The sequence below is a fragment of the Aquamicrobium lusatiense genome, from assembly GCF_014201615.1.
GTDB classification, from domain to species: Bacteria; Pseudomonadota; Alphaproteobacteria; order Rhizobiales; family Rhizobiaceae; genus Mesorhizobium; species Mesorhizobium lusatiense.
This window is the reverse complement of sequence record NZ_JACHEU010000001.1, coordinates 834,374-890,789: the sequence shown is the minus strand read 5'-3', so window position 1 is coordinate 890,789 and position 56,416 is coordinate 834,374. Positions and strand designations below refer to the sequence as shown.

The following is a 56,416-nucleotide window of genomic DNA, read 5'->3' as shown; positions in this document are numbered from 1 at the left end:
CCTGCACATCGTCATCGCGCCGGTCTGACCGATCAGGCCGGCGCTGCGGCTCCGGCCGCCCGGTCAGTGCGTCTGTGCAGCCTCGTCGTCCGCCTCGCCATAGAAGCGCAATGCCGGGTGCGGCCCGGCGTCCACCACATATTTCAGAAACGTCTGCGGCGAGGGCATCCGGTAGAGCAGCCGCACCGCGCGGATCATCTCCTCGAAGGATTTGTCCAGCTTCACGCAGGTGCGCTGCGTGGGGCGCAGATAGACCGAGCGGCCGTCACGCTGCCTGTAGAGGAACCCCATTTCCTCCAGTTCGCGCACCTTGCGGTGCACGGTGGTCAGGGGCAGGTCCAGCACATTGGCGATGGCTGAGATATCGTAGAGCCGTCCCTGATTTTCACCCGCGATCACGGTGCGGATGATCAGGGCATGGAGCGGCCCGCCCCACATGCCCGTCTCGATCGCGTAGAACCGGTTCAGGCATTCGATGATCTGCGTTTGCACAACGGCACGGATGTGTTGATCGTCCACGTCTCGCCTCCTGCATGATACGCTGGAACAGCATGCTTCCAGATTGGAAGCATTGCCGCAACCGGCACTTAATTTCCCATGCTAGCGTGAGGTCATGACATGTTGCCGCCGACATGCAGGCGGCCGCCTGAGGGAGGCTTTCTTGACCAAGCACATACTTGTTGTGGGTGGCGGCATTGGCGGCACGATGACCGCCAACAGCATCGTGGCCAAGCTCTATCCTGAAGTGGCGCGCGGCGCCGTGAAAGTCACCCTGCTTTCGGATTCGCCCTGGCACTATTACAAGCCGGCCTTCATGTATGTCGCCTTCGACATGTTCTTCGAGGGTGAACTGCGCCGCAAGCAACAGTCGCTGCTGCGCCCCGAGATCGACTTCCGCGTCGACAAGGTCACCAGTTTCGACTTCGCCGGCTCGAAGGTGAAGACGCAGAGCGGCAAGACCATCGGCTACGACTACATCGTGGTTTCGACCGGCTGCCTGCCGGCACCGGAGCGCATTCCCGGCCTGAAGGAAGCCGGCGATTATTTCTACCAGCAGAAGCCCGCTCTTCAGATGGCCGAAAGGCTGCGGAAATTCGAGAAGGGCCGCATCTTCATCACCGTCAACTTCCCGAAAACGCCGAACGTGCCGCATCAGTGCGGCATCGCGCCGGTGGAAACCACGCTGATGCTCGACGAATATCTGCGCCGCAAGGGCGTGCGCGATCAGGTGGAGATCGTCTACACCTATCCGACCGTTTCGCAGCTTCTGCGCAACTGCCTGTTCCTGCAGCAGGAGGTGTGCGAGGTGATGCCGGCGATCTTCGAGAGCAAGGGCATCAAGTACCAGCGCGGCTTCACGCTGGCCTCGGTCGACCCCGAACGCAAGGTCGCGACCTCCGAAGAGGGCAAGGAGGAAGGCTTCGACCTGCTCATGTGCACGCCGCCGATCCGTGCCGTCGACGCCGTGCTGGAAAGCGGCGTTTCGCAGGCTGCCAACAATGAAGGCTGGCTGCCCACCAACCGCCAGACGCTACAGCTCGAAGGCTTTCCCAACGCCTATGTGATGGGTGATACCGTCGACCTGCCGATCTCCAAGGCCGGCGGTTCCTGCCACAACCAGTGCCCGATCATCGCCAACAACATCGCCGGCGACCTGCGCCTCGGCCGCACCGTGGATGTCTATGACGGCAAGGTGCAGGCGGTGGCCCAGATGGGTCTCGAGGCCGGCATGCCGCTCTGGTACGACTATGACGAGGACGTGCACCCGACCCCGCCGACCAAGGTCGGCGGGCTGCTGCGCAAGGCCTTCAACCGCGGCATCTACTGGTCCGTCGCGCGCGGCATCATCTGAACATCACGAAAAGACATGCAGCCTCAGGGGAGGACATCACCTTGAACACATCCAGTTCGGACACAGGCGCAACCCTGACGGAACCCGCTACCGCACTTTCGCCGCTGCTGGACGAGGCGACGGAACGCGGCCTGAAGGAGCTTCTGGAAAAGGTCGCGCCGCTCATTCAGGGCCGCCGCTTCCACAATGTCGTGGACCTGCTCTCTCTGGCCTCCGACGGCGTCGACATGTTCGACGACGCCATGGTCCAGAAGCTGATGAAGGCCTATGAGGAGACCATCGGCACCGCCTGGGCGCTGGGCAACGCCGCCCGCTATGCGCAGAACCAGGCAGCGACCCTGCCGGTGCCGACGCTGTTCGGCCTCCTGCGCACCGCCGGCAACGAGGACGTGCGCCGCGGCCTGCATTTCGCGTTGCAATTCCTCGCCGTGCTCGGCCGCCAGATGAACAACGACGTGGAGGAATGACCACGGAGGGCGACCTCGACACCCTCTATCAGGCGCGGGTGCGGGACTGGGCACGCAAAGTGCGCAACGATGCCCGCCTCGTGCCCGCCGACCTCACCGTGAGCCGCACCAGCCCTTTGTGCGGCAGTACGCTGGCGCTCGACATCCGCCATGACGGACGGCTCGTCACCGCGCTGGGGTATCGGGCGCGCGCCTGCACGCTCGGCATGGCGTCAATCGCGGTCGTGGCCACCAAAGCGCCGGGACGAAGTTTTGCCGAGATCGGAGAAGCGGGCGCACAGCTCGCCGCCCTGCTGGCGGGGGTGGATGTCAACTTTGCCGATTATTGGGCCGAGCTTGGCATGTTCACGGCGGCACGGGCATTCCCGACCCGCCACGGCTCGATCATGCTGCCTTTCGACGCGCTTGCGGAAGCTGCCGGCAAGCTGGGCTGAGCGGCTGGAGCATTCTGCTTTTCCCGAATTGAAAACCGCTTCGGACCTCCGCCGGAATTGCTCTACAGCGTGAACTGTTCCGGCCAGTCGCGATAAAGCGCCACCTGCCCCTCACGGCGCAGGGCAGCGACCTGTTGCAGATCGATCTCGCCGATCAGCCACTGGCTTGTTTCCGTGGCTGTGGCCTCGCTTTCGGCAAAAACCCCGCTCGGCGGCATGCCGTAATCGGCCGGCACATAGAGTGCTGCGCGGCCGAAATTTTCGTCCACCGCCGGCGACCATGGCGCGAAGCCGGCGGTCGGCGACACCAGCACGGCAAGCTGGTTTTCCAGCGCGCGCGCCTGCGCGCCGATGCGCACGCGATGATAGCCGGCCTCGGTGTCGGTGCAGCTTGGCGCGAGGATCAGGTCCACCCCATCCTCCGCTAGCTTGCGGGCCAGCATCGGAAACTCGTTGTCGTAGCAGATCAGGATGCCGATTTTGCCGAGCGGCGTGTCGAAGCTGCGCAACCCCTCGGTGCCGGCGGCGATGAACCATTGCTCGCGCTCGAAGCGCGTCATGATGATCTTGTCCTGATGGCCGGCAAGCCCATCCGGCCCGAACAGCCAGGCGCGGTTGCGATATCTGCCGTCCGGATCGAGAACGGGAGCCGAACCGGGGCAGAACCACACGCCATGGCGGCGGGCGATCGTGCCGCACAACTCCAGCCAGCGCGGGATGAGCGGGTGGATGGCGGCGATCGATTTGTGAAGGTCGCCGCGCTCCTCTTCCGGCAGCAGGCCGGTCAGCGCCATGGCGGCATATTCGGGCAGCAAGAGCAATTGTGCGCCTGCGTCGACCGCTTCGCCGGTGAGCCGTTCCAGATGCGTGACATAGGCATCCCAGCCGTCGAACAGCTCGATGGCATATTGGCAGGAGGCGAATTTCACCATCAGCGCAGTTCCTTCATCCAGAACGACATGGGCTTGGCGCTTTCCTCATTCTCGCCGATGTCGCGCCACGAAAACTCGGTGCGAAGCTGCGGCTGGTGCACATAGCCGCGCTTGCTCCAGAACGCATTGAGTGGAACGTAATCCGCAGGGCGCAGCGGATGATCGGCCGGACGCTCCACCGCGCAGAAGCAGCAATGGTCGAAGCGGCCGAGGCGGCGCGCGTAGGCCTCCCGCTCCTCGAAGAAGCGCACGCCGATGCCCTGCCCGCGATAGGAGGGCAGCAGCACGGATTCAGCGAAATAGAAGATACGCGCCGGGTCCCATCCGCCTTCGACAAACGGCTTCCTGAACGCCTCGGTCTCATGATCCATGGGCATTCCGGTCGAAACCCCGACGACGCGTTCCTCGTCGAAGGCCAGCACGAACAGGCTTTCGGACGATTTCGCATAGGTCGCCAGATAGTTCTGCTCGTAGTCCAGAGACCCTTCATAGAGATAGGGAAAAGCCCGGAACACCTCGATGCGCAGCCGCGCCAGATCGTCGATATGCGGGCCTATCTCCGGCCCCTGCCGAACCACGATATGCATTGTCGCTTCCAGACCCCTCCCGGACTTCAAAAGCCTGACAAGCTGCTATAGGGCTTGAAACCGGAATTGGCCATTGCGTTTGCGAACAGGGAGAGATCATGAGCGCCAAAGACATCATTTCCGCCTATTACGACGCCTTCAATCGTCAGGACATGGATGCCTTCCTTGACCTGCTGACGGATGACGTGGCGCATGACATCAATCAGGGCGAACGCCAGACCGGCAAGGACATCTTCCGCAGCTTCATGGACAAGATGAACCGCAGCTACCGCGAGCGGCTCACCGACATCGTCATCATGGAAAGCGCCGACGGCACGCGCGGTGCCGCCGAATTCACCGTCAACGGCGAATATCTGGCGACCGACGAAGGCCTGCCGGAAGCCAAAGGCCAGAAATACGTGCTGCCCGCCGGCGCCTTCTTCGATATCCGCGACGGCAAGGTCGCGCGCATCTCCAACTACTACAATCTCAACGACTGGATCGCGCAGGTCAGCGCCTGATCCTGACGGATCGAAAACAGGGTCTCGCTGAAAAGGCTGGGGCACTCACAAAAAGCGGGCGCCGGAAAAAAAATCCGGCGCCCGTTTCTTTTCAGGTCCGCTCAGTCGAGCCGCATGGCCGCCTGCTCGTCACGCCGGCGCTGCACCTCGCGGCGCTTGTTGACGATGGAGGCGGCGATCACGCCCACCGAGACGATGGCGATCAGAATGGTGCAGGCCGCGTTGATTTCCGGCGTCACGCCAAGCCGCACCTGGCTGTAGATCTTCATCGGCAGCGTCGTCGCACCCGGTCCGGAGGCGAAGCTGGCGATGACCAGATCGTCAAGCGACAGGGTGAAGGCCAGCATCCAGCCCGAGATGATGGCGGGTGCGATCACCGGCAGGGTGATCTGGAAAAAGGTTTTCACCGGCGGCGCGCCGAGATCCATCGCCGCCTCTTCCAGCGACCGGTCGAACGAGATCAGCCGCGACTGCACCACCACCGCCACGAAGCACATGGAAAAGGTGATGTGGGCGAGCGTGACGGTGAGAAAACCGCGATCGAGGCCGATGGCCACGAACAGGAGCAGCAGCGACAGGCCGGTGATGACTTCCGGCATGACCAGCGGCGCGAACACCATGCCGGTGAACAGCACCCTGCCCCGGAAGCGCGTGTAGCGGGTCAGCACGAGTGCCGCCATGGTGCCGAGCACGGTGGCGACCGAGGCCGAGACCAGCGCCACGCGGATCGTCACCCAAGCGGCATCCATCAGGCCCTGATTGCGGAACAGCGACACATACCATTGCGTCGAGAACCCGCCCCAGACGGTGACGAGGCGCGATGCGTTGAAGGAGAAGACGACGAGAAGCACGATCGGCAGATAGAGAAAGGCAAAGCCCAGCACGATCGAGACGATGTTGAAGCGGCTCCAGGTGGCGTTCATGTCAGCGATCCTGTTCCTGGGCGCGGGCCTGCGCGTGCTGGAAGAGGACGATCGGGATGACCAGCACCAGAAGCAGGATGATGGCCACCGCCGAGGCCACCGGCCAGTCGCGGTTGGCGAAGAACTCGTTCCACAGCGTGCGGCCGATCATCAGCGTCTGCGAGCCGCCGAGCAGGTCGGGGATGACGAATTCGCCGACGGCCGGGATGAACACCAGCAGGCAGCCGGCGATGACGCCCGGCAGCGACAGCGGGAAGGTGATCTTCCAGAAGGCGCTGATCGGCGGGCAGCCGAGATCCTGTGCGGCCTCGATCAGCGAGTTGTCCATCTTCTCCAGCGACGAGTAGAGCGGCAGCACCATGAAGGGCAGGTAGGAATAGACGATGCCGATATAGATCGCGGTGTAGGTGTTCATGATGACCAGCGGCGTGGAAATGACGCCGATGCCCATCAGGAACTGGTTGAGCAGGCCTTCGGGCTTGAGAATGCCGATCCAGGCGTAAACGCGGATCAGGAACGAGGTCCAGAACGGCAGGATGACCAGCATGAGCAGCGTGGGACGCAACGAAGCCGGTGCGCGCGCCATGCCATAGGCGATCGGATAGCCGACCAGCAGCGTCAGCAGCGTGGACACGCCGGCAATCATCACGCTGGAAATATAGGCGTTGAAGTAGAGCGGATCCTCCGTCAGCCAGACATAATTGTCGAAGCTGAGTTCCTTCAGGGCGGCCCACAGGCCCGCAATCCCTTCACTGAAATCGATGGACGGCGCGTAGGGCGGCATCGAAATGGCGCTCTGCGACAGCGAAATCTTGAAGACGATCACGAAGGGAACGAGGAAGAAAAACAGCAGCCACGCATAGGGCACGATGATCACGAGCCGGCTGGTAATGCCGGATGCGAGGCGGTTCAGAAAGGGTTTTTGCGCAGCGGCGGCAATGGGGGCGGAAGCGGCAAGGTTGGACATGACCGCCTCCTAGCTCGTCAGCACCACGCCGGCATCGGGCCGGAAGGAGATCCAGGCGCGGTCGCTCCAGGTGAGCGGATCGTCCATGATGCGCGCCGCGTTCAGAATGGAAGCCCGCACGATCTGGCCGTCATCGAGCTTCACATAGTAGGTCGTCATGTCGCCAAGATAGGCGATGTCATAGACTTCCCCCTCCAGAACGTTCACTGCATTTTCCGGCCGGCGCGACGAAATCCTGATCTTTTCCGGGCGGATGGCGAAGGCGACGTCATTGCCCTTCGCCGCATCGCCCACATTCTCGACCGTTATCTGCGCGCCGGTCCCGCCGGTAATGCGCACCGTGTTGTCGGCGCGCTCGGCGACATTGCCCTCAAACAGGTTGACGTTGCCGACGAAGCCGGCGACGAAGCGCGAATTGGGCGCCTCGTAGATCTCGGCCGGCGTCGCCACCTGCATGACCTCGCCCTTGTCCATGATGGCGATGCGGTCGGCCATGGTCATGGCCTCTTCCTGATCGTGGGTGACGACCACGAAGGTCAGCCCAAGCTCCTGCTGCAGGTCCATCAGCTCGAACTGGGTTTCCTCGCGCAGCTTCTTGTCGAGCGCGCCAAGCGGCTCGTCGAGCAGCAGCACTTTCGGGCGCTTGGCGACCGAGCGGGCCAGCGCCACGCGCTGCCGCTGGCCGCCGGAGAGTTGGTGGGGTTTGCGGCTGGCGAAGCGCTCCAGCTTGACCAGCTTCAGCATCTCGGCCACGCGCCTGTCGATGTCGGCCTTCGGCATGCCTTCCTGCTTCAGGCCGAAGGCGATGTTCTTCTCCACGCTCATATGCGGGAACAGCGCATAGGACTGGAACATCATGTTGACCGGCCGCCGGTAGGGCGGGATACCGCGCAGATCCTGTCCGTCGAGCAGAATTTTCCCGGAAGTGGGTTCCTCGAACCCGGCCAGCATGCGCAGAAGCGTGGACTTGCCACAACCGGAAGCACCCAGCAGGGCGAAGAACTCGCGCTCATAGATGGACAGCGACAGGTTGTTGACGGCGGTGAAGTCGCCGAAGCGCTTGGTGACGTTCTCGAACCTGATATAGGGCTTCGCCTGCGGATCGCTCCACGGCGCGAAATCCCGGCGGATGCTGCCCAGTGACTTCATGCTTGCCTCTCCCCCGCCGCGCGGCAGACCGTTTTCCCGAAAGCGTGTCGCGATCTTTCAGATTCGCTCCTTACGCTTTCAGTTGTTGTTTTGACGCATGTCGCCCGAAACCGGTTCCCACTTTCGGGCGACATGCTTGAGTGGGTCGTCCGGACCCTTTTCTTCCGTGTTCCGGCACTGCCCTGCAACTGAACGGAAGAAAGCCCCGGCGCGAGCCGGGGCTTCCTCAATTACTGACCTGTCACCACCTTGGTCCATGTGCGGGTGAAAAGGCGCTGCGTCCTGGAATCGAGTGGCGTGTTGACGAACAGCTTGGCCATCACATCATCCGGCGGATAAACGGCGGGGTCGTTGCGCACTTCCTCGTCGAGGAACTCCTTCGAGGCCTTGTTGCCGTTGGCGTATATCACGTAATTGGAGGACTTCGCGATGACTTCCGGCTTCATCATGTAGTTCAGGAACTCATGCGCCTCAGCCGGGTGCGGCGCATCGGCCGGGATCGCCATCTGGTCGAACCACATCTGCGTGCCTTCCTTGGGGATCACGTAATCCACCGTGACGCCGTTGTCGGCTTCCTCGGCCCGGTCGCGTGCCTGGAAGATGTCGCCCGACCAGCCGACCGCCACGCAGATGTCGCCATTGGCGAGGCCGTTGATGAATTCGGACGAATGGAACTTGCGCACGAAGGGGCGGACCTTGAGCAGGGCTTCCTCGGCCTTGGCGATGTCTTCGGGCTCATGGCTGTCGGGATTGAGGCCGAGATATGCCAGCGTCACCGGGATCATGTCGGTCGGCGAATCGAGGAAGTTGATGCCACAATCCTTGAGCTTGGCCGCCACTTCGGGATCGAACACGGTTTTCCAGCTGTCGATCTCGTCGGTGCCCAGCGCCGCCTTGACCTTGTCGACGTTGAAGCCGATGCCGATGGTGCCCCACATGTAGTTGACCGAATATTCGTTGCCGGGATCGAATATCTCCATGCGCTTGCTCACCTCATCCCACATGTTGGCGAGGTTGGGCAGCTTCGACTTGTCGAGCTTCTGATAAACGCCAGCCTCTATCTGGCGGGCAAGGAAGCTGCTGGTCGGCACGACCACATCATAGCCGCTGCCGCCGGCCAGAAGCTTGGTCTCCAGAATTTCGTTGGAATCATAGACATCGTAGACGACCTTGATGCCTGTTTCCTTGGTGAAATCGTCAATGATCGAGGAATCGATGTAATCGGACCAGTTGTAGACATTGACGACACGCTCCTGCGCCGCAGCCGCGAAGGCGAAGCCTGTCGCAAGCATTGTGGTCGCCAGAAGCACGGCTGATTTGCGCTGCATAAGATACTCCCTTCCCAAGTATTCCCCTTCCGGCCCGCGCTCAGGCGGTTCAGCCGGACATGTATTTCAATCTATTGAGCTTTCTCAGGATCAACAAGCGACATTCGGCGTGCGCACGATGACGTTTGTGCGAAGTTTGCCGGTTCTGCGGAAAAACCCGTTCTGGCAAGATCGGCCTGTCTCATTGTTGCCTTTGGCCCAGCCTGCCTGTGGCACGCAGGCTTTGTCAATGGTCCTGTGCTGACGCTGGGGCAGGCTCAATTGGGGGCCGGCAGACCGCTGACGCCCGGCCGGGGCGGCTGGGAATGACGCCGGAATTCGCGCGCGATATGCACGAGCAGCGCGGCGAACACGATGGCCCCACCGATCAGCGTGCGCCCCGACGGTACTTCCGCATGGGCCAGCCAGACACAGACCGGACCCAGTATGGTCTCGAAGGTGCCGAGCAATGCCGCCATGGCGGCAGGAATCAGGCGCGCCCCGGTGGCGAAGCAGGCAAGGCCGAGGCCAAGGTTGATGACGCCAAAAGCGAACAGGAAGGCCATGTCGTGCGCCGACACGGCAAGCGAAGAGGCCTGCGTGAGCGCGATGAGGGCAGCGAAGACGGTTCCGAGGCAGGTCGCCGGCGTCATGCGCACATTGGAGAAACGACGGGTGATGACGGTGGCGGTGGCCAGCGCACAGGTGATGGCCAGCGCCAGCCCGTCGCCGATCGGCGAAACCGATCCGCCCAGCGTTTCCGACACCATCACGCCGACCCCGACGATGACGAAGAAGATCGCGACCCATGTACCGCCGGATACGGCCTCACGCAGTGCGATCCACGCAAACAGCGCCGCGATCAGCGGAACGCCGGCCTGTATCAGCAGGATGTTGGCAACGGTGGTGTAGGAAAGAGCCACCACGAAGCAGATCGATGCCGTGGCAAAGCAGGCGGCCACGGCCAGCCCCGGCAGCCCCATATCGCGAAACATCCGCACGGTGCCACGCCAGCCGTCGCGCCAGAGCATGTAGGCGATGAGGAAGGCCGTCGCCCACAGCGATCGCCAGAAGATCACCGCCCACGGATCGGCAGCATCGATATAACGGGCAATCGCGCCACCAAGGCTCCACAACAGGGCCGACAGAAAGACCAGTGCGGCGCCATATCGCGAGGTACGCGCCGGCGCTGCAGCAACGGCATTGGACGATGCAACCTCAGCCATGCTACCCTCCCAAGCGCCGCGCTGTAGTCGGGAACACAGCTAATGCACAAAGCCGTGCCGAAGAAGGTCCAGACTGCACCGAACCATTGGCCTCAGGACCAGTTCCTACTGGAAATCGAAGGCGCTCAGACCCGTCACCATCTCGTCGAGACCGAGCGGGCGCGTCACTGGCGGCGCTGCACGCGACAGGCAGCCCGGCCGCTCGCACAGCCGGCACGCCGGGCCAACCTGTGTGATTGCACCCGAACCTGACATCGTACCCGGCAGTGCAGCGCCATAGACGACCTCGTCCTTGTAGGCGATGTCGCAGGCAAGCAGCAGCGCGGTGCGGCGCGGCCGCTCGTTGAAGGCGCCCTGCGGCCCTTCCAGCGTGCGGGCCATGGTGAGGAATTCCGCCCCGTCCGGCATTTCCACCGCTTCCACGAAAATCTGCCCCGGCTGGGTAAAGGCTGCATGTACGGCGAGCTTGGGACAGCCACCGCCGAAACGGCTGTGCGGAAAGCCGGCGCTGCCCGCCTTGCGGAAGGGATGGCCGGCATTGTCCACCTCCAGCATGAAGAAGGGCACGCCGGCGCTGCCCTGCCGCTGCAGCATGGTGAGCCGGTTGGCGGCCTGCTCGAACGACACGGAAAAGCGCGAGCGCAGCACATCCACATCGTAGCGGGCGCGCTGGGCGGCGGCGAGAAAGGCGGCATAGGGCATCATCAGCGCATGTGCGGCGTAGCGGCCAAGCTCGAAGCGGGCCAGCCGCCGCGCCTCGTCGCTCGACAGCTTCAGCGCGGCGATCTCCGCCGCGATGGCCACGGACATGCGCATCAGGCAGGCTTCCATCGCCAGTTCACGCAACTGATCGAAAGGGGACAGCCGCTCCGACAGGAACAGGCGCTGCGAATGCCTGTCATAGCGGCGACGCCAGTTGGGCATGGTCGCGACTGGCAGCACGCGCACGGTGATGCCATATTCGCGCTTCAGCCAGGCTTTCAGCGCACCATGGAGATCGTCGCCCGGCTCCAGCACGCGAATGAAGGCTTCGGCCTCCTCCTCCAGCGCGGGATAATGGTTCGGCCGCCGCTCAAACACCTCGTGCACCTCGTCCATCGGCAGGCGCGCGCCGGAAAGCGCGGTGCCCCGCCCTTCGCGCGCCAGCAGCTCGTTGAGGTCCGACAGGCGTTCGGCCTGCTCGCGATAGGCGCGGTAGAGCTTGATCATCGCCGCCGCCGCATTGGGCGCGGCCTCCGCCACCTCGACCAGTTCCTGCTCGCCCGGCAGTTCGCCCGAAAGCAGCGGATCGGCGAACATTTCCCGCAAGGCCGCGATCGACCCGCCGGCCTGCGCCTGCAACTCATCCGGCTCGACCTTGTAGACGGAAGCCAGCCGCAGGATGAGCTGCACGGTGAGCGGACGCTGGTTGCGCTCGATCAGGTTGAGGTAGGAGGGCGAGATGCCCAGCCCCTCGGCCATCGCCGTCTGGGTCAGGCCCTTGGCGTTGCGGATGCGGCGGATGCGGGGGCCCGCAAAGATCTTCTGTTCAGCCATGGCGACAGCATTTTACACGATTTTACAAAAGCAGCCGGGAATTTCTCGTTTGTTGCTTTTTACAATTTTGACAAATTTACAACCGCAATCTGTCAAACGCAACACAGGTTTTCCTTTATTTTCAGCCGAAAATCCCGGTTTTTCTCGCCTTTACCGCACCGCAATGTAAATCAAGTCGCAGAGGCAGACGCCAATCCCGATGGCGAGGCGAATGCCGGAGACTTTCACAACCGAACTGCTGGAGCTGTAAATGACCGATTTTTACAACCTCGTCCCGTCCGCGCCGGAAGGCCGTTTCGAAGGCATCGAGCGTCCCTACTCCCCGGAAGACGTGAAGCGGCTGCGCGGCTCGGTGCAGATCAAGTACACGCTGGCCGAGAACGGCGCCAACCGCCTGTGGAAGCTCATCCATGAGGAAGACTTCGTCAACGCGCTGGGCGCGCTGTCGGGCAATCAGGCCATGCAGATGGTCCGCGCCGGCCTGAAGGCCATCTATCTGTCGGGCTGGCAGGTCGCTGCCGACGCCAACACGGCATCCGCCATGTATCCCGACCAGTCGCTCTACCCGGCCAACGCCGCACCCGAGCTTGCCAAGCGCATCAATCGCACGCTGCAGCGCGCCGATCAGATCGAGACGGCGGAAGGCAAGGGTCTTTCTGTCGACACCTGGTTCGCGCCGATCGTCGCCGACGCCGAAGCCGGCTTCGGCGGTCCGCTCAACGCCTTCGAGATCATGAAGGCCTTCATAGAGGCAGGCGCGGCCGGCGTTCACTTCGAGGACCAGCTCGCTTCCGAAAAGAAGTGCGGCCATCTGGGCGGCAAGGTCCTGATCCCGACGGCGGCCCACATCCGCAATCTCAACGCCGCGCGCCTCGCCGCCGACGTGATGGGCGTTCCAACGCTGATCGTCGCCCGCACCGACGCCGAAGCCGCCAAGCTGCTCACCTCCGACATCGACGAGCGCGACCAGCCCTTCGTCGACCAGGATGCCGGCCGCACCGCCGAAGGCTTCTATCAGGTGAAGAACGGCATCGAGCCGTGCATCGCCCGCGCCATTGCCTACGCGCCGCATTGCGACCTGATCTGGATGGAGACCGGCAAGCCGGATCTGGAACAGGCCCGCAGGTTCGCCGAGGCCGTGCACAAGGCGCATCCGGGCAAGCTGCTCGCCTATAACTGCTCGCCGTCCTTCAACTGGAAGAAGAACCTGGACGACGCCACCATCGCCAAGTTCCAGCGTGAACTGGGCGCCATGGGCTACAAGTTCCAGTTCATCACGCTGGCCGGCTTCCATCAGCTCAACTACGGCATGTTCGAGCTGGCCCGCGGCTACAAGGATCGCCAGATGGCGGCCTATTCCGAGCTGCAGGAAGCCGAGTTCGCGGCGGAAGCCAATGGCTACACCGCGACCAAGCACCAGCGCGAGGTCGGCACCGGCTACTTCGACGCCGTGTCGCTCGCCATCACCGGCGGTCAGTCTTCGACCACCGCCATGGGCGAATCCACCGAAACCGAACAGTTCCGCCCGGCTGCGGAATAACAGACCCGGCGGCCGGAAAGCCGTCATTCCCAGGGAGAACCAAAATGGCACCGATCACCCGAGTCAAGGAAAGGGCCGAGGAACAGTCTTCGGCCATGAACACCGACCAGCAGTCCGCGATCCGCATGCTGGCCAATGACCTGCATCGCCTCAACCAGTCCGTGATGAAGGCCGTCGAGGCCGGCGTGTCGGTCGAACTGGTCCGCTCGGCCCGCCATCACAGCGGCGAAGGCAACTGGGGCGACCTGCTCATCCCGGTGATCGTCACCCAGGCTCACAACTGAGCCGCACGCAATCCGCCACCCCGCATGCCTCGTAAGCCGGGGTGGTGGACGAACCGTGGGGACACGGTTCATCCGGGCTCCCTGCCCTGAAGTCGCCTCCGCAGCAGCTGCGGAGGCGATTTTCCTTTTTGCGGCGGTGGCACACGGAGTGCCACTTTCTATTAACTTGACAGGTGGGATGAGGTCACCCAAAAGGAGGATAGTTTCAACCCTGCATTGAGCAGACGGTGTAGGTCGACTTGTCCTCGTACTTCGATCACAACGGCAGCACTGGCTTCGGACGCGGCAAGTTTGCGAACGATGGCGGCCCCGCCGATCTGTCCCGAGTCATGGTCGTCGGCAGATCGCGCATCACCCAGATCGTGGTCGCCAAGATCGTCGAGGGGCTTGGACTGAAGCCGGTCATGGAATCCCCCGAGACAGCCGCACGCGCACTTCGGTCTCTGTTGCCGGGCATTATCGTGCTCGACGGCGGCTCCGAAAACAGCGACTGTGATGCCCTTATACCTGTGATTGCCGCGCTGAGGCGCGCCACAGGCGGCCTGCGGCCCGCGCTTGTGCTTTTGTCAACGCGTCTTGGCGCCACCACGGACGCACTTACGCTGTCCGGGTTCTTCGACGCAGTGGTGGCCAAGCCGATCACGCCGGAACAGTTGCAGCCGGTGCTGAGCCAGCTGCTAAGCTGAGGGCGCTTTTAGTACCGTAATTTTTCGTCGCATGCCTCCAAGCCGACTGCCTTTTTAAGCCGCCCCATGTATATCGCTGTGTCAGGGACGAGTGCGCGCATCTGCGCGTCATCACAGGTGAGAAGGAGTACCCATGTCCATCGACGCGCTTTTTGACGCCAGCGCCGATCAGAAGGCCGGCACCGTGCCCACGCTCTCCATCCCGCGCCCGGACGACTGGCATGTTCACCTGCGCGACGGCGCCATGCTGAAGGCGGTTCTGCCCTATACGGCGGCCCAGTTCGCTCGCGGCATCATCATGCCCAATCTGGTTCCGCCGGTGGTGACGGTGGCCGATGCGCTCGCCTATCGCGAACGTATTCTGGCGGCGCGTCCCGAAGGCTCCGCTTTCGAGCCGCTGATGACCTGCTATCTGACCGACCGCACCGATCCCGACGAGATCGAGCGCGGCTTTGCCGAAAGGGTGTGGATCGCCGCCAAGCTTTATCCGGCGGGCGCCACCACCAATTCCAGCCACGGCGTCTCTGACCTTGCCGGGCTTTCACCGGTGCTGGAGCGGATGGAGAAGATCGGCATGCCGGTTCTGATCCACGGCGAATCCACCGATCCGGACGTCGACATCTTCGACCGCGAAGAAGTGTTCATGGAAGGCACGCTCCTGCCGATGCTGAAGCGGCATCAGGGGCTGAAGGTGGTTGTCGAGCACGCCACCACCTCCGGAACGGTCGACATCGTGCGCGCCCATGCGCCGCGCGTGGCCGCCACGATCACGCCGCACCATCTCGTCATCAACCGCACCTCGATCTTTCAGGGAGGCCTGCGCCCGCATCTCTACTGCCTGCCGGTCGCCAAGCGCGAGAGCCATCGCCTCGCGCTGCGCAAGGCGATCACCTCCGGTGAAAGCTGCTTCATGATCGGCACCGACAGCGCCCCGCACATGCGCTCAGCCAAGCAGGCAGAATGCTGCTCGGCCGGCGTGTTCGGCGGCGTCACCGCCCTGCAGACCTATGTGCAGGTCTTCGACGAGGAAGGGGTGCTGGACCGTTTCGAGGCTTTCGCATCGCTCAACGGCGCGCGCTTCCACGGACTGGAGCCGAACAAGGGCACGGTAACGCTGGTCAGGAAACCCAGCGTGGCGGTTGCCGCCGTACCGATCGAAGACGAAGACATCGTTGTGTTTCGCGGCGGCGAGACCCTGCCGTGGTCGATCGGCGAAGTGACCGGCTGAGACAGGATCGCTCGTCATCTCCACACCTGCCGTTTCGCTGGGATGATTGCCTGTTGTAACCGTTTTCCAGCTTGCGGGCTTATCCGGCGATAACAGGCCCTACCCGCCCATCGCCCCACGCGGCAGGCGAATAAGGTCGCCGAAGCGGGCCCGCAGGCGGTCGTCCATGCCCCGCGTGATATGGCGGGGGAAGCGCTCCGCCAGCAGGCGCTTCTTTTCGGCCGCGGCATGGCTGACGATATCGCTGAGGCCGTTCTGTTCGCGCTCGCGAAACTGCCAGCGTTCCAGACCAGGCTCGGAGCCTGACTGCCCCTTGCCGCTGTCCAGATAATGGCCGGGACCGCCAAGGCAGGTCCGCGCGATCAGAGATGCCGACAACTGCTCGTCGCCAGCCGCCATTCCCACACGGCTTTGCAGGCAGTGGCCCAGCATGTCGTTGTCGATGATCAGGCTTTCCAGACAAAAGCCAAGCAGCGAGCCATGCATGCCGGCGGCCTCATAGACCAGATGCGCACCGCTCAATGCGGCAAGCATGTCGGTGATGCCTTTCTCATAGCCCGACTGACTGTCCGGCAATCCGGCATCGGTCATGCCGGCGACCGTCGACGAAGGAAGATCGTAAAAGCGCGCCATCTGGGCGCAAGCGGCCCCAAGCAGCGCCTGCTGCGGCGACCCGCCGGCCATGGCCCCGGTGTGCGGATCGGAGGCGAAGGGCCAGGCCGCGAAGATCGCCGGATGGCCGGGCTTCAGGGCATTGACATAGACAAGTCCCGCCAGCACCTCGGCCACCGTCTGCACCACGGCTCCGGCCAGATCGGCAGGGGCGGTGATACCGGCCTGCCCCACGGACAACACCAGGATCGGCAGGCCGCCGCGCACGCATTCCTCCATCACGCCGCAGGCATCCTCGGCAAACTTCATCGGTGAAACGACGAAACAGCTTGAGCTGGAAACGAAGGGCCGGGCGCGGAATTTCTCCTCGCCGCCGGCGATCATGTGCAGCATCTCAAGCGCCGGCTTCACGTTCTCGCGGACAGTGAAGGAGGTGCCGACATGCTTGGTGGTGCCGGTGACACAGGCATAAAGCGTGTTGAAATCCAGCTCCAGCGGATCGGCGATATCGCGGGCAACCATGGGGCGCTGGAAGAAATGAATGTTGTCCAGCCCTTCGACAAGCCGGGCCGCGTCATAAATGTCCTGCAAGCGCGTTTCGCGCCAGATGCGCTGCGCGGCATCGACCAGATTGACGGCGACGCCGGCCGTGCCGAAATGGACATGGTTCCCGTCAAGATGCAGGTCGTGGCGAGGATCCTGCCCATGCAGGGTGATGTTGCGGGCAGCGCGGCTGATCGTATCGCGCACCAGACTGCGCGGGAAGCGGATCCGCCCGTCCTCCGCCAGTACGGCACCGGCACCCGTCAGCGCCTCGATGCAGGAGGGGATGGCATCGGCAAAACCCACCGTTTCCAGAACGGTGAGCACAGCCTCATGGATGCGCCCGATGTCGCCTTCGCTCAGCGGCAGATAGCAGGGACCGGCAGCCGGCGGTTCCGGCAGGGCCTGTTTCATCACCGAGTCTCCCGCTTGCAAGACCGCATCCGGGAAGGATTATGCGCGCCCGATGCAGGCCAGCGATGAGCCATGGGTGTCCGGCTTCTGTGCCAAAGCATTGGCTCAATCAAGGAAGGCGATGGCAAAGCAATGGCTCAGGCAGCGGCCGGCCGGCGACCGGCTGCTGTGGCCAGTTCGCGAATGCCCGGTTCGATGTGCTGCAGGGCAATGGACGAAATACCCAGCCGTACGAAGCGCGATGGCTGCTCATCGAAACCGAAATAGCGGTTGCCGGGTTCGATGATGACGCTGCGGCTGGCCGCGGCAGCGGCCAGGTCAAAGGCGTTGACGCCTTGCGGCGCCTCCAGCCACAGCGACGTTCCCGCACCCGGATGCTTTGAACGCCATTCCGGCAGGAAGGCGGCAACGGCCTGCCGCAGGCGCTTGCGGCGCTCTTCGAAGGCGGTGGAAAGACGGCGAACCAGTGCTTCGTGATGGCCGAGGGAGAGGAACAGCGCCACGGCGCGCTGATTGTTGGCCGGCGGGTGGCGCAGCATGAAGCGGCGCAGCGCCCGAAGCTCGGCGATCAGCCCCGCCGAAGCGACGATGTAACCAAGCCGCAGGCCGGGTGCCAGCGTCTTCGACATCGAACCGACATAGATGACGCGCCCCGAGCGGTCACTGCTCTTGAGCGCCTGCTGCGGCGCATCGTCCATCAGCTGGCTGTCATAGCCATCCTCGATGATGATCTGGTTGTAGCGGTCGGCACGGTCGAGCAGGTCCTGACGGCGCGCCTCGGAAAGCGGCACCATGGTCGGACAGTGATGGCTCGGCGTGGCGAACACGAAACCGGCATCGGTCGGAATGCGGTCAGTGACGATGCCCGACTGGTCGACCGGCACCGGCACGGTCTCGGCGCCGGAAAGCTGGAAGATGGAGCGCGCATCGGGATAGCCCGGGTCCTCCATGGCCACTTTCGAGCCCTTGCCCATCAAAAGCGTGGCCAGCATGTAGAGCGCGTTCTGCGCGCCCAGCGTAACGATGATCTCATCGGGATTGGCGAAGATGCCCCGGCGCGGCAGCAGGCGCGCCTGGATCTGCTCGATCAGCAGCGGGTCGTCGCGGTCGACCATGTCCGAGGCCCAGTTGCGGATTTCCAGCACCGCCAGCGCCATGCGGTTGCATTCGCGCCATTCGGCGGTCGGAAACAGGCCCGGATCGAACTGCCCATAGACGAAGGGGTAGGAGGACTTGATCCAGTTCTCGTGCTTGTTCGGCGGCGGCATGTCGGAGGCCGCGATGCGGCGGCGCGCCTTCCAGTCGATCTCATTCGACTGCTCGGGCGCCTTCTGCGGCTTGGCCGGCGTTGCCAGCACATCGGGATTGACGAAATGGCCGCGCCGCTCGCGCGCGATCAGGAAGCCCTGATCGACGAGCTGCTGGAAGGCCAGCACCACGGTGCCGCGCGCGACGCCGAGCTTTTCCGCCAGAATGCGGCAGGACGGCAACGGCATGGAGGCGGCGATCTGCCTGTCGAGAATGGCTGCGACGATGGCCTGCCTGATCTGCGCCTGAAGGGTTTGCCCCGATTCTGCGGATATACGGAAAAGGCCCGACCAGATGGCCGTGTCGTTTCGCTGGGACATGATCACCTCCCCGGTGGACAGTCTTTTCTGGCTGCGTGGACCAGAGGAGTGTCGCTTGGCACAAGCAATTAAGCCAATCAATAATTCTGATCCTATAGATTTATGCCAGTGATCGATCAGGTCGATTTCACGGGCAATCCACCGATTGAATCGATTTAAATATGGTGGGATAAGGAATGCGGCGACATGCCGGGGCGGAACCGGGAAAGAGGGTGTTTCCCATGGCGGGGGAACGCTCTACATTCCCCCGCGAACCGATCCGGGTGGCCGCCCACCTTGTCGCATCCACATTCGGAGATGTCCGTGGACCGTTCCGCCTTCAGCCAGTTTCTCGATGATCTTCGCGCGCAGCGCTCGTCCGTATCCATGGATATGCGCGCTGCCTTTCAGGCCGATCCGCAGCGCTTCAGCCGCTTTTCCGCCAGACAGGGCGACATGCTGCTCGACTGGTCGAAATGCGCGGTCGATGACGCCACCATGGCATTGCTCGGCAAACTGGCCAAAGCCTGCGGGGTGGAAGCGCGGCGCGACGCTATGTTTGACGGCGCGCATATCAATGTCACGGAAGATCGCGCCGTTCTGCACACAGCGTTGCGCGATCCGGGCGCATCCGGACCGGCGATAGACGGGCAGGCGGTCGGCAAGGACGTCGCCTCGGTTCTGGACGCGATGAGCAGCTTCGCCGAGGCGATCCGCAGCGGCAAGGCACGCGGCGCGACCGGCAAGGCCATCACCGACATCGTCAATATCGGCATCGGCGGCTCCGATCTCGGCCCCGTCATGGTGACGCTGGCGCTGGCGCCTTATCACGATGGCCCGCGCGCCCATTACGTCTCCAATATCGACGGCGCTCATATCCACGACACGCTTGCCGGGCTCGACCCCGAAACGACGCTGATCATCGTCGCATCCAAGACCTTCACCACGGTGGAGACGATGACCAATGCGCAGACGGCGAAGCGCTGGATCGCACAGGCGCTGGGCGAGAAAGCCGTGGGTCATCATTTCGCCGCCGTCTCGACGGCGCTCGATCTGGTCGCCGCCTTCGGCATCGAAGCGGATCGCGTGTTCGGCTTCTGGGACTGGGTCGGCGGGCGCTACTCCGTGTGGGGTGCGATCGGCCTGCCGGTGATGATCGCGATCGGTCCGCAGCGTTTTCGCCAGATGCTGGCCGGCGCGCATGAGATGGATGAGCATTTCCGTACAGCCCCCCTTTCCGAAAACCTGCCCGCGCTGCTCGGCCTCGTCGGCTGGTGGCACCGCGTGGTGTGCCTCTATCCGGCCCGTGCCGTCATCCCCTACGATCAGCGCCTGTCGCGCCTGCCTGCCTATCTCCAGCAGCTCGACATGGAATCGAACGGCAAGAGCACATCGCTCGACGGCACGCCGGTCATCACGCCGACCGGGCCGCTGGTATGGGGCGAGCCCGGCACCAATGGCCAGCACGCCTTCTTCCAGCTTCTGCATCAGGGCACCGACATCATTCCGGTGGAGTTCCTCGTTGCCGCCAACGGGCATGAGCCGGAGTTGCAGTACCACCAAGACCTGTTGCTGGCCAACTGCCTCGCCCAGTCCGAGGCGCTGATGAAAGGCCGCACGCTGGAAGAAGCGCGCACGCAGATGCTGGCCGGCGGCATGGACCCGGCAAAGGTGGAGAAGCTGGCGCCCCACCGCGTCTTTTCCGGAAACCGCCCCTCGATCACCATCCTCTACAGGCTGCTCGATCCGGCAACGCTCGGACGGCTGATTGCGCTTTACGAACATCGCGTCTTTGTCGAAGGGGTGCTTTACAACATCAACTCCTTCGACCAATGGGGGGTCGAACTCGGCAAGGAGCTGGCAACACGGTTGCTGCCTGTCGTAGAGGGCAAGGAAAGCGCCGCAGACAGGGATGCCTCGACGGCCGGTCTGGTGAAACAGATTTTCGACCTGAAAGAGAGATAGAGACTTGGCCGCCATCAAGGGAATCCTGTTCGACAAGGACGGCACGCTTGTCGACTTCCATGCAACATGGTCGGCGGTGGCCGAACTGATGGCGATGGAGGCATCCGGCGGCGACAGGGACAAGGCGGACACGCTGCTCGTGGCAGCCGGCCTCGACCCGCAGACACATGCCTTCAGGGCGGATTCCGTATTTGCGGCCGGCACCAATCTCGACATCATCGAGCTGTGGTTCCCAAAACTTTCGCGGCGCGAGCAGCTCGATGCGGTCGAGCACTTCAACCGGATGACCACCGACAAGGGCGCCGCCATGGCGGTCGCCCTTCCCGGCATCATCGGTGCGCTCGGCGATCTGCATGCGCAATCCTACCGGCTGGGCGTTGCGACCAATGATTCCACGATGGGCTGCGAGAAGACGCTGTCGGCGCTCGGCATCGCGCAACTGTTCGAGGCCGCCTATGGCTACGATGCGGTCGCCAATGCCAAGCCGGCGCCCGATACCGTGGTCGCCTTCTGCGACCTGACCGGCCTGAAGCCTTCCGAACTGGCCATGGTTGGCGACAACCGCCACGATCTCGACATGGCGCGCGCCGGCGGCTGCGGACTGGCCATCGGCGTTCTTTCCGGCACCGGCACGCGCGAATCGCTTTCACCTCTGGCCGATGTGATGCTGGATTCGGTCGCCGACCTGCCGGCCTATCTGGCGTCGGTCTGAGCAATTTCGCGAAGCCGGCCCCCGGGATGTCACCATGAGGGGAGAACGCGCATGAGCCTGCATCGACCGGTCGCTGTCTTCGACGCGGGCATCGGCAGCTATGCCATCGTGGCGGAAATCCACAAGGCGTTCCCGAAGCAGGATATCCTCTACTTCGCCGACCGCGCCAGCTTCCCCTATGGCGGCAAGGGACGGGAACAGCTCCTGGCCATCATGCGCCGGACCATCGCCTTCCTCGGCCGGTACGAACCTGCCGCCATCGTCATCGCCTCCAACGCCCCCTCGATCATGGTGCTGGACGAATTGCGGCGCGACCCCGGCCCGAAGCTGTTCGGGGTGCATCCGCCGCTCGGCGCCGCACTTTCGCAGACGCGGAGCGGACGGGTCGGCATAATGGGCGTGAAATCGCTGATCGAAAGCCCGATGCTGGCGCACTTCGTAGCGACGCACGCGACCAATCCGGATCAGGTCGCCCTCATCAACGCCTCGCCCATGGTCGAGCTGGTCGAGAACGGTTCCTTCCTGTTCGATCCGGCCGGCACGCAGCTTCTTGTCAGCGCCTTCATGGAAGAAGTCCGCGACCGGCACCCCGATACAGACGTGCTGACGCTGTCGAGCACGCATCTGCCATGGCTGGCGTCATTCTTCGCGGCCGCGCGTCCCGACCGCGCGTTCATCGATCCGGCACAGGACATTGTGGCAGCACTTACGCCCGAACAGGGTGGCAGCGGGCACATCATGGGGCTCGTGACCGAAAGCGAGCATTATGGCATCGCCGCCTTCAAAGCCATGCTCGACAGGCTGGGCATAGACATCCCGCTTCAGGCCGTGACTGTCGCCTGAAAATGCAAAAGCCCGCAAGGCGCGGGCTTTTGTGACTTTTATCGGTGCCGGGAAGGCAGATCAGGAATCGCGCAGTTCGCGCCTCAGAATCTTGCCAACCGGAGTCTTCGGCAGTTCATCGCGGAATTCGATGTATTTCGGCCGCTTGTAGCCGGTGAGGTTTTCCCGGCAATAGGCGATCAGCGTCTCGGCAGTGAGGTCGGGGTCACGCCGCACCACGAACAGCTTCGGCACCTCGCCCGACTTCTCATCCGGCACGCCGACGGCAGCCACCTCCAGAACGCCCGGATGGTTGGCGACCACCTCTTCCAGCTCGTTGGGATAGACGTTGAAGCCGGACACCAGGATCATGTCCTTCTTGCGGTCGACGATCTTGGTGAAGCCCTCGGCATTCATGAACCCCATGTCGCCGGTCTTGAAGAAGCCGTCCGGCGTCATGGCCTTCTCGGTTTCCTCCGGCCGGTTCCAGTAACCGGCCATCACCTGAGGTCCGCGAATGCAGATCTCACCCACTTCGCCCAGCGCCACGTCATTGCCATCATCGTCGCGGATCGCCACCTCGGTCGACGGAATGGGCAGACCGATGGTGCCGGTGAACTCGGACGACGAGCATTTGTTGGTGGTGGCGACAGGAGAGGTCTCGGAAAGCCCGTACCCCTCGGTGATGTGATTTCCGGTCAGCGCCTTCCAGCGATCGGCAACCCCCTGCTGCACGGCCATGCCGCCGCCGATCGACAGCACCAGCGAGCTGAAATCCAGCTTGCGGAATTCCTCATTGTTGAGAAGCGCATTGAACAGCGTGTTCAGGCCGGGGAAAATGTTGAACTGGCGGCCGCGCAGCTCCTTCACGAATGCGGGAATGTCGCGCGGATTGGGAATCAGCACGTTGAGGGCGCCCTGCTCCATGCCCATCAGCGCATTCACCGTCAGTGCGAAAATGTGATAGAGCGGCAGCGCGCAGACAAAGACCAGATTTTCCGGCTTCGGCTTGACGGTGTAAGCGTCCTCCACCCAGATCGCCAACTGCGCCACATTCGACAGCACGTTGCGATGCAGCAGGGTGGCGCCCTTGGAAACGCCTGTCGTCCCGCCCGTATATTGCAGGAAGGCGATGTCGTCCTGCCCGACCTCGACCGGCCTCAGCTTCCTGCCTGCACCCGCTTTCAGCGCGGCGTTGAACCGGACATGGCCCGGGATCGACCAGTCGGGGACCATCTTCTTGACACGTCGCACGACCAGATTGACCAGCACGCCCTTCAGGCCGAGCAGATCTCCCATGGCGGCGATGATAACATGCTTCACCTTGGTCTTGCCGATGGCCGTCTGAAGGGTGGTTGCGAAGTTCTCCAGAATGACGATGGCTTCGGCGCCGGAATCGTTGAGCTGATGCTCCAGCTCTCGCGCCGTATAAAGCGGATTGACGTTGACGACGACGTAACCTGCCCTCAGCACCGCCATCATGGCGATGGGATATTGAAGGACATTGGGCATCATCAACGCGACGCGGGCTCCCTTTTCAAGACCGACCGACTGAAGATAGGCAGCAAAATTCGCCGAAAGCGTTTCCAGCTCGGCGAAGGAAATCGTCTTGCCCATGCTGGCGAACGCCGGCTTGGCGGCAAAGCGATTGCAGGAATCGACGAGCAACGCACCGATCGAAGATGAGGTCAGCGGGCCAATTTCTGCCGGGACGCCGGCGGGATAGCTCGCAAGCCATGGCTTCGGCCGCTCTTTTCCACCGGAAGACGGTGCTTTCTGCGCCGTTGCCTTCGGAGCCGGGACAGCCTTTTTTGCAGCACTTCTGGTTGCAGGCTTTTCAGCCGCGGGCCTGGCTGCCGCAGGCGCAGCTTTGTTGGCAGACGCGCCAGCGCTCTTCTTCGCCGGCTTCTTTTCTGCAGCCTTCTCCTTCGCGGCACTGGCTGTGCCTGCGACGGCCTTACTCTTTGCTGAACCTGTAGTTGCCTTGGCCAATGCGTCCTCCCTGGTTTTAGCTTCGGGACTGCGGTCTCATACCGGCTCGCTTCCAGCCGGCAGGCACTTCTTCTCCCCGCCATGCGTCATGGAAGTGCCACCTTACCCACCCTGCATGTTTCTATCTATGGCGACAAACATCCCGCTTGCAAGCCGTGCCGCAGCGGCAGGGGCGCTCGAATCTTGCATCCGGCACGTATAGCGGCCGGCTCGGAGCCTCCCTCCAAACACAGATGTCAAGTCACAATAAATCTCCGCCAAGATCAGTGCCGATCGAAAATCTCACCAGCAAGCGAATTTGTGAAATTTTATTGAAGTGACGCTGAGGCAGATCGACAAGGAGTTCCAAAGCCGACAAATCGGTGCTTATATGCAGCCTTCGCCAGGCTGATTACAGCGACCTGGGTAAATATCAGGGAGTCCTCAATGACCAAGAAGCTGACTATTGCGGCCGCGTTGCTGGCTGCAACCGTCATGGGTGGAGCCGCCAACGCAAAAACGTTTGTATATTGCTCGGAAGGATCGCCGGAAGGCTTCGATCCCGGCATGTATACTGCTGGTACCACCTTCGACGCCGCCGCTCACACCGTGTATAACCGCCTGCTTGAGTTCAAGCCAGGCACGACCGAGACCGAGCCCGGCCTCGCCGAAAGCTGGGAGATTTCCGACGACGGCCTTGAATATACGTTCAAGCTTCGTCAGGGCGTGAAGTTCCAGACCACCGATTTCTTCACCCCGTCGCGTGACCTCAATGCCGATGACGTGGTGTTCTCCTTCGACCGCCAGCTCAACAAGAACAACCCCTGGAACCAGTATGTGGCCGGCGCCTCGTGGGAATATTCCGAGGGCATGGGCTTCCCGACGCTGATCAAGTCGGTCGAGAAGGTCGATGACCAGACCGTCAAGATCATCCTGAACCAGCCGGAAGCACCTTTCCTCGCCAACCTCGCCATGCCGTTCATGTCGATCGTTTCGAAGGAATATTCCGACAAGCTCGAAGCCGAAGGCAAGAAGGAGCAGATGAACCAGATGCCGCTCGGCACCGGTCCGTACAGCTTCGTCGCCTATCAGCAGGACGCCGTGATCCGCTACAAGGCCAATCCCGACTACTGGGGCGGCCAGCAGAAGATCGACGATCTCGTTTTCGCGATCACCACGGATGCCTCGGTCCGCTATCAGAAGCTGAAGGCGGGCGAATGCCACCTGATGCCGTTCCCGAACGCCGCCGACGTCGAGGCCATGAAGGCTGACCCGAACCTTAAGGTGGTGGAGCAGGAAGGCCTCAACATCGCCTATCTCGCCTACAACACCACGCAGGCGCCGTTCGACAAGGTCGAGGTGCGCAAGGCGCTCAACATGGCCATCAACAAGAAGGCCATCGTCGACGCCGTGTTCCAGGGCGCGGCCACCGAAGCCAAGAACCCGATCCCGCCGACCATGTGGTCCTACAACGACAACATCAAGGACGACGCGTACGATCCCGAAGCGGCCAAGAAGATGCTGGAGGAAGCCGGCGTCAAGGACCTCTCCATGAAGGTCTGGGCAATGCCGGTTTCGCGTCCCTACATGCTGAACGCCCGCCGCGCGGCCGAACTCATGCAGTCCGACTTCGCCAAGATCGGCGTCAAGGTCGAGATCGTCTCCTATGAGTGGGCCGAGTATCTCGACCGCTCCAAGGCAAAGGACCGTGACGGCGCCGTGATCCTCGGCTGGACCGGTGACAATGGCGACCCGGACAACTTCCTGCACACCCTGCTTGGCTGTGACGCTGTCGGTGGCAACAACCGCGCCCAGTGGTGCAATGAAGAGTTCAACGATCTCGTCATGAAGGCGAAGTCCACCACCGATCAGGACGAGCGCATCAAGCTCTACGAGCAGGCACAGGAAGTCTTCAAGCGCGAAGCTCCGTGGGCCACGCTCGACCACTCGCTGTCGGTCGTGCCGATGCGCAAGGAAGTCGAAGGCTTCCACCAGAGCCCGCTCGGCGACTTCGCCTTCGAGGGCGTCGACCTCGTCGAGTAAAGCTTTCCGGTCAGGAAGGGCGCCCGCAATGCGGGCGCCCTTTGCCATACGCGACAGCTGCCAGAGCTAGCGATTTTTACCAGCCGGCAGAATATGTATGGACATAACGCCGTAAAGTACGTTACGCGATTTCCAGGATCACGTCGGCTTCAGAAGTGTGATTTCAGCAAAAGCTCGCCGCGGCTTTGCTTTTTGGGAATTATGAGAAACAAAGAGGTGGGGAATCTCCGCGTTTCGAAGAAAAGCGGAAATACTCTGGAGATTGCTCCTCCCGAAGGACAACGCGAAGGTTCGTCATGCTTCGGTTTTTTCTGGGGCGGCTTGCCGTCCTGATCCCGACTTTCATCGGGGTCTCGATCATTGCCTTTTCCTTTATCAGGCTGCTGCCTGGCGATCCGGTCGCGCTGCTGTCCGGCGAGCGCGTGATGTCGCCGGAGCGTCATGCCGAAATGATGCAGAGACTGGGCTTCGACCGGCCGCTCGTCGTTCAGTATTTCGACTACATCGGCGGGGTTCTGACCGGTGATTTCGGCACGTCGATCGTCACCAAGAAACCGATACTTGATCAGTTCTTCGCGCTCTTCCCGGCCACGCTGGAACTGTCTTTATGCGCCATCATCATCGCCGTGGTCATCGGCATTCCGGCCGGCATCATCGCCGCCACGAAGCGCGGTTCCTTCTTCGACCAGTCGGTGATGGGCGTGGCGCTGGTGGGCTATTCCATGCCGATCTTCTGGTGGGGCCTGCTGCTCATCATCCTGTTTGCCGGCATCCTGCAATGGACCCCGGTGTCTGGCCGCATCTCGCTGATGTATTTCTTCCCGCCGGTCACCGGCTTCATGCTGATCGACTCACTGCTTTCGGGGCAGAGCGGCGCCTTCAAGTCGGCACTCAGCCATCTCATCCTGCCGTCCATCGTACTCAGCACCATTCCGCTGGCCGTCATCGCCAGGCAGACGCGTTCGGCCATGCTTGAAGTTCTCGGCGAGGACTATGTGCGCACCGCCCGCGCCAAGGGTCTGTCGACCTTCCGCGTCATCGGCATTCACTCGCTGCGCAATGCCATGATCCCCGTCATAACCACGATCGGCCTGCAGGTGGGCGTGCTGATGGCAGGCGCCATTCTGACCGAGACCATTTTTTCCTGGCCGGGCATCGGCAAATGGATGGTCGATTCGGTATCGCGGCGCGACTATGCGGTGATCCAGGGCGGACTGCTGTTGATCGCAGCCATCATCATGGTGGTCAATCTGGTCGTCGACCTTCTCTACGGCCTCATCAACCCGCGCATACGGAATTGAGGGCCGAACCATGACAGACACAACAACTGCTGCCGGCATCGGAACCGATCCTTCCCTGAAGGCCCGTTTCGCCGAATTCTGGTTCTACTTCTCCGAAAACCGCGGGGCCGTCATCGGGCTGTGGGTTTTCATCGGGCTGGTGATCGTGGCGCTGCTGGCGCCGTGGCTGGCGCCACACGGAGCCGCGGAGCAATATCGCGATGCCGTGCTGATACCACCGGTGTGGATGGAAGGCGGCAATGCCAGCTTTCTGCTCGGCACCGATCCCGTGGGCCGCGACATTCTCTCGCGTCTCATCCACGGCACCCGCTACTCGCTGTTCATCGGCACGATCGTCACCACGCTGGCGCTCACCGGCGGCATCATCGTCGGGGTCATCGCCGGCTATTGCCGGGGCTGGGTCGACACCGTCATCATGCGCCTGATGGACATCATCCTCGCCTTTCCGTCGCTGCTTCTGGCGCTCGTGCTGGTCGCGGTTCTGGGGCCGGGCCTGACCAATGCGATGATCGCCATCGCGCTGGTGCTGCAACCGCATTTCGTGCGCCTTACGCGCGCTGCGGTGATGGCCGAAAAGAACAGGGACTATGTGGTTGCCGCCAAGGTGGCAGGTGCCGGGCACCTCAGGCTGATGTTCAGGACCATTCTGCCGAATTGCCTTGCGCCGCTTATCGTTCAGGGCACGCTCTCCTTCTCCAACGCCATTCTCGACGCGGCCGCCCTCGGCTTCCTCGGCATGGGTGCGCAGCCGCCGACGCCGGAATGGGGAACCATGCTGGCCGAAGCCCGCGAATTCATCATGCGCGCATGGTGGGTGGTGACCTTCCCCGGCATCGCCATTCTCGTTACCGTGCTGGCCATCAATCTGGTTGGCGACGGCCTGCGCGACGCACTAGATCCCAAGCTCAAGAGGTCGTGATGTCACTTCTCGAAATCAGGAACCTCACCGTCTCTTTCGAGACATCCACCGGCCCGTTCATGGCCGTTCAGGGTATCGACATCACCGTCGATGCCGGAGAAGTTCTGGCCATCGTCGGTGAATCCGGCTCCGGAAAGTCGGTGTCGATGCTGGCGGTGATGGGGCTGCTGCCGAAGTCCGCCACCGTGAAGGCCGACCTCATGGCCTTCAACGGCATCGATCTGCTGGGCCTCGACGCTTCGCAGCGCCGCAGGATCGTGGGCAAGGACATCGCCATGATCTTCCAGGAGCCGATCGCCAGCCTCAACCCCTGCTTCACGGTCGGCTTCCAGATCGAGGAGGTGCTGCGCTTTCACATGGGCATGGGCAGAGCCGAGCGCCGGGCCCGCGCCATCGAGCTGTTCACGCTGGTCGGCATTCCCGATCCCGAGCAGCGGCTCGGTTCCTATCCGCACCAGATGTCGGGCGGCCAGTGCCAGCGCGTGATGATCGCCATGGCGATCGCCTGCAATCCGAAGCTGCTGATCGCCGACGAGCCGACCACCGCCCTCGACGTCACCATCCAGAAGCAGATCCTCGATCTCCTGATGAAGCTTCAGGCGGAAAACGGCATGGGCCTGATCATGATCACCCACAACATGGGTGTCGTGGCCGAAACGGCGGACCGCGTCGTCGTCCAGTATCGCGGACGCAAGATGGAAGAGGCGGATGTGCTATCGCTGTTCGAGACCCCGAAAAGCAACTACACGCGCGCCCTGCTCGCCGCCCTGCCGGACAATGCCGTCGGCGACCGCCTGCCGACCATTTCCGACATGATGTTCGAGCCTGCTCCGGGAGGCGCACGATGAGCACAGAACCCACACGCACCGTCATCGTCGAAGGCCGCGACATCAGGCGCGACTACCATGTGCGCGGCGGGCTGTTCACGCCGGCCCGCACCGTTCATGCGGTCAAGGGCGTCTCGTTCAGCGTAGAAAAGGGCAAAACGCTGGCCATCGTCGGCGAAAGCGGCTGTGGCAAGTCCACGCTGGCACGCATCATCACGCTGATCGATCCGGCAACGTCCGGTGAGCTGCTGATCGAAGGCCGCAAGGTCGACATCGCCGCAGAGGCGCTGACGCCGGACATGCGCCGCAAGGTGCAGATCGTGTTCCAGAACCCGTACGGTTCGCTCAATCCGCGCCAGAAGATCGGCGACATATTGTGCGAACCGCTGGTCATCAACACGGACGTGAAGGCCGACGAGCGGCGCGAACGCGCCATGACCATGCTGAAGAAGGTCGGTCTCGGCACCGAGCACTACAATCGCTATCCGCACATGTTCTCCGGCGGCCAGCGCCAGCGCATCGCCATCGCGCGCGCGCTGATGCTCAACCCGTCGCTGCTGGTGCTGGACGAGCCGGTGTCGGCGCTGGACCTTTCGGTGCAGGCGCAGGTGCTGAACCTGCTTGCCGATCTGCAGGACGAATTCGGCCTCACCTACATCTTCATCAGCCACGATCTTTCGGTGGTGCGCTACATCGCCGACGAGGTGATGGTGATGTATTTCGGCGAAGCGGTCGAATACGGCTCGCGCGACGCGGTGTTCTCCGACCCGCAGCACAGCTACACCAAGACGCTGTTCGCGGCGACGCCGCGCGCCGACGTGGAGAGCATCAAGGCAAGGCTGGCGCGCAGGAACGCTGCCTGAGCGACGAATTCAGCCGGGATGGTGGGTCTCCTGCCGTCCCGGACGCCTTCCACGCCCCGCTCATTGCCACATTTATGCAACGCAACGCCTCGTCTGTGCGGTCAGCGCGCATACGGCCTCGACTTGGACGCCCTGTTTTCATAGTTTGTGCGGCATCCATCCTCAGGCAGCACGCATGAAAAAACTGATACCCGTCGCAATCGCCCTGTTGGCGGCCGCCGTCGTCCTGCCTGTGAAGGCCGCCACGCTGGTGCCCGCGGGCAACCGTTCGGTCGAACAGCCGCCCATTCCCGGCGCGTCGAGCCGGCGGACGCAGGCGACGAGCACCACCTTTCAGGCCAAGTATCGCAAGATCTATGCGCTGCTGAAGAATGATGCCGCCCTGCGAGCCAAGATAAAGCAGGTGTCGGCGGCCTATGGCATCGAGCCCATCCATGTGGTCGGAGCCATCGTCGGCGAGCACACCTACAATGTCGACGCCTATGACCGGCTGCAAACCTATTACGTCAAGGCGATTTCCTATCTCTCCAACCGCCTGACCTTCTCCTACAAGGGCGAGGACGTTTCCGACTTCGTGCAAAGGCCCGAGTTCGACGCCTGCGACGGCAAGACCGAAAGCTACACGCTGTGGCAATGCCGCGAGCGGGTGTGGAACAAATCGTTCCGCGGCAAGACGGTGGGCGGCAAGAGCTTCCCGAACGACCGCTTCGGAGCCACCTTCTTCCAGCCGCTCTATGCCGGACAGACCTTCGGCCTCGGCCAGCTCAATCCGCTGACCGCATTGCAGATGAGCGACATGGTGAACCGCGTCTCCGGCCTGCCGAAGCTGGATGTGCGCGACCCCAACCAGGTCTACAAGACCATCATGGATCCGGATCTGACCCTGCCCTATGTTGCGGCGGTCGTGCGCAATTCCATCGATGCGTATAAGCGGATCGCTGACTTCGACATTTCCAAAAACCCCGGCGTCACCTCCACCCTCTACAACATCGGCGACCCCGAAAGCCGGGCGCAGGCGCTGCGGGCTGAAAATGCCCGGCGCGCCGCGGCAGGCCAGTCTCCAAAGCTGCCACAGGAGAACTACTATGGCTGGCTGGTCAACGACCGGCTGGATGAGTTGAAGAATCTCTTCTGACTCCGGACCGCAGGCCTCAGCACAATAGAAAGCCGGGACGGCTCACGCCGTCCCGGCTTTTTGGTTCCTGAATGAAAGACTTTATTCGGCGGGCACCGCTGCAGGACCGCTGTCGGGCTCGACGATCTCGCCGCGATCATAAGCGGCCTGATCGAGAATGCCCTGACGCTTGGCGACGATGGTCGGCACCAGCGCCTGTCCGGCGACGTTGACCGCCGTGCGGCCCATGTCGAGGATCGGATCGACCGCCAGCAGGAGGCCAACGCCTTCCAGCGGCAGGCCAAGCGTCGACAATGTCAGCGTCAGCATCACCGTGGCGCCGGTGAGGCCGGCGGTGGCGGCGGAGCCGATGACCGACACGAAGACGATCAGCAGATAGTCCTGAATGCCGAGATCGATGCCGAAGAACTGGGCGACGAAAATGGCCGAGATCGCCGGGTAGATCGAGGCGCAGCCGTCCATCTTGGTGGTGGCGCCGAGCGGCACGGCGAAGGCCGCATATTCGCGCGGCACGCCGAGATTGTTCTCCGTCACCTGCTCGGTCAGCGGCAGGGTGCCGATGGACGAGCGCGACACGAAGGCAAGCTGGATCGCCGGCCACGCGCCCTGGAAAAAGCGCAGCGGGTTGAGCCCGTTGGCGCCGAGCAGCACGGGATAGACCACGAACAGCACCAGCGCGAGGCCGATATAGATGGCGGCCGAATACCAGCCGAGCTGCGCCAGCGCATCCCAGCCATAGACGGCAACCGCATTGCCGAGCAGGCCGATTGTGCCGATGGGCGTGAGGCGGATCACCCACCACAGCAGCTTGTGCACGACCTTCAGGAACGAGCGGTTGAAGGCGAGGAAAGCATCCGCGGCCGGGCCGACGCGCAGGGCAGCAACGCCGACGGCGATCGAGATCACCAGTATCTGCAGCACGTTGAAGCTGAGGCTGGTCGAAGCGCCGCCATCGGTCACTCTGGTCGATGCCGAAAGGCCGAGGATGTTGGACGGGATGAGGCCCTTCAGGAAGTCGAGCCAGCTACCCGTCGAGGACGGCGCGCGCGCCGCACTTTCGGTCACGGCAGTGTGCAGGCCGGGCTGGAGGATGAGGCCGAGCGCGATGCCGATGACCACGGCAATCAGGGCGGTGATGGCGAACCAGATGAGCGTCTGCCAGACCAGCCGGGCAGCGTTGTTCAGTTCACGCAGATTGGCGATGGACGCGACGATGGCGGTGAATACGAGCACCGGAACCAGCGCCCTGAGCAGGGAGACGAAGGACGAGCCGATGGTCGACAGCGTCACCGTCAGCCAGTTGGCGTTGCCGGCGGCATCGGGGCCCATCTGGCGGGCGACATAGCCGAGCGCAAGGCCGACCACCATGGCGACAAGCACCTGGAAGCCGAAGGACGCATAAAGCGGTTTGGGTTCGCGCGGGGAACGCGAAACGGATGGGGTGGAGGAAGACATGTCCGGACCTTCTTTCAGGCGTGCCGGATCGGGTCCCGGCATGCCAATACGGGATTGGCCGGAATTTACAATGGAGCGCTTCCGCGTTCACCGGATGAATTTTTGGCAAAATCAGTGATGATAGAAATTATTTCTCACTTGTAAAACTTGTGAGAAAATAAATTCTTCATGCCCGGGCATTTCTCCCGAGGCAGGACGGCCGCGCAATCACGGCCGTCCTGAGGAAAATCAGCTGCCGGCTGAGAAGGCCGCGATCGCGGCCATGTTGACGATGTCGCTGTCCTTGGCATTCAGCGGCACGATCTGCACCGGCTTGTTGAGGCCGACGAGCAGGGGGCCGATGACGGTCGAACCGCCCAGTTCCTGCAACATCTTGGTTGCAATGGAAGCCGAGTGGAAGGCCGGCATGACCAGCACATTCGCCGGCGCGGTCAGACGCATGAAGGGATACTGCTGCATGGCAGCGGGGTTGAGAGCCACGTCGGCTGCCATTTCACCATCATACTCGAAATCGACGCGGCGCTTGTCGAGAAGCTTGACCGCCTCCTGGATGCGCTCCGACCGCTCGCCCTGCGGATGACCGAAGGTGGAATAGGCGAGCATGGCGACGCGCGGCTCATAGCCCATGCGCCGCGCGAAATTGGCTGCCTCCTCGGCAATGTCGGCGATCTGCTGCGCATTCGGCATGTCGTGCACGGCAGTGTCGGCGACGATCACCGTGCGGCCGCGCGACAGCACGATCGAGGCGCCGATGACGCAATGGCCGGGCTTGGCGTCGATGACCCGGCGCACATCCTCCAGCGCCGTCGAATAGTTGCGGGTGACGCCGGTGACGATGCCGTCGGCATCGCCCAGCGCTACCATGCAGGCGGCGAAATGGTTGCGGTCGTTGTTGATGAGGCGCTGGCAATCGCGGAACAAATGGCCCTTCCTCTGCATGCGCTCATACAGATAATCGGCATAGACCGCGTTGCGGCGCGACAGGCGCGCATTGATGATCTCGATGTTGGGCTTGTTGAGGTCGATGCCGGCATTGCGGGCATTCTCCTTGATGATGTCGTCGCGGCCCAGCAGGATCGCGGTGCCCAGCCCCTGATTGACGTAGGAGACGGCGGCGCGCATGACCTGCTCTTCCTCGCCCTCGGCGAAGACGATGCGCTTGGGCTGGCGGCGCACGCGGTCGTAGATGCGCTGCAGGGTGGACGCGATCGGATCGCGGCGGGCGGAAAGCTCCTGCGCGTAGCGGTCTAGGTTGACGATGGGACGGCGCGCCACCCCGGTTTCCATGGCAGCCTTCGCCACCGCCAGCGGTATGGCGGAGATCAGGCGCGGATCGAACGGCACGGGGATGATGTAGTTGGGGCCGAATTTCGGCCGGTTGCCCTGATAGGCGGCGGCCACGTCGTCGGGCACGTCCTTTCTGGCCAGATCGGCCAGCGCATAGGCGGCGGCGATCTTCATCTCCTCGTTGATCGTGGTCGCCTGCACGTCCAGCGCGCCGCGGAAGATGTAGGGGAAGCCCAGCACATTGTTGACCTGGTTCGGGTAATCCGAACGGCCGGTCGCCATGATGGCGTCGGTGCGGATATCGGCCACTTCCTGCGGGGTGATCTCCGGGTCCGGATTGGCCATCGCGAAAATGATGGGGTTCTTCGCCATCGATTCCACCATGGCCGGCGTCAGCGCGCCCTTGGCGGAGAGGCCGAAGAAGACGTCGGCACCGTCCATGGCCTCGGCCAGCGTGCGCGCATCCGTCTTCACAGCATGCGCGGACTTCCACTGGTTCATGCCTTCCTGACGGCCCTGATAAACGACGCCCTTGGTGTCGCACAGGATGACGTTTTCCGGCGCGAAGCCCATCGCCTTGATCAGTTCGATGCAGGCGATGCCGGCGGAACCGGCGCCGTTGCAGACGAGCTTCGTCGTCTTCATGTCGCGGCCGGTGATCTCCAGCGCGTTGATCAGGCCGGCGGCGGAGATGATGGCGGTGCCGTGCTGGTCGTCATGGAAGACGGGAATGTCCATCAGCTCTCGCAGGCGCTGCTCGATGATGAAGCATTCCGGCGCCTTGATGTCCTCCAGATTGATGCCGCCAAAGGAGGGGCCGAGATAGCGCACGCTGTTGATGAAGGCGTCGGCATCCTCGGTGTCGATTTCCAGATCGATGGAATCGACATCGGCGAAGCGCTTGAACAGCACCGCCTTGCCTTCCATCACCGGCTTGGAGGCGAGCGCGCCGAGATTGCCGAGACCCAGAATGGCGGTACCGTTGGAAATCACCGCCACCATGTTGCCGCGGGCGGTATAGTCGAAGGCGCGCGAAGGGTCTTCGGCGATCGCCCTCACCGGAACGGCGACGCCCGGCGAATAGGCCAGCGACAGGTCGCGCTGCGTCGCCATCGGCTTGGTCGGCATGATTTCCAGCTTGCCCGGACGGCCCCGCGCGTGGAATTCCAGCGCCTCCTCGGGGCTGACTGAGGGGCTCGCGTTCTCGTTTATGCTGGGCATGTGCTAAAGGTTTCCTCACCGATGCGGCTGTTGCTCCCGCCGCGACTTGTTTTTGTGGAGTTTGCGCAATTAAGGCTACACTTCCCCGCCGTAAAGCGCCAAGCCAATGCATATAGAAATTTTGGAAACAGTTTCTTGAACCACGACATGCCCGTGCGTCCCGACAGCGTGACACAAGCCGTGCCGGCAGCAGCCGGCGCTACGCCGATGCCCGCGCCGGCAACGGCCGGCGCTACGCCGATGATGGAGCAATATATCGAGATCAAGTCGGCGAACCCCGATTCGCTGCTGTTCTATCGCATGGGCGATTTCTACGAGCTGTTCTTCGACGACGCCGAAAAGGCGGCGCAGGCGCTCGGCATCGTGCTGACCAAGCGCGGCAAGCATCAGGGGCAGGACATTCCCATGTGCGGCGTGCCGGTGCATGCCGCCGACGACTATCTGCAGAAGCTGATCGCGCTCGGCTTCCGCGTCGCCGTGTGCGAGCAGATCGAGGACCCGGCCGAAGCAAAGAAGCGCGGGTCCAAATCGGTGGTGCGGCGCGACGTGATCCGGCTGGTGACGCCGGGCACGATTACTGAAGACAAGCTTCTGGCGCCGGCCGAATCGAACTTCCTGATGGCGCTCGGGCGGGTGAAGGGCGCGGCCGACCAGGCTCATGCGCTTGCCTGGATCGATATTTCCACCGGCGCCTTCCGGGTCGCGGAAACCACGCATGACCGGCTGCTGGCCGATATATTGCGCGTCGATCCGCGCGAGCTGATCGTGGCCGAGCCGGTATTTTACGATCCCGAGCTGAAGCCCGTCTTCGACGTGCTCGGGCGGGTGGCCAATCCGCAGCCCTCGAGCTTGTTCGATTCCACCTCCGCGCCTGCCCGCATCGCCCGCTTCTTCGAGGTGGCGACGCCGGACAGTTTCGGCACTTTCGGCCGCGCCGAGCTGTCGGCCATCTCCGGCATCATAGCTTATGTCGAGAAGACCCAGAAGGCGGAGCGGCCGCCCCTGTCGCGGCCCGAGCGCGAGGAAAGCGGCGCGACGCTGTTCATCGACCCGGCGACGCGCGCCAATCTGGAGCTTTTGCGCACGCTTTCGGGCCATCGCGAGGGGTCTCTGTTCAAGGCCATAGACCGCACCGTCACCGGCGGCGGCGCGCGCCTTCTCGCCGAGCGGCTGACCGCCCCGCTGACCGATCCGGCAGCGATCGCGGCACGCCTCGATTCGGTTTCCTTCTTCCGCTCCGAACCGCGCCTTGGCGATGCCGTGCGGGCGGCGCTGAAGGGCGTGGCCGACATGCCGCGCGCCCTGTCGCGGCTGGCGCTCAACCGCGGCGGCCCGCGCGATCTCGGCGCGCTGCGATCAGGCCTTTCGGCGGCTTCGGCAATCATCGGCATATTCGCGAGCGCTAAAGTACCAGACGAAATCACGAACGCTTTGCACGCCATCGCCGCCTTGCCCTCGGGGCTGGCACAGCATCTGCAACTGGCGCTGGGCGACGAACTGCCGCTGATCAAACGTGACGGCGGCTTCGTGCGTGCCAGCTACGATGCCGAACTGGACGAGATGCGGGCGCTGCGCGACGAGTCCCGGCGCGTGATCGCCGCCATGGAGCGCGATCTGGCCGAAGAGACCAGCATCCGCTCGCTGAAAATCCGGCACAACAATGTGCTCGGCTACTATATCGAGGTTACGGCCAACCATCAGGCGGTGATGAACGGTACGGACGAGGCCAAGGCCCGCTTCATCCACCGCCAGACCATGGCCAATGCCATGCGCTTCACCACCACCGAGCTGGCGGGGCTGGAGAGCAAAATCGCCAATGCCGCGGCCCGTGCGCTGACCATCGAGCTTGCCGTGTTCGAGGCGCTGGTGAAGGAAGCGGTGGCGGAGGCGCAAACCATCCGCGCCGGCGCGGAGGCGCTTGCCGTGCTCGACGTCTCGGCGGCGCTGGCGCTGCTGGCGGAGCGCGAAGGCTGGTGCCGGCCGCAGGTCGATGCAAGCCTCGCCTTCGAGATCGAAGGCGGCCGCCATCCCGTGGTCGAGCAGGCGTTGCGCCGCCTCGGCGAGGGCCCGTTCGTTGCCAATGACTGCGACCTCTCCCCCGAAGGCGACGGCAGGCACGGCGCGATCTGGCTGCTGACCGGCCCCAACATGGGCGGTAAATCGACCTTCCTGCGCCAGAATGCACTGATCGCCATTCTCGCCCAGACCGGCTCCTTCGTGCCGGCCGCCAAAGCGCATATCGGCGTCGTCGACCGGCTGTTCTCCCGCGTCGGCGCGTCCGACGATCTGGCACGCGGCCGTTCGACCTTCATGGTCGAGATGGTGGAAACGGCGGCGATCCTCAATCAGGCCGGCGAGCGCTCGCTGGTCATCCTCGACGAGATCGGGCGCGGCACCGCCACTTTCGACGGCCTCTCCATCGCGTGGGCGGCGGTGGAATATCTGCATGAGCAGAACCGCTGCCGGGCGGTCTTCGCCACCCACTTCCACGAGATGACGGCGCTGGCGGAGAAACTTTCCCGCCTGCACAACGTCACCATGCGGGTGAAGGAATGGGAAGGCGACGTCGTCTTCCTGCACGAGGTGGGCAAGGGTGCCGCCGACCGCAGCTATGGCGTGCAGGTCGCCCGTCTCGCCGGGCTGCCGGAACCCGTGGTGGCGCGAGCGCGCGAGGTGCTGCACCAGCTCGAAGCCGGCGAGGTTTCCGGCAAGGCCGAGCGTCTGATCGACGACCTGCCGCTTTTTTCGGCCGCCGTAAAGCGCGAGACGACCAAACCCGCTCCGCGCTCCGACGCGCTTTCGCAAGCGCTGGAAGCGATGCACCCCGACGAGATGACGCCGCGCGATGCGCTGGAAGCGCTCTACCGGCTGAAGGGACTGGCGGGCGCCTGAAAGCTTTAGCTGCCGGCGTAGCCTGGCGGACGACGTCCGATCCACGCATCCAGCCCTTCATGGATGTCGGATGTGGCGGCCATGCGGGCAAACTGCTCGCTTTCGATCTGCAAGCCCTCGCCGATGGTGGCATTGAGGCCGCGCGTCACGGCCGTGAGGATGCGTGCCGAAGCCAGCGGCGAGTGACGCAGGATGCGGGCGGCCAGATCGAAGGCGGCATCCATGAGATCTTCATGCGCAACCACGCTGTTGACGATGCCGATCTCCCGCGCCCGCTCCGGCGTGAAGCTGTCGCCGGTGAGCAGATATTCCAGCGCCCGCTTGCGGCCAGCCAGACGGGGCAGGCGCTGCGTGCCGCCGAAGGTCGGCACAATGCCGATGTTGATTTCCGGCTTGGCGAAAACCGCACGCTCGCTGGCGATGGCCAGATGCACGGATTCGGTGATCTCGCAGCCGCCGCCATAGGCGATGCCGTTGACCGCAGCGATGACCGGCTTCGGAAATGCCTCCAGACGGCTGGTCATCGCCTGCCCCCGCCGCACGAATTCCCGCACCGCGACATCGACCCCTTCGCGTACGCTCTGTGCAAACTCGTGAATGTCGCCGCCGGCCGAGAAGGCACGCCCGGCCCCGGTCAGGATGACCGCGCCGATGCCGTCATCGGCCTCGATCTCGTTCATGAGATGCAGGAGGCGGTCGTTGGTGGCGTAGTTCAGCGCGTTGAGCTTTTCAGGGCGGTTAAGGGTGAGCAGGGCGACCTTGCCGCGCCGCTCGAACAGAACTGTCTGCTGGGTCATGAGGTTCTCCGTGCCGTTGCATGTCTCCGCCAGCACGGCTAGCATCCGCTCCGCCTCATCTAAACTCACTAGTCGGTATACTAAGAATGGCCCGCAGCAGCAGTGACGAGACGCGCGACAGGATCGTAAAGGCGGCCAACAGCCTGTTCTACGGCAAGGGCATCCGCGCGGTGAGCGTCGACGCCGTGGCGGAAAAGGCCGGTATCACCAAGAAGACGCTCTACTACCATTTCCGCAGCAAGGACGACCTCGTCGCCGCCTATCTCGCCTCCCGCGACCAGCCCAATCTGGAGGCCTTCTCCGGCTATTTCGACGCGGCGCAAGGGGCGCTACCCGAGCGCATACGGGCAATCTTTACCGGCATCGCCACGGCGGCGCGGCATCGCCGCTGGAAGGGATGCGGTTTCCTGCGCATCGCGGCCGAACTGGTCGATACGCCTGGCCATCCGGCGGTGAAGGCGGCAGGCGCGCACAAGAAGCGGGTGGAAGCGTGGCTGGCCGAAATCATCGCAGCCGAAGGGCTTTCCGGTGCCGACCGTCTGGCCCGGCAGATCGTGCTTCTCATGGATGGCGCCTTCTCGACCATGCTCGTCCATCATGACGTCGCTTATATCGAAAGTGCTGGCGATGCGGCCGCCACGCTGCTGGCAAACGCAGCGCGCGAAGCCCGATAAGGCTTGCCGCCAGAGCGCACGAGCCCTATGTGCGGGTATCGATTGACGGAAGGCCGCAGGCGCATGACCATTTCAAACGAAGACGAATTCGATGCGCTGAAGGAGATCGGCCGTATCGTTGCCGATACGCTCAGGGCCATGGGTGCGGCTCTGGAACCCGGCATCACCACTGCGGAACTCGATCAGCTCGGCCGCAAGCTGCTGGAGCAGGCCGGCGCACGCTCTGGTCCTGAAGTCACCTATAGCTTTCCCGGCGCGACATGCATCAGCGTCAACGAGGAAATCGCCCATGGCATTCCGGGCAACCGCCGCATCGGCAAGGGCGACCTCGTCAACATCGACGTATCGGCGGAAAAGAATGGCTTCTTCGCCGACACCGGCGCCTCCTTCACCGTGCCGCCGGTGGCGCGCAACATCGACCGGCTGTGCCGCGACGGCAAGCGCGCGATGTGGGCCGGCATCGCGCAGGTCGGCGCCGACAAGCCGCTTTCCGGCATCGGCAAGGCTATCGGCGCCTTCGCGCAGAAGAACCGCTACACGCTGGTGCGCAACCTCGCCAGCCACGGCGTCGGCCGCTCCCTGCATGAAGAGCCCGAATCCATCGCCACATGGCCGGACCGTTCGGAGCGCCGGATCATCAATGACGGCCTCGTCTTCACCGTCGAGCCGTTCCTGTCCCTCGGTGCGGAATGGGCGGAAAACGGCGAAGACGACGACTGGACGCTCTACAGCGAGCCCCGCGCGCCGACCGTGCAGTATGAGCACACCATCGTGGCGACCCGTTCCGGCCCGGTGGTCGTGACCCTGCCGGGCTGAAGCCCGCAGGCCGAACCACAGGGGCCGGCCTTCAGATCGTTTCGAGCGGACGCTTGCGGGCGGGTGGCGCGAAGGCGCGGTCGAGCTCGGCGAGGTCTTCCGCGGTCAGGGTAATGTCCAGCGCCGCAACATTCTGGCGCACATGGTCCGCCTTCACCGCTTTTGGAATGGCGATGACGCCGCCGGCGCGCATCACCCAGGCCAGCGCGATCTGCGCCGGGGTCGCATCGTGGCGGGCGGCCACGGCTGCAACCGCGCGATTCTCCGCCAGCGCACCCTGCTCGATCGGCGAATAGGCCATGACCGGCATGCTGCGCTGCCGGCTCCATGGCAGAAGATCGAACTCGATGCCACGGCGGCTGAGATTGTACAGAACCTGATTGGCCTGACAGTTCGCGCCGGATGGCAGGCCGAAGAGTTCCTCCATGTCGCTGGTGTCGAAGTTGGACACGCCCCAGTGGCGGATTTTTCCGGCCGCTTTCAGGTCCTCGAAGGCCGCCACCGTTTCAGCCAGCCGCGCGCCACCGCGCCAGTGCAGCAGGTACAGGTCGATGCGGTCAGTGCCGAGGCGTTTGAGGCTGCGCTCGCATGCAGCAATGGTTCCGGCCCGCGAGGCATTGGAAGGCAGCACCTTGGAAACGATGAAGAGATCGTCGCGACGCCCCTTCACGGCCTCGCCGACAACCAATTCGGCATCGGCATACATTTCGGCGGTGTCGATCAGCTTGACACCAAGGTCGAGCCCCAGTTGCAACGCAGCCACCTCATCGGCGAAGCTGGCCTCGTGATCGCCCATCATCCACGTGCCGAGCCCGAAGACCGGCACGCGCTCGCCACAGGGCAGTTTCGTGGTTGGAATGGACACTTTCAGCCTCCCGTCCGGAGTTGCATTTCAGTGATCTGCGGGCCTGTTCTGCTCAAAAGCCGTTTTCTGCTGGTCGGAAGCTTCAAGCTGGTAGCGCGCGCGCCACTCTTCATAGGGCATGCCATAGACGATCTCGCGCGACTCTTCCTTTGACAAAGCCGTTCCCCCGGCCTCGGCCGCATCGCGATACCAGTTGGCAAGGCAGTTGCGGCAGAAGCCGGCGAGGTTCATCAGGTCGATGTTCTGCACGTCCGTGCGCTCGCGCAGATGCTGGAGCAGACGGCGGAAGGCGGCCGCCTCGAAGTCGCGCTGCCTGTTCTCGTCGATCTGCGTCATCGTTGTTCCTCCTCGTTCAGACGGGTCCGGTGCGCGAACCGAAATGGCGCACCTGATGTATATCGGGGCGACGGTTGATCGCTTCAACCACGGGGGCAAGGCGCTGCGCCCAGCCGGCCGCCATGGCGGGCGTCGCGATCAGGTCCTGCCGGATCTCGATCAGCGCATGCGGATAGCCGTTGACGATGGCGTGGCGGAACATGGTGTCGCCGCGCAGCGCTCCGTCATAGGGCTCGTTGTCGCCGACGACGAGCGAGGGGTCTTCCTCCAAAGCGTCTATCAGCGGCCGCGCCACGCGCTCGTCGCGGTCCCACAGCACGCCGGCATGCCATGGCCGGATCACCCCCTGCATCACCGGCGTGAACGAGTGAACCGAAAACAGGAAAGGCGCCCGTCCCGATCTCGCGGCCACCGACGCGGTCGCTGCCGAAACGGCATCGTGATAAGGACGGTAGAACATATCGAGCCTGCGCTGGCGCTCGGTTGCGGAAAGCGGATAGTTGCCGGTGATGATGGTGCCGTCGTAAAGCTGGCGGATCAGGGTGGGATCGTCCTCGCCGCGGTTGGGATCGATCAGCAGGCGCGAGAAACCGGCCAGCACCGCCGGCGCGCCAAGCAGGGCCGCCAGTTCGCGCGTCACCGTCTCGACGCCGATGTCGTAGGCAATGTGGCGCTCGAATTCCTCAGGCGGCAGGCCGAGCGTGCCATATTCCTGCGGCAGATCGCGCCTTGCATGGTCGCAAACCAGAAGAATGCCGCGGCTGGCATCGCCTTCGACCAGATCGAAAGGGGCGAAAACTGTGGATCGGGTCATGACTGGAAGGAAAGGTCCGTTTTTCGTTCCCGGCTGGATGATAGTTTCATCCCATGAAGAGGGCATCCATGCAATGCCGTGGTTTGGACAAGGTTTTTGTCAGAAATCCGCCGCAGCCGCCAGATCGCCGCGTCCGCAATATTTAAATCGATTGGATTTTCAGGTCCGGGCGCGTTGACATGCGCCCGGACTTTGCCGAAAAGGGACCAACCACATGAAGAGATCGATGCCGAGGGGAATGAACAAGGTCCGTTCCGGCGCAGGAAAAAAAGCGCTGCTGGCAGCATTGCCGTTCGTTGCCCTGATGGCGCACACGGCGCCTGCCCATGCCGATTTCCGGGTCTGCAACGCCACGCAGAGCCTGGTCGGGGTCGGCATTGGCTATCGCGCCAAGGCGGGCTGGATCACCGAAGGCTGGTGGCACATCGAGGCATCGAGCTGCAAGACGCTGATCGAGGGGCCTCTGTCATCACGGTTTTACTATCTCTACGCAGAAGATGCTGAACGCGGCGGCCGCTGGGACGGTCCGGTCAACATGTGCGTGGCGGAGAAAGAGTTCAAGATAGCAGGCGTTACCGACTGTGTGGCACGGGGCTTCCAGCGGGCCGGCTTTCAGGAATACGACACTGGCGAGCAGTCGAGCTGGATGGTCCAGCTGACCGAGCAGCCGACAGCTGACGGGCCCCCGGCCCCGGGAACGAATGGTCAATGAGACGCAGCCGCAAGGTAAAGATACTCGCAACGATCGGCCCTGCTTCCTCTGAACAGGCGACACTGAAAAAACTGTTTGAAGCGGGCGCGGACGTCTTCCGCATCAATATGAGCCACGCCGATCACGATCTGATGCGCACGCTGATTGGCCGCATCCGTGCCGTCGAGGCCGAGCTGGGACGCCCCATCGGCATTCTGGCGGACCTGCAGGGCCCCAAGCTGCGCGTCGGCCGCTTTGCAAATGGTAAGGAGACACTTACCGTCGGTCAGGCCTTCACGCTGGACGACAACACCGAAGCCGGCGATGCCACGCGCGTCTATCTTCCGCATCCCGAAATCCTCAAATCGGTCGAGCCCGGCCATCGCCTGCTGATCGATGATGGCAAGCTGGAGCTGAAGGCAGTGAAATGCGACGGCCGCTCCATCGAATGCGTGGTGGTGGCCGGCACCTCGATTTCCGACCGCAAGGGCGTGTCGCTGCCGGACACAGACCTGCCCGTTGGCGCGCTGACCGAGAAGGACCGCGCCGATCTCGATGCAGCACTCGAGGCCGGCGTCGACTGGATCGCGCTTTCCTTCATCCAGCGTCCCGAAGACCTGGTCGAGGCACGCCAGATCGCCGATGGCAGGGCGCTGCTTCTGTCGAAGATCGAAAAGCCGCAGGCCGTTACGCGGCTTTCCGAGATCATGGAGCTGAGCGATGCGCTGATGGTGGCGCGCGGCGATCTCGGCGTGGAAATGCCGCCCGAGGCGGTTCCCGGCATCCAGAAGCAGATCACCCGTGCTGCCCGCAAGGCCGGCAAGCCGGTTGTCGTGGCCACTCAAATGCTGGAATCGATGATCTCGGCACCGGTGCCCACACGGGCCGAAGTGTCCGACGTGGCAACCGCCGTGTTTGAGGGGGCTGACGCCATCATGCTGTCGGCCGAGTCGGCTGCCGGCGCCTATCCGGTCGAGGCCGTCGCCACCATGAACCGCATTGCAGAACGGGTGGAGAAGGACCCCACCTATCCGGCCATCATCAACGCCCAGCGCTCCGCGCCGGAGCCGACCGGCCCGGACGCCATCTCCTATGCGGCGCGCGAGATCGCCGAAACGCTCGAACTGGCGGCCATCGTCAGCTACACCGCCTCCGGTGCTACCGGCCTGCGCGCCGCGCGCGAGCGCCCGAAAGTTCCGATCATCGCCCTTTCACCGATCCTTGCGACGGCACGGCGTCTGTCGCTGGCATGGGGCACGCACTGCGTGGTGACCGAGGATGCCACCAATCTCGATGACATGGTCGACCGCGCCTGCCGCATCACCAGGCAGGAGGGTTTTGGCACCGATGGCGACCGTATCATCGTGACCGCCGGCGTGCCGCTCGGCACCTCGGGCGCCACCAACATGCTGCGGATCGCCAGCATAGGCGAAACTTCGGGACCGGCTGGCTCCGACAAATAAACCACCGCGTTTCGAGCCTTGCTTCAGCCGGGCGCCTGCAAGGCACGCGCCCGGCACAAAGCCTCGTAAAAGGCCGGCCTGTCTCTCTTAGAGCATTTCTGCTTTTCTCTGAATCGCAGAAATGCTCCATCTCTTTGTTTAAGCTGCATTTATGCGACGCCAGATGTTTCCATCTGGCTGCAAAATGCTCTAGGCGCTGCGGCCTGCAAGTTCCTCGGAAAGCGTGGACAGGCGCTCCTGCGCCGAGCGCAGGGCCGGATAGATGTCGAGCACGCGCTGCCAGGCGTCCACGGCAGCTTCCTTGCGTTCGGTATCCGTCATGATGCGCGCGAGGCCGGAAATCGCCCCGTAGTGGCGTGGCTCCAGCGCCAGAGCCCGGTTTATGTCGGCCATCGATTTGGCGTAGCTCTTCATCGTATAATGGACGGTGGCGCGGCGGTTCCAGCCCTCGGCATAGTCGGGCTGCAGGGTCACCACCAGATCGAGGAAGTCGAGCGCGACATCATATTTGCCGGAGGCCGCCGCCTTCTGCGCCCATTGCATCATCAGGTCGACCGAGGCGCTTCCGGATTGCGACCACTCCTGCTGGATGCGGCGGGCGATGCGATCAGCCGCTTTCGGATTGCCCTCGCGCTTCAGTTCGGCAAGCAGCCTGTCCAGCTTCTGCCCGCTGGTCTCAGCCACCTGATCGGCGGAAGCCGGATGAGGAAAATCCTCGGCCGCCACAATGCCCGGGGCTGCGGCCGACAGAAAGATTATCGTGGGCAGAACGACGAAGCGCATGAAAGGAAGCCTATCCCCTTCATGCGCTTCGTCAAACTGAAATTCGCGTGAGCGGCGAAACCGGACAGGCACGATCATGCCCGCCGGGATACGTCCATGCTCAGCCCTGACGGGCCTTGTAGCGCGGATCGGTCTTGTTGATGATGTAGATGCGGCCCTTGCGGCGAACCAGGCGGTTGTCGCGGTGACGTGCCTTCAGCGCCTTGAGCGAGTTCTTGATCTTCATTGTCTTGCCCGTCAATTTGGCCCTTTGCGGGCGTAACTGAAAAGCGCGCCAGAAGCGCGCCGAAGTTGTGACAGGCTCATAAACGACGACACTTGTCCCTGTCAACCTTTCGAGGGCCTGTGAAGGGCAGAATCGCATCCGTCAAATCGCATTCAGCCACCATTCATCAGCCGGCTGCCATGAATCGCGTCATCATCCCGGATCGAATCCCGCCGCTGGTCGTTATGGGAAGTGGTAAGAGACGTGATTGTCCGCGAAAGGTTGAGACAATGAAAAAGATTATCGTGCTTATGGCGCTGCTGGTGCCGCTTGCCGCATGTTCCCAGACCGAGCAGGGCGCGACCATCGGCGGCCTGAGCGGCGCGGCGATCGGATCGGCCGTTGCCTCCCGGCATAACCGCGCCGAGGGCGCGCTGGTGGGTGGCGCAATCGGCGCTGTGGCGGGCGCGCTGATCGGTTCCGCCAACGAGCCGAACCGCTGCCGCTATCGCGACGGATATGGCCGTGTCTACACCGCGCAATGCCCGCGCGGCTATGACGACCGCTACAATTCCGGCCGCTACGACAACCGTTATCGCTATGACGATCGCTACAGCCGCAACCGCTATGACGACCGTTATTATGGTCGCCGTTACAACAACGGCTACTGATCGTCAGCAACTGCACCGGAACCAAGAAAAAAGGCCGTGCCTTCAACCGGCGCGGCCTTTCTTGTCTGAAGCGTAAGCCGTGACTTATTCGGCGCTGGCTTCGGCCGGGGCGGATGCGGCGGCAAGAGCGGCGGCAGCCTCTTCCTGAGCCTTCTTGACCATAGCCTCGCGCTCCTGCGCCTTCTTGCCCGGCAGACCCTTGGTCGGGTTCGAGCGCGCGTCGCGCTTGGCGATGCCGGCCTGATCGAGGAAGCGGGCCACGCGGTCGGTCGGCAGGGCGCCGTTGTCGAGCCAATGCTTCACGCGGTCGGCATCAACCTTGACGCGGTCGCCGTCCTTCGGCAGCATCGGGTTCCAGGCGCCCACCGTCTCGATGAAGCGGCCGTCGCGCGGGCTGCGCACGTCGGCGATGACGATGTGGTAGTAAGGACGCTTCTTGGAGCCCGCGCGGGCCAGTCGGATCTTCAGTGCCATTTTCTTTCTCCTAAAGCTCTGATGTCTTGGTCTTTGTGTATGAACCGGCGGGAAATCAGCCGGGTTGGGAGGTGCCACCGTTGGCGGCGATATGCTCGTGATGGCGGATGACCTCGCGGATGACGAAGTTCAGGAACTTCTCCGCAAAGTCGGGGTCGAGATGGGCGTCGTTGGCGAGCCGCCGCAAACGCTCGATCTGCTGGGCCTCGCGCGCCGGATCGGCTGGCGGAAGGCCATGTGTTGCCTTGAGAACACCCACCGCCTGCGTGCAGCGAAAGCGTTCGGCCAGCATATGGATGAGAGCAGCATCGATATTGTCGATCGAGGAGCGGTAGCCGGCAAGCAGCCGGCGCGCTTCATCGATGTTCTTGTCTTCGCTCATCGTCCCCTCACTTCTTCTTGCCCGGAGCGCCGAGGCCGGGCAGCTTCATGCCGCCGGGAAGGCCCGGAAGCCCGCCGCCCCCCAGACCTGGCAGACCGCCGGGCAAGCCGCCCGGAAGGCCACCGGGCAATCCGCCGGGAAGACCTTTGCCGAGGCCGGCGGCTTCCGCCTGCTTCTTCAGCGCCTCAAGCTGCTTCGGGTCCATCTTCGACAGGTCCGGCATGCCGCCGCCCATCATGCCGCCGAGGCCGCCCATGCCCATTTTCGAAGCCAGACCGCCCATGAGGCCGCGCATCATGCCGCCGCCCTTGCCCTTGCCGCCCATGGCTTTCATCATGTCGGCCATGCCGCGATGCATCTTGAGCAGCTTGTTGATCTCGGCTGCATCGGTGCCGGAACCGGCGGCAATGCGCTTCTTGCGGCTGTGCTTGAGAATGTCGGGATTGGCGCGCTCGGCCTTCGTCATCGAGGAGATGATGGCGAGCTGGCGGCCGAACATCCTGTCGTCGAGGCCGGCGGCGGCCATCTGGTCCTTCATCTTGCCCATGCCGGGCATCATGCCCATGATGCCGCCCATGCCGCCCATCTTCTGCATCTGGCCAAGCTGATCGGCGAGGTCGTTCAGGTCGAACTTGCCCGACTGCATCTTCTTCGCCATCGCTGCGGCTTTTTCCGCATCGATGGTTTCGGCAGCCTTTTCCACGAGCGAAACGATGTCGCCCATGCCCAGAATGCGGTCTGCGATGCGCTTGGGGTAAAATTCCTCCAGCGCATCCATCTTCTCGCCGGTACCGATCAGTTTGATCGGCTTGCCGGTCACGGCGCGCATCGAAAGGGCTGCACCGCCGCGGCCGTCGCCGTCCATGCGGGTGAGCACGAGGCCGGTGATGCCGACGCGTTCATCGAAATTGCGGGCGAGGTTGACGGCGTCCTGACCGGTCAGGGAGTCGGCGACCAGCAGGATCTCATGCGGGTTGGAGGCCGCCCTGATCTCGGCCATCTCGGCCATCAGCGGCTCGTCGATATGGGTTCGGCCGGCGGTGTCGAGGATGACGACGTCATGACCGCCGAGCTTCGCCGCCTGCACGGAGCGGCGGGCGATCTCGACCGGCGACTGGCCGGCGACGATCGGCAGCGTGGCGACCTTCGTCTGCTCGCCAAGCTGGCGAAGCTGTTCCTGCGCGGCCGGACGACGCGTGTCCAGCGAGGCCATCAGCACCTTCTTGCCCTGACGCTCGCTCAGACGGCGCGCGATCTTGGCCGTGGTGGTGGTCTTGCCCGAGCCCTGCAGGCCAACCATCATGATGACAACCGGAGCCGGCGCATTGAGGTCGATCGGCACGCCCTCTTCGCCGAGCATGGACACCAGCTCGTCATGGACGATCTTGACGACCATCTGGCCGGGCTTGATCGACTTGAGAACCGCAGCGCCAACCGCCTTCTCGCGCACCTTGTCGGTGAAGGAGCGAACGACATCGAGCGCGACGTCGGCCTCCAGCAGCGCGCGGCGGACCTCGCGCAGGGCGGCCGAAACATCGGCCTCCGACAGCGCGCCGCGGCCGGTGAGGCCGTTCAGGATCGAGCCAAGGCGTTCCTGCAGCGATTCAAACATGTCTCTTCCTTTTCCTGCCGTCCATGGATGGACGAAAGGTAATGCCGCTCCGTGCCTTCTCCAAACGAAAGCAAAGCCAAAAAGCACCCGGGGGCGCACCGCGCTGCCGGATGTTGGCCTCCGGGGTCGACTGGCGGGCTTCAATGGCCCATCGCCCCGGTCAGCTTTGCGAAAAGAAGACTTGTCGCAGAATTTTGCGGTGTAGACAGGAAAAACCGACCAGAGTCAAGTTTGCCGGACCATATGGCGGCCGGTAATGCTTCCGTGCGGAGCAATCGACACCATTTCGCCACATTTAGAGCGACTTCCGCCTGCAATAGGCCGCCACACACGTGCTGTTTACCGGAATGGCAATGACAAGTTCATGTTTGGCTGGCAAATTCGCACGGGGACGTGATTCAGGCACTCAGGAGACCAATATGGCAGTTGTTGCCAAAGTACGGATTTTTACCGCGGCAGCCCTTGCTGCTTTGATGAGCGCAGGCGCTGCGCAGGCAGCCGGCAAATGCGGCAATGACGCCAGCGGCTTCAATGCATGGGTGGGTGCCTACACCGCCGATGCCAAGGCACGCGGCATCGACACGCGCCCCATGCAGGGCGTGAAGTACGATACCGGCGTGATCAAGATCGACCGGGCTCAGCACAAGGCCTTCCGGGGCAGCCTTGAAGATTTCATGCAGCGCCGCGCGCCCGCCTCCTACGTGAAGAAGGCAAAGGGCTACATGAAGTCCGAAGCGTCGCTGCTGCGCCGCATCGAACAGAAGTACGGCGTTCAGCCGGAAGTGCTTCTGGCCATCTGGGGCATGGAAACCGGCTTCGGCGCGAATTCGGGCAACAAGAGCGTGTTCGGACCGCTGGCGACGCTCGCCTATGACTGCCGCCGCTCGGCCTTCTTCACCAACGAGCTCGATTCGGCGCTGATCATTGCCCAGAAAGGCTACATCTCCGCCGAGCAGATGCGGGGCGCCGGCTTCGGCGAACTCGGACAGACCCAGTTCCTGCCGTCCAAATATCTGGAATATGCCGTCGATTTCGATGGCGACGGCCGCCGCGACCTCATCCGTTCGCGCGCCGACGTTCTCGCCTCGACCGCCAATTTCCTGCGCGGCCATGGCTGGCAGCCGGGTGGCGGATACGGTCCGGGCGAAGTCAATTACAAGCACTGGAACGACTGGAACCGCGCCACGATCTACCAGAAGGCGCTGGCCGAGTTCGCCCGCCGCATCAAGAACTAGAGCATTTTGCAGCCAGATGGAAACATCTGGCGTCGCAGAAATGCGGTTAAAACAAAGAGATAGAGCATTTCTGCGATTCGGAGAAAAGCAGAAATGCTCTAAGTTTTTTGGACAAGCAGGCGGGTTTCAGACCCGCTTGCCGTCCTTGTCGAAGAAATGCAGCCGGTCCCGGCCGGCTGTTACTTCCAGATGATCGCCCGGGCTGGCCATGCTGCGGCCGGGAACGCGCACCACGATGCGCACGCCCCCTGCGGCGCAATGCAGGAAACTTTCCATTCCCACCGGCTCCACCGCCTCCACAGTTACCGGCAGCGTGAAGGCCGGCGACTGACCGTCGCCAGTGGCAATCACCACATCCTCGGGTCTGAGCCCGACTATGGCAACGTTGTCGGCGACATCGCCACCGAGGACCGCGCCAGCAACCATCGCCCTGCCCTGCGCATCGCGCGTCAGCGCCAGAAGGTTCATCGGCGGGGCACCGATGAAGGCGGCAACGAAGGTCGAGGCCGGCTTCTCATAAATATCCATCGGCGCGCCAACCTGCTCGATGAGACCGCCGTTCATCACCACCAGCATGTCGGCCAGCGTCATGGCTTCGAGCTGGTCATGGGTGACATAGACCGAGGTGACGCCGAGATTGCGCTGCAGGTTTTTGATCTCGACCCGCATCTGGCCACGCAGCTTGGCGTCGAGATTGGAAAGCGGCTCGTCGAACAGGAACACCTTGGGATTGCGCACAATGGCGCGGCCCATGGCGACGCGCTGGCGCTGGCCGCCGGAAAGCTGGCGCGGCTTGCGGTCCAGCAGCTGGTCGAGTTCGAGCGTCTTTGCGGTCGCCCGCACGCGGGCATCGATCTCCGGCTTCGGCGTGCCGCGGTTGCGCAAGCCATAGGCCATGTTGTCGTAGACGCTCATATGCGGATAGAGCGCGTAGTTCTGGAACACCATGGCGATGTCGCGATCGGTCGGGCCGATGCTGTTGACGACCTTGCCGTCGATGGAAATCGTGCCGGCCGAGATCGTCTCCAGCCCCGCGATCATGCGCAGCAGCGTGGACTTGCCGCAGCCCGACGGCCCGACCAGCACGCACAGCGCCTTGTCGGGAATGGCGATGGAGATGCCCTTCACCGCCTCGAAGCCGCCTGCATAAACCTTGCGCACATCGTTGAGATCGACTGTCGCCATGTTCTATTTCTCCGACTCGACCAGACCCTTGACGAACCAGCGCTGCATGGCCACCACCACCAGGATCGGCGGGATGATGGCAAGGATCGACGTCACCATGACCAGATGCCATTGCGTGTCGGCATCGGCGAAGGAGATCATCTTGCGCAGCGCGATGACGATGGTGTTCATGTCGTTGCTGTTGGTGACCAGAAGCGGCCACAGATATTGCGTCCATCCGTAGATGAAGAGGATGACGAACAGGGCCGCGATGTTGGTGCGCGACAGGGGCAGCAGGATGTCGAAGAAGAAGCGCCACGGCCCCGCCCCGTCGACGCGCGCGGCCTCCACCAGTTCGCCCGGAATGGTCATGAAGAACTGCCGGAACAGCAGCGTTGCGGTGGCCGAGGCGATCAGCGGCACGATCAGCCCGGCATAGGTGTCGATGAGCCCCAGATCGACCATCACCTTGTAGGTCGGCAGGATGCGCACCTCGACGGGCAGCATCAGGGTGATGAAGATGACCCAGAAGAAGGTCATCCGGAACGGAAAGCGGAAGAACACGATCGCATAGGCCGACAGGATCGAGATGATGATCTTGCCGATGGCGATGCCCAGCGCCATCACCGTGGTGTTGACGAGCAGGGTGCCGACACCGACGCCGCCGATCTGGCGAGTGCCGCCCCACAGAGCCTGCGAATAATTGTTCCAGAACTCCGGTCCCGGCAACAGTGGCAGCGGCGGGCGCAAGATCGTCTGCAGTGAATGGGTGGACGCGACGAAGGTGTAGTAGATCGGGAAGGCGACGATGACCACGCCAAGGATCAGGATGGCGTGGGCAAGCCAGATGCCGGCAGACGACTGGCCGATCATCAGCTTGTCGCTGCCGCTGGCCGGTGCCTTTGTATCAGCCATAGTGCACCTTCCTTTCCACATAGCGGAACTGGATGGCGGTGAGCGCGATGACGATGATCATCAGGATCACCGACTGGGCGGCCGATTCGCCGAGGATCAGGTTGACGAAGCCGTCATTGTAAACCTTGTAGACCAGCGTTTCCGTCGACTTGCCGGGCCCGCCGCCGGTGACGGCATGGATGATGCCGAAAGTGTCGAAGAAGGCGTAGGTGGTGTTGATGACCAGCAGGAAGAAGGTCGTGGGCGCCAGCAGCGGAAACACGATCGTCCAGAACCGCTTGACCTCCCGCGCGCCGTCGATGGCTGCCGCCTCGATCAGGCTTTTCGGGATCGCCTGAAGGCCGGCGACGAAGAACAGGAAATTGTAGCTGATCTGCTTCCATGCCGCCGCCGTCACCACCAGCACCATGGCATCGGTCGAATTGAGCAGCGGGTCCCACGAGATCCCGGCCTTGCGCATGAGCACGGCCAGCGTACCGATCGAGGGGTTGAACATGAACAGGAACAGCATGCCGGCAATGGCCGGCGCCACCGCATAGGGCCAGATCAAAAGGGTGCGGTAGAGACCACGGCTGCGCACCACCTTGTCGGCCATCACCGCCAGCAGCAAGGCCACGCCCATGGCAACGACGGCGGTGGCGACGGAGAAGATCACCGTCACATGCATCGCATTCAGATAGGCGGGATCGGCCAGAACCTTTTTGAAATTGGCGAACCAGACGAAACGGGAGCGCAGGCCGAACGGGTCCTCCCGCAGCATAGACTGGTAGAGCGCCTGTGCGGCAGGGAGATAGAAAAAGACCAGCGTGATGGCGAGCTGGGGCGCCAGCAGCAGATAGGGCAGGACGCGGTTGGGAAATACGACGCGCGGCGTCATGTCCATCTCCTCCGGCTTCTTTCGGCGCAAGCGGGACCATCGGAGCAGAAAGACCGGGTGGTTTCAAGCAGATGGTTCACGCAGGCGGACCCTTCCGTCGCAATGGCAGGCAATTCGGGACTTGCGCGGCAAGGGGGAAACGTTGCGCCATGATGGCGACATGGTCGTGCAGAAAGCCGCGAACCCATGGAAAGACGGAGGGCCGGCACGACGCCGGCCCTCCCTGATCCGGACACCAGCGCCTAGTTGGCGTTGGCTTCCTTGATGGCCGCATTGCCGCGCGTGACGGCAGCGTCGAGCGCCTGCTGTGCGGTCTGCTGGCCGGCGAGCATCTTCTCGAACTCCTCGTTCTGGATATCGCGCACCTGCGGCAGGTTGGCGAGACGAACGCCCTTGGAGTTCTCGGTCGGCGCCTTGCCCATCATCTGCAGGATCGGCGTTTCGCGGCCGGGGTTCTTCTCGTAGAAGTCCGACCCTTTGGTGGCTTCATAGGCGGCCAGCGTCACCGGCAGATAGCCGGACTGCTCGTGCAGGAACTGCTGCACATCGGTCTGCGACAGATAGTTGAAGAAGGCGGCAACGCCCTTGTACTGCTCGTCCGACTTGCCGGCCATCACCCACAGGCTGGCGCCGCCGGGCGTGGTGTTCTGCGGGCCCGCGCCGTCCTCGTCATAGGGGAGCTGGCCGATGCCATAGTTCATGCCCGACTTGACGATGTCGCCAAGGCCGCCCGACGATTCGGTGAGAATGCCGCATTCGCCGGCAAGGAACAGCTGCTTGGCCTCCGAAGTGCGGCCGCCATATTTGAAGGTGCCGTCCTTGGCCAGATCGGCGATGGACTGGAAGTGGTTGACGTAGAGCGGAGCGTTGATCTTCAGCTCGACGTCGCCGCCGGCAAGGCCGTTCTCATTGGTGCCGTAGGAAATGTTGTTCCAGGCGGCGAAGTTCTCCAGATGGATCCAGGTGAGCCAGGTCGAGGTGTAACCGCAGGCAGCCGCACCGCTGGTCTTGATCTTCTTCGCCGCTTCAAAAACCTCACCCCAGGTCTTGGGCGGGTTGTTCACGTCGAGGCCGGCTTTCTCGAACACATCCTTGTTGTAATACAGGATCGGCGAGGAAGAGTTGTAGGGGAAGGACAGCATGGTGCCGTCGGGCTTCGAGTAGTAAGCGACGATGCCCGGCAGATACTGGCTCTTGTCGAACTTCAGGCCAGCACCCTCCAGAACTTCGGCGACCGGGCGGATGGCGCCCTCGGCGGCCATCATGACGCCGGTGCCGACGTCGAAGACCTGAATGATGTCGGGGGCCTGGCCGGCGCGGAAAGCGGCGATTCCGGCATTCAGCGTCTCGGGATAGGTGCCCTTGAAGACCGGCACGACTTCATAGTCGCTCTGGCTGGCGTTGAAGTCCTTGGCGATTTTGTCGACCACTTCGGCATTGGCGCCGGTCATGGCGTGCCACCAGCTTATCTGGGTGGCAGCGATGGCGGAGGCCGAGGAATAGAGGGTGAGTGCGGTTGCAAGACCTGCTGCAATACCCAGAAGCTTCATCTTCATCTCCCGATACATAATTGACCAAATGGAGTTCAGTTCCGCGGTCGGAAGTATGGGGCGAATATGACAGACAGACAACAGCGGCGTGTCGATATGATGAAAGCCGGTTAAGGAGCGTGGAAAACTCCGGCTTTACTTTACGTCACCCAGAGCGGTTTCGATGAATCTGACGGCATCTGGCGTAGACCACTCGGCCGGGCCGTTCATATGGGCAAGCAGGCAGCCTTCATCATCGACCAGCACGGTGACGGGCAGGCCGAGCGCAAGGCCCTTCGCCTTCAGCTCGTTGAAAGCGCCCATGGAATGGTCGCTGTAGTAGGCAAGACCGGACACCTTGATTTCATTGAGGAAGGCTTTCGGCTTTGCGTCGTCGCCGGTATCCACGTTGATGGCGACCACCTCGAAGCTGTCGCCACCCATTTTCTGCTGCAACTCGTCCAGAGCCGGCATTTCGGCACGACAGGGCGCGCACCATGTCGCCCACAGATTGACCAGCACGGTCTTGCCAGCGTGGCCGGCAAGCGTAGCCGGCTTTCCATCCGGGTCATTGAAGGCAAGACCGGCCAGCGATTGCGGCGGATCGGCCGGCAGCATGGCCGCGACGTGACCTGTCGCGGCGGCGGCTACCTTCTTTGCGCGCTCCGTTTTGGCGGCGCACACGCGATCCTGCGCGGCGATGGCAGACGTTGCGACCGTTGCATTGTTGCCTTCAAGGCCGCCGCTGACATATACCGCGAGCGCGCCGGCTGCGGCACCGGCCAGGAGGGCCGCCAGAATCAGGCGCGTGGTGGGGAAAAGTTTTCTGCCGTCTGCCATTTTTTCAACTGCTCCGGGCACGGGTTATAGAGATGAGCGACAAGAAGGCCAGCAACCAGATGTGGGGCGGACGATTTGCCTCGGGTCCCGCCGCGATCATGGAAGCGATCAACGCCTCCGTCGGCTACGATCGCAAGCTCTACGCGCAGGATATAAGGGGTTCGATCGCCCATAGCGAGATGCTGGCCAAAACCGGCATCATTTCGGCAGACGACAGCAAGAAAATTGCCGATGGCCTCGCCACCATCCGCAGCGAAATCGAGGCCGGAAAATTCGAGTTCTCCACCAGGCTCGAAGACATCCACATGAACATCGAGGCGCGGCTGGCCGAACTGATCGGCCCGGCCGCCGGCCGGCTGCACACCGCCCGCTCGCGCAACGATCAGGTGGCCGTCGATTTCCGGCTGTGGGTGAAGGACGAGTTCCACCGCGTCGCCGAGGCGCTGAAAGGGCTGATCGCGGCATTCGTGGCGCGCGCCGAAGAACATGCGGCCGCCGTGATGCCCGGCTTCACCCATCTTCAGACCGCGCAGCCGGTGACCTTCGGCCACCATTGTCTCGCCTATGCCGAGATGTTCGCGCGTGACCTGTCGCGGGTGCGCGATGCCATCGAACGCATGGACGAGAGTCCGCTCGGTGCGGCAGCGCTTGCCGGCACCGGCTTCCCCATTGACCGCCACATGACGGCGAAGGCGCTGGGCTTCCGCGAGCCGACCCGCAATTCGCTCGACAGCGTTTCCGACCGCGACTACGCGCTGGAGTTCCTGTCCGTGGCCTCGATCGCCGGCACCCATCTGTCGCGCTTGGCGGAGGAGATCGTCATCTGGTCGACGCCACAATTCGGCTTCGTGCGCCTGTCCGACAGCTTCTCCACCGGCTCCTCGATCATGCCGCAGAAGAAGAACCCGGATGCGGCCGAACTGGTGCGGGCCAAGACCGGGCGCCTCAACGGCCACCTGATCGGCCTGCTGACGGTGATGAAGGGCCTGCCGCTGACCTATTCCAAGGACATGCAGGAAGACAAGGAAGCCGTGTTCGACGCGGCCGAGACGCTCGACCTGATGCT

Annotated in this window: 53 protein-coding genes and 1 pseudogene (2 of these 54 cut by a window edge); 26 read left to right on the top strand and 28 right to left on the bottom strand. The window is 63.1% G+C overall.

Features of this window, described 5'->3' with window-relative positions; genetic code table 11:
• Positions 1 to 28 carry the final stretch of a HutD/Ves family protein gene (locus HNR59_RS04325; RefSeq protein ID WP_183826455.1) on the top strand. The gene continues 542 nt to the left of window position 1, outside the view, so only the last 28 of its 570 coding nucleotides appear in the window; its start codon lies beyond the left edge, outside the window; it ends in the stop codon at positions 26 to 28.
• Between the two features lie 35 nt (positions 29 to 63).
• On the opposite strand, the gene HNR59_RS04320 is transcribed toward HNR59_RS04325, so the two are convergent.
• Positions 64 to 519 carry a helix-turn-helix domain-containing protein gene (locus HNR59_RS04320; RefSeq protein ID WP_210307200.1) on the bottom strand — a complete coding sequence of 152 codons (456 nt, stop codon included), beginning with the start codon at positions 517 to 519 and terminating at the stop codon, positions 64 to 66.
• A gap of 142 nt (positions 520 to 661) precedes the next feature.
• Here HNR59_RS04320 and HNR59_RS04315 point away from each other — a divergent pair, with 142 nt between their 5' ends.
• From HNR59_RS04315 to HNR59_RS04305, 3 genes are read left to right on the top strand one after another with little or no spacing between them, the layout of a single operon-like run.
• Complete coding sequence (locus HNR59_RS04315) at positions 662 to 1,852, top strand: NAD(P)/FAD-dependent oxidoreductase (RefSeq protein WP_183826453.1); 1,191 nt, start codon at positions 662 to 664, stop codon at positions 1,850 to 1,852.
• Positions 1,853 to 1,893: 41 nt separating this feature from the next.
• Entirely contained in the window at positions 1,894 to 2,319 is a 426-nt protein-coding gene (locus tag HNR59_RS04310; protein WP_246374490.1) for a DUF1641 domain-containing protein, read from the top strand.
• Entirely contained in the window at positions 2,316 to 2,753 is a 438-nt protein-coding gene (locus tag HNR59_RS04305; protein ID WP_183826450.1) for an iron-sulfur cluster assembly scaffold protein, read from the top strand. Before HNR59_RS04310 ends, HNR59_RS04305 begins: the two co-directional genes overlap by 4 nt.
• A 62-nt stretch (positions 2,754 to 2,815) precedes the next feature.
• Here HNR59_RS04305 and HNR59_RS04300 read toward each other — a convergent pair whose 3' ends face one another.
• Both HNR59_RS04300 and HNR59_RS04295 read right to left on the bottom strand, forming a co-directional pair.
• Complete coding sequence (locus HNR59_RS04300) at positions 2,816 to 3,685, bottom strand: carbon-nitrogen hydrolase family protein (protein WP_183826447.1); 870 nt, start codon at positions 3,683 to 3,685, stop codon at positions 2,816 to 2,818.
• On the bottom strand, positions 3,685 to 4,272 hold the full coding sequence (locus HNR59_RS04295) for a GNAT family N-acetyltransferase (RefSeq protein WP_183826445.1): 588 nt from the start codon (positions 4,270 to 4,272) through the stop codon (positions 3,685 to 3,687). Before HNR59_RS04295 ends, HNR59_RS04300 begins: the two co-directional genes overlap by 1 nt.
• 98 nt (positions 4,273 to 4,370) lie before the next feature.
• Here HNR59_RS04295 and HNR59_RS04290 point away from each other — a divergent pair, with 98 nt between their 5' ends.
• Positions 4,371 to 4,772, top strand: coding sequence for a ketosteroid isomerase-related protein (locus tag HNR59_RS04290; protein ID WP_183826442.1), 402 nt, complete (start codon positions 4,371 to 4,373; stop codon positions 4,770 to 4,772).
• A 101-nt stretch (positions 4,773 to 4,873) separates the two neighbouring features.
• On the opposite strand, the gene HNR59_RS04285 is transcribed toward HNR59_RS04290, so the two are convergent.
• From HNR59_RS04285 to HNR59_RS04260, 6 genes are all read right to left on the bottom strand, one after another.
• The gene (locus HNR59_RS04285; protein ID WP_183826439.1) at positions 4,874 to 5,695 is read right to left on the bottom strand and encodes an ABC transporter permease; all 822 of its coding nucleotides are present in this window, start codon (positions 5,693 to 5,695) and stop codon (positions 4,874 to 4,876) included.
• A gap of 1 nt (position 5,696) precedes the next feature.
• Positions 5,697 to 6,662 (bottom strand): ABC transporter permease subunit, encoded by a 966-nt coding sequence (locus HNR59_RS04280; RefSeq protein ID WP_183826436.1) that lies wholly within the window; start codon positions 6,660 to 6,662, stop codon positions 5,697 to 5,699.
• 9 nt (positions 6,663 to 6,671) lie between these two features.
• On the bottom strand, positions 6,672 to 7,811 hold the full coding sequence (locus tag HNR59_RS04275; protein WP_183826433.1) for an ABC transporter ATP-binding protein: 1,140 nt from the start codon (positions 7,809 to 7,811) through the stop codon (positions 6,672 to 6,674).
• Between the two features lie 230 nt (positions 7,812 to 8,041).
• Positions 8,042 to 9,103, bottom strand: a complete 1,062-nt coding sequence (locus HNR59_RS04270) for a polyamine ABC transporter substrate-binding protein (RefSeq protein ID WP_246374610.1) — start codon at positions 9,101 to 9,103, stop codon at positions 8,042 to 8,044.
• Positions 9,104 to 9,396: 293 nt separating this feature from the next.
• On the bottom strand, positions 9,397 to 10,344 hold the full coding sequence (locus HNR59_RS04265; protein ID WP_183826427.1) for a DMT family transporter: 948 nt from the start codon (positions 10,342 to 10,344) through the stop codon (positions 9,397 to 9,399).
• A 105-nt stretch (positions 10,345 to 10,449) separates the two neighbouring features.
• Positions 10,450 to 11,880 carry a helix-turn-helix domain-containing protein gene (locus HNR59_RS04260; protein ID WP_183826424.1) on the bottom strand — a complete coding sequence of 477 codons (1,431 nt, stop codon included), beginning with the start codon at positions 11,878 to 11,880 and terminating at the stop codon, positions 10,450 to 10,452.
• Between the two features lie 250 nt (positions 11,881 to 12,130).
• Between HNR59_RS04260 and aceA the strand changes: the two genes are divergently transcribed.
• From aceA to pyrC, 4 genes are all read left to right on the top strand, one after another.
• Positions 12,131 to 13,420 (top strand): isocitrate lyase, encoded by a 1,290-nt coding sequence (gene aceA, locus HNR59_RS04255; RefSeq protein WP_183826422.1) that lies wholly within the window; start codon positions 12,131 to 12,133, stop codon positions 13,418 to 13,420.
• A 44-nt stretch (positions 13,421 to 13,464) separates the two neighbouring features.
• Positions 13,465 to 13,704, top strand: a complete 240-nt coding sequence (locus tag HNR59_RS04250; protein ID WP_183826419.1) for an SMc00767 family acetate metabolism repressor — start codon at positions 13,465 to 13,467, stop codon at positions 13,702 to 13,704.
• A 239-nt stretch (positions 13,705 to 13,943) separates the two neighbouring features.
• Positions 13,944 to 14,390 carry an ANTAR domain-containing protein gene (locus tag HNR59_RS04245; protein ID WP_246374488.1) on the top strand — a complete coding sequence of 149 codons (447 nt, stop codon included), beginning with the start codon at positions 13,944 to 13,946 and terminating at the stop codon, positions 14,388 to 14,390.
• A 133-nt stretch (positions 14,391 to 14,523) separates the two neighbouring features.
• Positions 14,524 to 15,618 carry a dihydroorotase gene (gene pyrC / locus HNR59_RS04240; protein ID WP_183826416.1) on the top strand — a complete coding sequence of 365 codons (1,095 nt, stop codon included), beginning with the start codon at positions 14,524 to 14,526 and terminating at the stop codon, positions 15,616 to 15,618.
• A gap of 99 nt (positions 15,619 to 15,717) precedes the next feature.
• On the opposite strand, the gene HNR59_RS04235 is transcribed toward pyrC, so the two are convergent.
• Positions 15,718 to 17,187: a trimethylamine methyltransferase family protein gene (locus tag HNR59_RS04235; RefSeq protein ID WP_183826413.1), complete on the bottom strand. Its 1,470-nt coding sequence runs from the start codon at positions 17,185 to 17,187 to the stop codon at positions 15,718 to 15,720.
• Between the two features lie 137 nt (positions 17,188 to 17,324).
• Positions 17,325 to 18,815: a MocR-like pyridoxine biosynthesis transcription factor PdxR gene (gene pdxR / locus HNR59_RS04230; RefSeq protein WP_183826409.1), complete on the bottom strand. Its 1,491-nt coding sequence runs from the start codon at positions 18,813 to 18,815 to the stop codon at positions 17,325 to 17,327.
• A 303-nt stretch (positions 18,816 to 19,118) separates the two neighbouring features.
• Between pdxR and pgi the strand changes: the two genes are divergently transcribed.
• The 3 genes from pgi to HNR59_RS04215 are packed head-to-tail and all read left to right on the top strand — an operon-like array spanning position 19,119 to position 22,314.
• Positions 19,119 to 20,759 carry a glucose-6-phosphate isomerase gene (gene pgi, locus HNR59_RS04225; protein ID WP_183826406.1) on the top strand — a complete coding sequence of 547 codons (1,641 nt, stop codon included), beginning with the start codon at positions 19,119 to 19,121 and terminating at the stop codon, positions 20,757 to 20,759.
• A gap of 4 nt (positions 20,760 to 20,763) precedes the next feature.
• The gene (locus tag HNR59_RS04220; protein ID WP_183826403.1) at positions 20,764 to 21,471 is read left to right on the top strand and encodes an HAD family hydrolase; all 708 of its coding nucleotides are present in this window, start codon (positions 20,764 to 20,766) and stop codon (positions 21,469 to 21,471) included.
• Positions 21,472 to 21,522: 51 nt separating this feature from the next.
• Positions 21,523 to 22,314 (top strand): glutamate racemase, encoded by a 792-nt coding sequence (locus tag HNR59_RS04215; protein WP_183826400.1) that lies wholly within the window; start codon positions 21,523 to 21,525, stop codon positions 22,312 to 22,314.
• A gap of 60 nt (positions 22,315 to 22,374) precedes the next feature.
• Here the strand turns inward: HNR59_RS04215 and HNR59_RS04210 are convergent, their stop codons facing one another.
• Positions 22,375 to 24,285 (bottom strand): long-chain-fatty-acid--CoA ligase, encoded by a 1,911-nt coding sequence (locus tag HNR59_RS04210; RefSeq protein WP_183826397.1) that lies wholly within the window; start codon positions 24,283 to 24,285, stop codon positions 22,375 to 22,377.
• A gap of 426 nt (positions 24,286 to 24,711) precedes the next feature.
• On the opposite strand from HNR59_RS04210, the gene HNR59_RS04205 reads away from it, so the two are divergent.
• The 6 genes from HNR59_RS04205 (at position 24,712) to HNR59_RS04180 (ending at position 31,352) form a co-directional block, all read left to right on the top strand.
• Positions 24,712 to 26,307, top strand: a complete 1,596-nt coding sequence (locus HNR59_RS04205; RefSeq protein ID WP_183826395.1) for an ABC transporter substrate-binding protein — start codon at positions 24,712 to 24,714, stop codon at positions 26,305 to 26,307.
• Positions 26,308 to 26,603: 296 nt separating this feature from the next.
• Complete coding sequence (locus HNR59_RS04200) at positions 26,604 to 27,608, top strand: ABC transporter permease subunit (protein WP_183826392.1); 1,005 nt, start codon at positions 26,604 to 26,606, stop codon at positions 27,606 to 27,608.
• Between the two features lie 10 nt (positions 27,609 to 27,618).
• Positions 27,619 to 28,527, top strand: coding sequence for an ABC transporter permease subunit (locus HNR59_RS04195; protein ID WP_183826390.1), 909 nt, complete (start codon positions 27,619 to 27,621; stop codon positions 28,525 to 28,527).
• Complete coding sequence (locus HNR59_RS04190; protein ID WP_183826388.1) at positions 28,527 to 29,375, top strand: ABC transporter ATP-binding protein; 849 nt, start codon at positions 28,527 to 28,529, stop codon at positions 29,373 to 29,375. Before HNR59_RS04195 ends, HNR59_RS04190 begins: the two co-directional genes overlap by 1 nt.
• Positions 29,372 to 30,217: a dipeptide ABC transporter ATP-binding protein gene (locus HNR59_RS04185; RefSeq protein ID WP_183826385.1), complete on the top strand. Its 846-nt coding sequence runs from the start codon at positions 29,372 to 29,374 to the stop codon at positions 30,215 to 30,217. Before HNR59_RS04190 ends, HNR59_RS04185 begins: the two co-directional genes overlap by 4 nt.
• A 175-nt stretch (positions 30,218 to 30,392) precedes the next feature.
• Complete coding sequence (locus HNR59_RS04180) at positions 30,393 to 31,352, top strand: DUF1402 family protein (RefSeq protein ID WP_183826382.1); 960 nt, start codon at positions 30,393 to 30,395, stop codon at positions 31,350 to 31,352.
• 81 nt (positions 31,353 to 31,433) lie between these two features.
• Here the strand turns inward: HNR59_RS04180 and HNR59_RS04175 are convergent, their stop codons facing one another.
• On the bottom strand, positions 31,434 to 32,807 hold the full coding sequence (locus HNR59_RS04175; protein ID WP_183826379.1) for a dicarboxylate/amino acid:cation symporter: 1,374 nt from the start codon (positions 32,805 to 32,807) through the stop codon (positions 31,434 to 31,436).
• 228 nt (positions 32,808 to 33,035) lie between these two features.
• Positions 33,036 to 35,315 (bottom strand): NADP-dependent malic enzyme, encoded by a 2,280-nt coding sequence (locus HNR59_RS04170; protein WP_183826376.1) that lies wholly within the window; start codon positions 35,313 to 35,315, stop codon positions 33,036 to 33,038.
• A gap of 147 nt (positions 35,316 to 35,462) precedes the next feature.
• Here HNR59_RS04170 and mutS point away from each other — a divergent pair, with 147 nt between their 5' ends.
• Complete coding sequence (gene mutS / locus HNR59_RS04165; RefSeq protein WP_183831312.1) at positions 35,463 to 38,207, top strand: DNA mismatch repair protein MutS; 2,745 nt, start codon at positions 35,463 to 35,465, stop codon at positions 38,205 to 38,207.
• 5 nt (positions 38,208 to 38,212) lie between these two features.
• Here mutS and HNR59_RS04160 read toward each other — a convergent pair whose 3' ends face one another.
• Positions 38,213 to 39,004, bottom strand: a complete 792-nt coding sequence (locus HNR59_RS04160; protein ID WP_183826374.1) for a crotonase/enoyl-CoA hydratase family protein — start codon at positions 39,002 to 39,004, stop codon at positions 38,213 to 38,215.
• Positions 39,005 to 39,090: 86 nt separating this feature from the next.
• On the opposite strand from HNR59_RS04160, the gene HNR59_RS04155 reads away from it, so the two are divergent.
• Together HNR59_RS04155 and map are read left to right on the top strand one after the other, a co-directional pair.
• Positions 39,091 to 39,678, top strand: coding sequence for a TetR/AcrR family transcriptional regulator (locus HNR59_RS04155; protein ID WP_183826371.1), 588 nt, complete (start codon positions 39,091 to 39,093; stop codon positions 39,676 to 39,678).
• 63 nt (positions 39,679 to 39,741) lie between these two features.
• Positions 39,742 to 40,494, top strand: a complete 753-nt coding sequence (map, locus tag HNR59_RS04150) for a type I methionyl aminopeptidase (RefSeq protein ID WP_183826368.1) — start codon at positions 39,742 to 39,744, stop codon at positions 40,492 to 40,494.
• A 31-nt stretch (positions 40,495 to 40,525) separates the two neighbouring features.
• Here the strand turns inward: map and HNR59_RS04145 are convergent, their stop codons facing one another.
• The 3 genes from HNR59_RS04145 to HNR59_RS04135 are packed head-to-tail and all read right to left on the bottom strand — an operon-like array spanning position 40,526 to position 42,509.
• Positions 40,526 to 41,365 carry an aldo/keto reductase gene (locus HNR59_RS04145; protein WP_246374608.1) on the bottom strand — a complete coding sequence of 280 codons (840 nt, stop codon included), beginning with the start codon at positions 41,363 to 41,365 and terminating at the stop codon, positions 40,526 to 40,528.
• Positions 41,366 to 41,386: 21 nt separating this feature from the next.
• On the bottom strand, positions 41,387 to 41,695 hold the full coding sequence (locus HNR59_RS04140; protein WP_183826365.1) for a DUF1244 domain-containing protein: 309 nt from the start codon (positions 41,693 to 41,695) through the stop codon (positions 41,387 to 41,389).
• A gap of 16 nt (positions 41,696 to 41,711) precedes the next feature.
• Positions 41,712 to 42,509 (bottom strand): N-formylglutamate amidohydrolase, encoded by a 798-nt coding sequence (locus HNR59_RS04135; protein ID WP_183826362.1) that lies wholly within the window; start codon positions 42,507 to 42,509, stop codon positions 41,712 to 41,714.
• Between the two features lie 304 nt (positions 42,510 to 42,813).
• On the opposite strand from HNR59_RS04135, the gene HNR59_RS04130 reads away from it, so the two are divergent.
• Complete coding sequence (locus tag HNR59_RS04130; protein WP_183831308.1) at positions 42,814 to 43,221, top strand: DUF1036 domain-containing protein; 408 nt, start codon at positions 42,814 to 42,816, stop codon at positions 43,219 to 43,221.
• Positions 43,218 to 44,663: a pyruvate kinase gene (gene pyk / locus HNR59_RS04125; protein ID WP_183826359.1), complete on the top strand. Its 1,446-nt coding sequence runs from the start codon at positions 43,218 to 43,220 to the stop codon at positions 44,661 to 44,663. Before HNR59_RS04130 ends, pyk begins: the two co-directional genes overlap by 4 nt.
• Positions 44,664 to 44,852: 189 nt before the next feature.
• Here the strand turns inward: pyk and HNR59_RS04120 are convergent, their stop codons facing one another.
• The gene (locus HNR59_RS04120) at positions 44,853 to 45,446 is read right to left on the bottom strand and encodes a tetratricopeptide repeat protein (protein ID WP_183826356.1); all 594 of its coding nucleotides are present in this window, start codon (positions 45,444 to 45,446) and stop codon (positions 44,853 to 44,855) included.
• Positions 45,447 to 45,546: 100 nt separating this feature from the next.
• Positions 45,547 to 45,672, bottom strand: a complete 126-nt coding sequence (gene ykgO / locus HNR59_RS04115) for a type B 50S ribosomal protein L36 (protein WP_035022199.1) — start codon at positions 45,670 to 45,672, stop codon at positions 45,547 to 45,549.
• Positions 45,673 to 45,941: 269 nt separating this feature from the next.
• Here ykgO and HNR59_RS04110 point away from each other — a divergent pair.
• Positions 45,942 to 46,208, top strand: a pseudogene (locus tag HNR59_RS04110) (glycine zipper domain-containing protein); the annotation flags it as partial.
• Between the two features lie 198 nt (positions 46,209 to 46,406).
• Here the strand turns inward: HNR59_RS04110 and rpsP are convergent.
• From rpsP to ffh, 3 genes are read right to left on the bottom strand one after another with little or no spacing between them, the layout of a single operon-like run.
• Positions 46,407 to 46,796: a 30S ribosomal protein S16 gene (gene rpsP / locus HNR59_RS04105; protein WP_183826350.1), complete on the bottom strand. Its 390-nt coding sequence runs from the start codon at positions 46,794 to 46,796 to the stop codon at positions 46,407 to 46,409.
• A 55-nt stretch (positions 46,797 to 46,851) separates the two neighbouring features.
• On the bottom strand, positions 46,852 to 47,178 hold the full coding sequence (locus tag HNR59_RS04100) for a chorismate mutase (protein WP_183826347.1): 327 nt from the start codon (positions 47,176 to 47,178) through the stop codon (positions 46,852 to 46,854).
• A gap of 7 nt (positions 47,179 to 47,185) precedes the next feature.
• Positions 47,186 to 48,790 (bottom strand): signal recognition particle protein, encoded by a 1,605-nt coding sequence (gene ffh / locus HNR59_RS04095; RefSeq protein ID WP_183826344.1) that lies wholly within the window; start codon positions 48,788 to 48,790, stop codon positions 47,186 to 47,188.
• A 419-nt stretch (positions 48,791 to 49,209) separates the two neighbouring features.
• On the opposite strand from ffh, the gene HNR59_RS04090 reads away from it, so the two are divergent.
• Positions 49,210 to 50,025, top strand: a complete 816-nt coding sequence (locus HNR59_RS04090; RefSeq protein WP_183826342.1) for a lytic murein transglycosylase — start codon at positions 49,210 to 49,212, stop codon at positions 50,023 to 50,025.
• Positions 50,026 to 50,151: 126 nt separating this feature from the next.
• Here the strand turns inward: HNR59_RS04090 and HNR59_RS04085 are convergent, their stop codons facing one another.
• The 5 genes from HNR59_RS04085 to tlpA all read right to left on the bottom strand — a co-directional run bounded on the left by HNR59_RS04085 (position 50,152) and on the right by tlpA (position 55,350).
• On the bottom strand, positions 50,152 to 51,210 hold the full coding sequence (locus tag HNR59_RS04085) for a sn-glycerol-3-phosphate import ATP-binding protein UgpC (protein ID WP_183826339.1): 1,059 nt from the start codon (positions 51,208 to 51,210) through the stop codon (positions 50,152 to 50,154).
• 3 nt (positions 51,211 to 51,213) lie between these two features.
• A complete protein-coding gene (gene ugpE / locus HNR59_RS04080) occupies positions 51,214 to 52,062 on the bottom strand; it encodes a sn-glycerol-3-phosphate ABC transporter permease UgpE (protein WP_183831306.1) in 849 nt (282 codons plus the stop codon).
• Between the two features lie 34 nt (positions 52,063 to 52,096).
• Complete coding sequence (gene ugpA / locus HNR59_RS04075; RefSeq protein WP_183826336.1) at positions 52,097 to 52,981, bottom strand: sn-glycerol-3-phosphate ABC transporter permease UgpA; 885 nt, start codon at positions 52,979 to 52,981, stop codon at positions 52,097 to 52,099.
• A gap of 242 nt (positions 52,982 to 53,223) precedes the next feature.
• Positions 53,224 to 54,531, bottom strand: coding sequence for a sn-glycerol-3-phosphate ABC transporter substrate-binding protein UgpB (gene ugpB, locus HNR59_RS04070; RefSeq protein ID WP_183826333.1), 1,308 nt, complete (start codon positions 54,529 to 54,531; stop codon positions 53,224 to 53,226).
• A 135-nt stretch (positions 54,532 to 54,666) separates the two neighbouring features.
• Positions 54,667 to 55,350: a thiol:disulfide interchange protein TlpA gene (tlpA, locus tag HNR59_RS04065; RefSeq protein WP_183826330.1), complete on the bottom strand. Its 684-nt coding sequence runs from the start codon at positions 55,348 to 55,350 to the stop codon at positions 54,667 to 54,669.
• A gap of 32 nt (positions 55,351 to 55,382) precedes the next feature.
• On the opposite strand from tlpA, the gene argH reads away from it, so the two are divergent.
• Positions 55,383 to 56,416, top strand: the 5' portion of a protein-coding gene (argH, locus tag HNR59_RS04060) for an argininosuccinate lyase (protein WP_183826327.1). 367 nt of this gene lie beyond the right edge of the window; 1,034 of the gene's 1,401 nt are visible here — the first part of the coding sequence; the start codon lies at positions 55,383 to 55,385; its stop codon lies off the right edge, out of view.

Bases quoted from the DNA above. Each gene is read 5' to 3' on its own strand.
- HNR59_RS04305 (WP_183826450.1), top strand. From the start codon at position 2,316: ATGACCACGGAGGGCGACCTCGACACCCTCTATCAGGCGCGGGTGCGG.
- HNR59_RS04300 (WP_183826447.1), bottom strand. From the start codon at position 3,685: ATGGTGAAATTCGCCTCCTGCCAATATGCCATCGAGCTGTTCGACGGC.
- HNR59_RS04295 (WP_183826445.1), bottom strand. From the start codon at position 4,272: ATGCATATCGTGGTTCGGCAGGGGCCGGAGATAGGCCCGCATATCGAC.
- HNR59_RS04290 (WP_183826442.1), top strand. From the start codon at position 4,371: ATGAGCGCCAAAGACATCATTTCCGCCTATTACGACGCCTTCAATCGT.
- HNR59_RS04285 (WP_183826439.1), bottom strand. From the start codon at position 5,695: ATGAACGCCACCTGGAGCCGCTTCAACATCGTCTCGATCGTGCTGGGC.
- HNR59_RS04280 (WP_183826436.1), bottom strand. From the start codon at position 6,662: ATGTCCAACCTTGCCGCTTCCGCCCCCATTGCCGCCGCTGCGCAAAAA.
- HNR59_RS04275 (WP_183826433.1), bottom strand. From the start codon at position 7,811: ATGAAGTCACTGGGCAGCATCCGCCGGGATTTCGCGCCGTGGAGCGAT.
- HNR59_RS04270 (WP_246374610.1), bottom strand. From the start codon at position 9,103: ATGCTTGCGACAGGCTTCGCCTTCGCGGCTGCGGCGCAGGAGCGTGTC.
- HNR59_RS04265 (WP_183826427.1), bottom strand. From the start codon at position 10,344: ATGGCTGAGGTTGCATCGTCCAATGCCGTTGCTGCAGCGCCGGCGCGT.
- HNR59_RS04260 (WP_183826424.1), bottom strand. From the start codon at position 11,880: ATGGCTGAACAGAAGATCTTTGCGGGCCCCCGCATCCGCCGCATCCGC.
- aceA (WP_183826422.1), top strand. From the start codon at position 12,131: ATGACCGATTTTTACAACCTCGTCCCGTCCGCGCCGGAAGGCCGTTTC.
- HNR59_RS04250 (WP_183826419.1), top strand. From the start codon at position 13,465: ATGGCACCGATCACCCGAGTCAAGGAAAGGGCCGAGGAACAGTCTTCG.
- pyrC (WP_183826416.1), top strand. From the start codon at position 14,524: ATGTCCATCGACGCGCTTTTTGACGCCAGCGCCGATCAGAAGGCCGGC.
- HNR59_RS04235 (WP_183826413.1), bottom strand. From the start codon at position 17,187: ATGAAACAGGCCCTGCCGGAACCGCCGGCTGCCGGTCCCTGCTATCTG.
- pdxR (WP_183826409.1), bottom strand. From the start codon at position 18,815: ATGTCCCAGCGAAACGACACGGCCATCTGGTCGGGCCTTTTCCGTATA.
- HNR59_RS04215 (WP_183826400.1), top strand. From the start codon at position 21,523: ATGAGCCTGCATCGACCGGTCGCTGTCTTCGACGCGGGCATCGGCAGC.
- HNR59_RS04205 (WP_183826395.1), top strand. From the start codon at position 24,712: ATGACCAAGAAGCTGACTATTGCGGCCGCGTTGCTGGCTGCAACCGTC.
- HNR59_RS04200 (WP_183826392.1), top strand. From the start codon at position 26,604: ATGCTTCGGTTTTTTCTGGGGCGGCTTGCCGTCCTGATCCCGACTTTC.
- HNR59_RS04195 (WP_183826390.1), top strand. From the start codon at position 27,619: ATGACAGACACAACAACTGCTGCCGGCATCGGAACCGATCCTTCCCTG.
- HNR59_RS04190 (WP_183826388.1), top strand. From the start codon at position 28,527: ATGTCACTTCTCGAAATCAGGAACCTCACCGTCTCTTTCGAGACATCC.
- HNR59_RS04185 (WP_183826385.1), top strand. From the start codon at position 29,372: ATGAGCACAGAACCCACACGCACCGTCATCGTCGAAGGCCGCGACATC.
- HNR59_RS04180 (WP_183826382.1), top strand. From the start codon at position 30,393: ATGAAAAAACTGATACCCGTCGCAATCGCCCTGTTGGCGGCCGCCGTC.
- HNR59_RS04175 (WP_183826379.1), bottom strand. From the start codon at position 32,807: ATGTCTTCCTCCACCCCATCCGTTTCGCGTTCCCCGCGCGAACCCAAA.
- HNR59_RS04170 (WP_183826376.1), bottom strand. From the start codon at position 35,315: ATGCCCAGCATAAACGAGAACGCGAGCCCCTCAGTCAGCCCCGAGGAG.
- mutS (WP_183831312.1), top strand. From the start codon at position 35,463: ATGCCCGTGCGTCCCGACAGCGTGACACAAGCCGTGCCGGCAGCAGCC.
- HNR59_RS04160 (WP_183826374.1), bottom strand. From the start codon at position 39,004: ATGACCCAGCAGACAGTTCTGTTCGAGCGGCGCGGCAAGGTCGCCCTG.
- HNR59_RS04155 (WP_183826371.1), top strand. From the start codon at position 39,091: ATGGCCCGCAGCAGCAGTGACGAGACGCGCGACAGGATCGTAAAGGCG.
- map (WP_183826368.1), top strand. From the start codon at position 39,742: ATGACCATTTCAAACGAAGACGAATTCGATGCGCTGAAGGAGATCGGC.
- HNR59_RS04140 (WP_183826365.1), bottom strand. From the start codon at position 41,695: ATGACGCAGATCGACGAGAACAGGCAGCGCGACTTCGAGGCGGCCGCC.
- HNR59_RS04135 (WP_183826362.1), bottom strand. From the start codon at position 42,509: ATGACCCGATCCACAGTTTTCGCCCCTTTCGATCTGGTCGAAGGCGAT.
- HNR59_RS04130 (WP_183831308.1), top strand. From the start codon at position 42,814: ATGGCGCACACGGCGCCTGCCCATGCCGATTTCCGGGTCTGCAACGCC.
- pyk (WP_183826359.1), top strand. From the start codon at position 43,218: ATGAGACGCAGCCGCAAGGTAAAGATACTCGCAACGATCGGCCCTGCT.
- HNR59_RS04120 (WP_183826356.1), bottom strand. From the start codon at position 45,446: ATGCGCTTCGTCGTTCTGCCCACGATAATCTTTCTGTCGGCCGCAGCC.
- ykgO (WP_035022199.1), bottom strand. From the start codon at position 45,672: ATGAAGATCAAGAACTCGCTCAAGGCGCTGAAGGCACGTCACCGCGAC.
- rpsP (WP_183826350.1), bottom strand. From the start codon at position 46,796: ATGGCACTGAAGATCCGACTGGCCCGCGCGGGCTCCAAGAAGCGTCCT.
- HNR59_RS04100 (WP_183826347.1), bottom strand. From the start codon at position 47,178: ATGAGCGAAGACAAGAACATCGATGAAGCGCGCCGGCTGCTTGCCGGC.
- ffh (WP_183826344.1), bottom strand. From the start codon at position 48,790: ATGTTTGAATCGCTGCAGGAACGCCTTGGCTCGATCCTGAACGGCCTC.
- HNR59_RS04090 (WP_183826342.1), top strand. From the start codon at position 49,210: ATGGCAGTTGTTGCCAAAGTACGGATTTTTACCGCGGCAGCCCTTGCT.
- HNR59_RS04085 (WP_183826339.1), bottom strand. From the start codon at position 51,210: ATGGCGACAGTCGATCTCAACGATGTGCGCAAGGTTTATGCAGGCGGC.
- ugpE (WP_183831306.1), bottom strand. From the start codon at position 52,062: ATGATCGGCCAGTCGTCTGCCGGCATCTGGCTTGCCCACGCCATCCTG.
- ugpA (WP_183826336.1), bottom strand. From the start codon at position 52,981: ATGACGCCGCGCGTCGTATTTCCCAACCGCGTCCTGCCCTATCTGCTG.
- ugpB (WP_183826333.1), bottom strand. From the start codon at position 54,531: ATGAAGCTTCTGGGTATTGCAGCAGGTCTTGCAACCGCACTCACCCTC.
- tlpA (WP_183826330.1), bottom strand. From the start codon at position 55,350: ATGGCAGACGGCAGAAAACTTTTCCCCACCACGCGCCTGATTCTGGCG.